We start from the raw sequence: 56,062 nt of genomic DNA on the forward strand, positions 1-56,062 counted from the left end.
TTGGCTCTTTTTGGCACGTTCCGATTGCTCTAATCGGTTCACCTCATATAGGCTTCGGGCATACTCCTCAATTAGATTCGGTATCGCATCGCTCGGTGCATAGCAGACGTAGCACATACGAACAGTGCATTCGATCAGTGGCCGCATCACGATTTCCGCATCCCAATACGCATGCTGGCGCAACAGCAAATATATCGCGTTAGAGCGGTCGATACAGTAGTCGAAATGACTAGAAGCAAACCGACTCAGCTCTGGGGAGGTGAGGTGAGACTCATAAATTAGATCGGTCATGAGTGAGCCGAATTCATTACCCAGGGCTACATACCGCGAAATAATTTCCAGGGTTAGACTCCTTACCCTCACCCTGCTCGGCAGTGAGGGCATATGAACGCTAAGTTAGTGATTCAGACGGTGATGTGAAATGCGTCTGCGGCCAACACGCTATACGCACTGGAGGACCGGAGATCCGGATACTGTCGACTGCAGAGTGATTCACGCCGTTCGATGCTCGTGGGGGAAATTCCTACCGGCAAAAATTGGTAGTTCATCGTGGGGTGATCCCGGCGAAAAAATAATCGAGGATATACCGATCAAACCGATCCGGTTGGCTGGAGAATCGAGCCCGAATATGTCCTTCTTGGTCCAAGAGTCTAGCGAGAGTGGCATGGATGTCCAACTGCTCATCTTCAAAATCGTGCAGGCCCCAGCGGTGCATTTTCTTGGCTATCGAACGGGGCAAGCCATACTCCTCCAGTTGGTACACGACTTTTGGTAAGAACGCTGAGGAGACCTTAGCAATGAAGAGGCTGACGTCATTGGGCGGCGCGCCAAGTAACTTTTCTTGCAGGGTGCAGATGTCACCCAACAACCCAGGCAAGCGGAAGGTAACAGTTCGTTCCAACTTGAAGAAGTCGTCCACACCAATGTCCAGTGGTTCCATCTGGGTGAGCAGTTCCGGAATGGAGTACCGCCAATTACCGGAAAGGATTTTGATGAATTCGACCACAGTTGTGTACGTAGCGCCCCATGCGCCGGGTTGCAGACGCAGGATCTTATAGAGCAAGCGGTCCCAGTCTTCAGGCCAATCTGAATTCAGATAGCGTAGCCCATTCCATGAGTTGGGGTTGGTACGTAGGTCGGTCACAATGTCTTTGATCACACCGGAGTGTGTCGTCTGAATCGAGTTGCTTTCGCGGATAAATTTGTACCCCTCGTCACCCACCAGATCGACCAGTTCCTCCTTATAGGCCACGATTTTGGCAATCTGATCAGCCGTCAGATCAGACTGAAAGTCCTCTTCATTGGTACTGCCCAGCAGCTCGTCAGGCACCGCCAAGTTAAGATCTGTCGCCGTTTCCACAGGAGGTTTATCGAAAATGTAGATGTTTCCTACGAAATGGCGAAGCATCCTCCCGCCGCGACCGATAATGTTCTTGTAGGAAAAGTCAGTGATCTTGGCGGCGCCTTTGCCACTGCGATTACTCCAGAGCACGACGTTCTGGGCGGAAGTGTTCACCCCTTCGATGATCGATGAGGTGGAAACAATCTGCTGCAAACCTTCGGCTTCTTCAAACAGACGGATCTGCAGCTGACTCAGAGAGCGGTGGAGTTGCCCGTTATGAATGCCGGTGCCTCGTTTCACCAACTGAGTCAATGGCCAGTTGGGGTCGTAGTTTTCGGCCAGCCAGCGGCTGAAATCATCCAGAAGTGGGCTGGAGGCTCGAGGGCTGTCTGCGATCAATAGTGTGGTGATGCGGTTAATATTTGAATATGTACCGGCATAGATCAAAGTCTTTCCTGAGGTCTCCATCAAAATTTTCAGCAGCGCTTCACTTTTCTTTATCTCATCTCCATTGATCTCTTCATGCATATCATACTTCTTCAGGAATACCGTGTTAAAGTTAAGATTGCAGAACTCCATGCCTTTGGTGAACACGCTGTCTTTGATACTGCTGATATTGGGAGCAAGAAAGTAACGCTGCTTGGAGAGCTTGCTGAGCCTAAGGATGGTCTTCAGCAAGGCGGGCGACCGCTCTTTGTCCAGCACATGGCTGGCTTTGTAGAATTCGTCAATGACCAGAATGTCCAGCGCTTCCAGCTTTTCCGCGTACTGAATAGCGCGCTCCGGAGGAAAGATCAATATATTCCTCTCGGCCAGCGACTGATCCGCTGTGGTGATGATCTTGTAGGCTGTACCAAATTTCACTTGCAATCTGCGCCTAGTCTCATCCGTCAGAGCGATGGTTGGGACAATAATCGCGATGTTTTTCGGCTGTTTTATGGAAATGAAAGAGTCAATGACGAAGCTCTTACCGAAACTGGTCGGAGCACTTACGGCGATGCTCTGGCCGTCCAAGAGTTTGCGCAGTAAAAAGGATTGTTCGCGGTGCATGGTGATCTTTTCAGGATCACCGACATCCACCTTGAACGCCTCATGGACCAGCCGGTCCTGCCAAGACGACGACCCCAATTCTAGGTAGGGGTACAGTCCGGCCCTGCGGATGAGGTGATTCACAAGTGGTGAAAACGGGGTATTGGACGTCTTCAGTTCATGAAGCAATTTGATCAATTCGTCGCGAGCGGAATCCTCATGCCCACTTTCCATGAGGTTGTTGATGTGGTGGCACTGGTCAAACGCATCCATGCTATTCATCTCGTAAAAACTCAACCCGGGAAACAAACTTGTCGACGATGGGGGCTTTCTGAGGCACCGGGAACAGAATGATGTGGAATTTTATTTCGGCGTATAGATGGATTTTTTCACTCAGCTGCTCAATTTGTTTCCGGATATAAGACATCGCTCGCTGCTGGTGAAATTCCAGAATTTGCGCGCGATATTCGTCGCTGAACACAGTGGCGGCGTTCGTGATCGCACATTCGTGCAGCATTAGGATCGGAATATTGAGTTTGGGCTTCAGCCCGTCAATCGATTGCTGATTGGAGAGGGCATTCTTAATTCGCTGAGTCAGTCCGGGATCCAGACATAGGTCATCCAGATCGCAAACATTGGTAATAATGCTATTCTCTTTCTTCAGCTTCGCCGTTTGCAGTGAATTTTCCACCGAGCTGATAATTGACGCCAGTCGAGCATCTTCGATGCTGGTATAGAACTTGGCTTCGCCAAACCATATGCTGAAGTCATCGTCATTCACAACGATATGCACGCTGTCAGCGCCTTTGGCGTTGTCTTGACTATTCTGCTTGTAGAAAATCTTAGGAACCACTGGAAGTGCGGCAAACTGGTGCTTCATGATGCCGTAAAGCACAATCTCTGCAAGCTCGCTGCCACGGCCTATGTCGCCTTCCTTATCCGTCAATCGCAAATTTCGGGCGGCGGCCCGAAGCAGTGATGAAGGCTTTTCGCCAAGACTCTCCCGCTCTCGTTGAGATAACGAAGTTTCAGCAATATTGTCCCAGATGAAGTCTTGAAATTTGGAGTAGCGCCATTTGCCATCTTCGTAGTCGTTGACGAGGCTCAGCACCTTTTTCTGGGCGGTTTTGGCAGATGTCTCGCCGAGCTTCAAATCGTTGAAGTGGCAGTCCAACAGTATGCAGAAGTCCATTTCCAATCCAAATCAAGATGGCATATTGCCTGCATTGTGTGAGCGTAGGTAACTCACGTCAACCCGGCCTGAAGGCAACAGAGCCCGAAAATGGGTTCAAGTCGCTGCGGTACGTTCCCCTTGCCCATCGGCCTTGAATGCTATCGTCCGCTTGAGGCTGTTTTAGACGTGCATGCGCGTCTTGAAGCCTACAATCAAAGGTTTCCCATGGAGCGGTTCATTCAAGCTTAGTATCGAGATCACCAGAGACGTTGATACACCTTTGTCCGCGCGTCAGCGACTGACGGCAAGGATGTCGAGTGACTACTTCTGGCCGATAGCGTCCTCGGAACGATAGCTTTTCGTCGTTGGCTGTCGCGTACCATAGCTGGAGAACCGAGCCACTGATATCAGGCCAGCATGAAATGCGGTTACGCACTGAGGGCAATCTGTCCCAGTCCTGCTTTCACCCATCTATCAAATGCCTGGCGATCCCGGATGCCAGGATAGTTTTAGAGATAGACGGCTACTCATTTATAAAAAAATATAGTTGAATCATATAGTTAAGATTATTTTCGACTCCTGGTGCCGCACCATACGCAATATTCAAAAGGCTCACCGAAAGGTGGGCCTTTTTTGTTTTCAGTCCCCGAAAGCCCACGTGAGTCAGTGCAGTCCCTGTGAGCGGCCTCATGTCGCGAAGGGCAGCAACGCGGCCCCGGCAATCTTGACTAAAACCTACACCTTGAACTGACCCAGCACACCCAATCAGGCCGCTCGCTGTTCCAACGTTTCCCAATCCAAACAAGCGAGCGCCAAAGTAAGTGGCACCGCTTCCCGACCACTACTGTAGCGGCTGATGCTACGTGCACTCACGCCCAGCGCTTCGGCAGCCTGGTCGAGCGTCATCCGATGCCGTAGGCGCCAGCGAATGAATAACCGGGTGTTCTCATCAGGAGCAGTTTGCGCGAGCGCATCCAGCAACAGGGTGTCGGCACCGATCTGAATATCCAACTTCGGCCACTCCACCGACCATCCACCGTCACCCAAAACCACCCCATCGAACGCTTTTCGCTTGGCCAGTGGTGCCAGCCCCGGATACGCCTTGAGCGCCTCGCTCATATCCAGGATGAAGTGTTGACCATTGGTAAAAGTAAGCTCTAGACGGGAGCCTGATCGAGGCTCAACCGCCCGCAAGCGGGGACGTTTCATCGAATCGCCAAATTGGCGGTACAACAAGAAGCGAATCCATGACCTCGTAGATGCAGCAAAAGGTTGATCTCGATCAAACCGGGTAGGGGTGGCGGGCATAGGCTGGGGTCGAACGGCTAGCGCTGGAGGCGTGCCATGGCCAGGAAATTTCCACAGAACCCAAGCCACCCCGAGCGAATCTGCTGGGGGTGTGACCTGTATTGCCCGGCCAAGGCCCTCGCCTGCGGCAATGGAGCGGAGCGGACGATGCATCCTGCGGAGCTGTTTGGCGAGGATTGGAAAAGCTTCGACAGAACACTGGGGCTTGCCGACGATGGGCGGCACCGCGCGACGAGTGGCGAAGATTGAAAATCAGCAGGTTGGCATAATGGCATCGCCAGCAATTAATCCCATCCGCCGTTGTGAGCCCCTGTGCAATGAATGCCGAAATCCGTTACTCGATCATCCTGGAACACAACGCCGAAGTGCTGCTTGCCAATGCCTCCATGGCGCAGGTCGAGGCGTTCTGGGATGCCAACGACTCCCGCTATTTTGGCTTGCACATGGAAGACCCGTGCGGCTCGCATGTACGCGTCATGGTCACTGATGAAATGCCAGAGGACGAGTAGCCTTGCGCATGGCTTGTGGGAGCGGCTTCAGCCGCGAAGCAGGCACTGCGGTGGATGGCACGGGCTTCGCCCGTGTTCGCGGGCAAGCCCGCTCCCACAGGGATCGCGTCGACTTCAAGGTCTGTACATTACAGTTGCCCCCGACAAAGTGGGGCCGCTTGGTGGCCCCAACTGATCAGAACGCGGTGCTGACCGTCAGCGACATGTTGCGCGGGTCACCGTAGATCGCCCCGGCATAGAAGCCGTACTGGGTGTAGTAGTGCTTGTCGAAGACGTTGTCGACATTGAGGCTCACCGTGGTGTCATCCGTCAGCTGGTACTTGGCCATGGCATTCCAGATCGCATAACCAGACCAGTTCACGTCGGTCGCCCCGGCACTCACGCCGTTCACCGGCTGCCCTGCCGGGCTGGAAATTGCGCGGATGTTGGTCTGCGCCTTCACCCCTGCCCCCAGGGTCAGGCGATCCAGCGAGCCAGACAGACGATAGGTGGTCGAGGCCTTGAACAGGTGCGACGGGTCGCTGCGCCCGTCGCTGTCGACGCGGCGGAAATGCAGGTAGGTATAACCGGCATACACGTTCCAGTTCGGCGTCAGCGCACCGGCAATTTCCAGGTCGATACCGTCCGTTTCCTGGCCGGTGCCAGCCTTGTAGGCATCACCACCGGTTGGCGTGGTCAGGCCGTCGTCGAGCACCGCCTTGTTCTGCTGCTTGGTGCGGAAGTATGCCGCCGAGGCGTTCAGGCGCCCGTCCAGCCACTCGCCCTTGATACCGGTCTCGTAGCTCTGGCCGCGAATCGGCTCGACCTTGGTGCCGCTTTCGGTCTCGGCCGTCTGCGGGTTGAAGATGTCGGTGTAACTGGCATACAGCGAGTAGGTGTCGTTGAGGTCGTACACCGCACCCAGGTAGGGGGTGACGATGCCGTTGTTCTGCTGGTTGCTGCGCACGCCGGCGACACTGTTGGTGGTCGCCGAATAATCGGTGGTGCGCACGCCGACGATCACTGACAGCGGGTCGGTAATGCTCAACCGGGTGGCGGCGTACATGCCCTGCAAACGGGTGGTGGTCTTGCTGTGGCGGCCGGTGCGCGAGGCAATCATGTCGTAGTCGCTGTCCACGCCGTTGTGCCAATCGGTCAGCGGGAAACCGTTGTTGGCGCGGAACTGGCAGCCCACCGAGGGTGCGCTGACGCGGTCGTCGCTGACCATGTTGCAGCTGTATTCCGGCGACCAGGCCACGGTACGGCTGTCGTTGTAGCCAACCATCGCCTGATGGGTGCGGCCAAACAGCTGGAACGGGCCGGACAGGTCGATCTGCGCGGACTGCTGGCTGGTGTCACTGGAGCTGTGCAGGCCGTTGAGCACCGCGCCGCTGCCATCCTGGTCCCAGTAGCCGCCGTAACTGCCACGCCCGGCCGAATTGACCTTGGCCAGGCCGCGGTGGTTGAGCACTTCGGCCGTGCTCTGGGCCGCCTTGAGGTCGAGGGTCCAGTCGTTGTCGAAGCGGTGCTCCAGCGAGCCAAAGGCGGTGCGAGTGGTGTATTCGCCGAAGCTCCAGCTCGGCACCACGTTGGTGCTGCGTGGCAAGTCGGTCTTGCTGCCGTCCTTGTACCAGATCGGGATGTTGGCGCCCCAGCCGCCACCGACCACCTTGTTGTATTCGTACTGGTAACCGGCGCCAATCGTGGTGGCATCGTCGATGTCGAATTCGAAGTTTGCCAGCGCCGCACGCGAACGCTCGGACTGGTTGTCGCGGAACGAGTTGGCGTCGCCCTGGGTCATCACGAAACGTGAACGCAGGCGGCCATCTTCGGACAGCGGCAGGTTGAGGTCCGCACCCAGGCGGCGTTTGTCCCAACTGCCGTAGGTGGCGTAGGCGCTGCCGCCGAAGGTTTTAGTCGGGGCCTTGCGGATCAGGTTGACGGTGGCCGACGGGTCGCCAGTGCCACCGAGCAGGCCGTTGGCGCCGCGTACGATGTCGATGCGTTCGTACAGGTCCATGTTCAGCGCGTTGCCGCCGCCGCTGAAGTCGGAACCGCCCTGGAACTGCAGGCCATCGACCTTCCAGTTGCTGATCGAGTAGCCACGGGCACGGAAGTCAGTGCGCCCACCCACTTCGGACTTGGTGGCGCTCACGCCTGGCGTGGTGTCCAGCGCCTGCTCGATGGAGTGCACATCGCGGTCGTCCATCTGCTGGCGGGTGATGGTGGTGACCGATTGCGGCGTCTGCCGTGGGGTCAGCTGCAGGCCGGTGGAACTGCGGGTGCTCTCCACCGTGTAGCCGAGCTGGCCGGTTTCGTCTGCCGATACCAGCGCACTGTCCTCGATCTGCGTGGCCTCCAGTTCCAGCGGCTGGCTTTCGGCAGCCAGGGCGCTGCCACTGATGGCGACGGCAATGAAGAAGGCAAGCGGGTGCAGGCGGCTACCGCCCCGGACAACAGGAGTGAAGTCGTTCATGGCGCTCTTGAGGCTCATTTGGGAAGGTTTCGTATTCGCAGATGATTTTTTGTTACGATTCTAGGGATCCGCCCTTTGGGCTCCATACCCGGCTTGTACCGGGATGTAATTGAACGTAACGAGCGCTGCCGGCCCTCCCGAACAGGTGTTTTTCCGATGAGCACGACCTTGCTGGTTGTCGACGATGACGACGAGATCCGCGAACTTCTTTGCGATTACCTTACCGATGCCGGCTACACCGTACTGGCGGCAGCAGACGGTGAAGGCATGCGCGAGCAGCTGGCCGCGAGCAAGGTCGACCTGGTGGTGCTCGACCTGATGCTGCCTGGCGAGGATGGCTTGAGCCTGTGCCGCCAGTTGCAGGCGACGGCGGGCCTGGCGGTGATCATGCTGTCGGCCAAGGGCAGCACGCTGGACCGCATCATCGGCCTGGAAGTGGGTGCCGACGACTACCTGGCCAAGCCTTTCGAACCGCGCGAGCTGGTCGCCCGCAACGCCTGGATACTCCAGCCGAAGAGCCAGCGGCCGAAGCCCAGCATTTCGCAGGCTTCAGCATCGACCACGCCAAACGCCTGCTGACCCGCCCCGACGGCGAAACCCTCACCCTGCCCCGCTCCGATTACCGCGTGCTGCGTGAACTGCTGGAGGCCAACAACCGGGTGGTCTCGCGTGATCAGCTGACACGCAGTGCGTTTGGCCGCGACCACCACCCCGATGATCGCTCGGTGGACATGTGTATCAGCCGCCTGCGCCAGCAACTGCGCCGTGCACCGGCCGGCGATATCCAGATCCTGACCATCCGCAACGAAGGCTACCTGCTAAGCCTCGGCCGTGCCGAGGCCGGGGGCTGAAATGCCTTGGCTCCGTCGCCTGTGGCCGCGCACGCTGTTTGGCCAGCTACTGCTGATCATGGTCAGCGGCACGCTGGTGGTCCAGTTGATGTCGAGCAGCATCTGGTTCGATGTGCGTTTCGCCCAGGTGCTCGAGGCACCGATCCGGCTCATGGCCGCACGCAGTGCTCCACTGATTGCCCAGGCCAATTGCCACACGCAAGACCTGCAGGTGCCCGCGCACTACCAGTTGCGTTGCGCCGAGAACCAACCTGTGCAGCAGGAGGATCAGCCGCGCGGGCGCCGGCGCGTCGAACTGTTGCTGCAACAGGCGCTCAAGTACGAACTGGGCCATGCCCAGGCAGTGCGCCTGCTGAAGGTGCAACTGACCGACGAACAGGGTCAGCCGATCGTCTGGCGCAGCCTGTTCGGCCTGCGCACCGCCCAGGCGCATATCCAGTTCGCCGTGCCGTTGCCCGATGGCCATTGGTTGAGCATCGACGGGCAGGAGCTGCAGGGCTGGAGCGGCGAGTCGGCGTGGGTACTGATCAGTGACTACCTGCTACGGGTCTATGCGCTGCGCATCGTCGCCGTGCTGCTGGTCTGCCTGATCGCAGTGCGCCTGTGCCTGCGCCCGTTGCGGCGCCTGGCCGACGCGGCGCGTGGGCTGGGCAGCAACCTGGAACAGCCAGCGCTGGCCCTGGACGGCCCCGAGGAAGTGCGCCAGGCCGCGCTGGCCTTCAACGCCATGCAGCAACGGCTGATCGCCATGGTCAAAGACAAGGCCCATTTCCTGGCCGCCGTGTCCCACGACCTGCGCACCCCGCTGACGCGCATGCGCCTGCGCCTGGAGCGCTTGCCGGACGATGAGCAGCGCGAACGCCTGCGGCAGAATATCACCCAGATGGACAACATGATCGGCCAGGTGCTGGATTACCTGCGCGCTGGCGAGCAGCAAAACCTTCAGCAGGTCGACCTCGACCGCCTGGTGGCGCGGCTGTGCGCGGACCTTGCCAGCAGCGCGGAACCACTACCTGTAGATGGCAAGGCTGGTAGCCTGCGGGGCGATGCCCTGTTGTTACAACGCTGCCTGCAGAATCTGGTGGTCAATGCCCTGCGTTACGCCAGGCAGGTTTCGGTGACGCTGGAAACCACCATCACTGGCGTTTACATCCACATCGACGACCGCGGCCCCGGCATCGCGCCCGGCCTGCTAACCACCATCACCGATCCGTTCGTGCGTGGCGAAGGGTCACGCAATCAGGCTTCCGGGGGCTATGGGCTGGGGCTGAGCATCGCCCAGCGCATCGCCAGCAGCCATGGCGGCGAATTGCTGCTGCACAATCGCGAAGGCGGCGGTTTGCGCGTCAGTGTCTTGCTGCCCCGATGATCCAGCCCCTCACGCCCAGGTAATAGTCTTTTACCAAAACCCCAGGTTTTCCCGACCTGGGGTTTGCCTATCCTAGGCCGCGTCATCCAGCCTGCGATGGACCCATGAAAGATTCGCTCCCCAGCCGTTATGCCTGCCTGGCCCTGTGCCTGCTGTTCACCTTCGCCAGCATTCCGTTTCTTGCCCAGCACAGTTGGCTCTGGCCGCTGACGGTGGTGACCGCCCTGCTCAGCCTGGTCGGCCTCAACGACCTGCGCCAGAGCCACCACGCGGTGCGGCGCAACTACCCGATCCTGGGCAACATCCGCTACCTCATCGAGACCATCCGCCCCGAGATCCGCCAGTACCTGATCGAAGGTGACGACGACAAGCTGCCGTTCTCCCGTTCGCAGCGCTCGCTGGTGTATGCCCGGGCCAAGAACGAGAGCGCCGAGAAAGCCTTCGGCACGCTCAACGATGCCTACAAGCCCGGCTTCGAATTCATCAGCCACTCGATGCTGCCGGTCGCCACACCCGACCCGGCATCGTTCCGCATTGCCATTGGCGGGCCGCAATGCCGCCAGCCCTACTGCGCGTCGATCTTCAACATTTCGGCCATGAGCTTTGGCGCGCTCAGTGCCAACGCGATTGCCGCACTCAACCAGGGCGCACGCCTTGGCCGCTTTGCCCATGATACGGGCGAGGGCAGCATCAGCCCTTACCACCGCGAGCATGGCGGCGACCTGATCTGGGAGATCGGCAGCGGCTACTTCGGTTGCCGCACCGAAGACGGCCACTTCGACGCGCAACGCTTCGCCGAACAGGCGCGCAGCCCGCAGGTGAAGATGATCGAACTGAAGCTCAGCCAGGGCGCCAAGCCCGGCCATGGCGGGATTCTGCCGGCACACAAGGTCAGCCCGGAAATCGCAGCCACCCGCGGTGTGCGCGTAGGCGAAGACTGCATCTCGCCCGCCGCGCACAGTGCGTTCCGCACCCCGACAGAGCTGCTGCACTTCATCGCCAGCCTGCGCGAGCTGTCGGGCGGCAAGCCGGTGGGCTTCAAGTTCTGCCTGGGCCACCCGTGGGAGTTCATGGGCATCGCCAAGGCCATGCTGGTTACCGGCATCACCCCGGACTTCATCGTCGTCGACGGCAAGGAAGGCGGCACTGGCGCGGCGCCTCGGGAGTTCAGCGACAACATGGGCGTGCCGATGCGCGAAGGCCTGATGTTCGTGCACAACACCCTGGTCGGCCTGAACTTGCGCTCGAGTATCCGCATCGGCGCGGCGGGCAAGATCGTCAGCGCCTTCGATATCGCCAGCGTGCTGGCCATCGGCGCCGACTGGGTCAACTCGGCCCGTGGCTTCATGTTCGCCATCGGTTGCATCCAGTCGCAGAGCTGCCACACCAACAAGTGCCCGACCGGTGTCGCCACCCAGGATGCTTTGCGCCAGCGTGCGCTGGTGGTGCCCGACAAGGCCGAGCGCGTGGCCAGCTTCCATCGCAACACGTTGCATGCCCTGGCCGAAATGCTCGCTGCCGCAGGCCTTGAACACCCTTCGGAACTCAAGCCCAAGCACCTGGCGCGGCGTATCAGCACCAGCGAGATCAGCCTGTTTTCCGACCTGCACCAGTTCCTCAGGCCTGGCGAATTGCTCAGTGGCTCGATCGAAAGCGAGTTCTATGCACGGATGTGGCGGATGGCGCGCAGTGACAGCTTTGCGCCGGAGACAGGCGATGTACCGGCCGCGCCGGCTGCCGCCAGCGTACGCCGCAAAGAAACAGCCCCGGCATAGGCCGGGGCTGCTCGTAACGAGTGGTCAGGATCAGAAGATGCTGATCGGGTACTCGACGAATACGCGGACTTCGTTGCCGTCGTCGAAGTAGCCGTTCTGTTGTACCGCGTTGTTGGTGCGCACCCAGGAACCGCGCAGCTTGACCGACAGGTCCTTGGCCGGGCCGTCCTGAACCACGTAGCGTAGCTGGTTGAAGATTTCGCGCTCTTTACCTTCGCCAAAGCCGTGGGTGTTGATGTTGTCACCCGCCACGTAGGCGATCTTGTAGGTCAGGCCCGGCATGCCGAAGGCGCCGAAGTCCAGGCCGTAGGCGAGCTGCCAGGAGCGCTCGTCTTCGGCGTTGAAGTCGGACCAGTAGGAGTTGGCCAGGTAGATGGTCGAACCACCGTCACCCACGCCACCGCGGTCCTGGTACCAGCCGTAGTTGTAGCCAGTGCTGCCGGTGCTGCGCTGGTGCGCCAGGGTCACCGAGTGCGGGCCAAAGGCGTAGGTGGCCGCCAGGCTCCAGATGGTGTTTTCGTCACCGGTCAGCTCGGCTTTCTGCACGTACTTGCTGTTGATGTCCGACTTGTAGCCGTTGAAGTCCAGGGTCAGGGACTGGTCAACCGCGATCGGGAAGACGTAGTTCATGCCCAGGTAGTGCTTCTTCATCACGTCTTCGATGTTCGACGTGTAGGCGGAAGCGGTGAAGTTGTTGGTGAACTTGTAGCTGCCACCGAACACATCGATCGACTTCAGGTGGCCGCTGTCACGCCCTTCGGCGCTCTTGCGAGCTTCCTCGGTGAAGTGACCGGCATTCAGCTCCAGGCCTTCGATTTCCTTGGAGGTGATGAATGTACCGGTGTAGCTCTCGGGCAGCAGGCGGCTGTCGTCGTACTGCAGCACTGGCAGCTCAGGCATCATGTCACCGTACTTGAGCACGGTGTTGGAGACGCGGAACTTGATGGCAGCGCCACCACGGGCCAGGTTGTGCGGCGAATTGGTCGGTGCGGTGTCGCTGGGCTTGAAGAAGTCGACGCCGGCCGCGCCATTACGGCCCTTGCCGCCATCCAGGCGCAGTGCGTACAGGCCGAAGGCGTCAACGCCCACGCCCACGGTGCCCTGGGTGAAACCGGAGGAGAACTTGCCGATGAAGGCCTGGCCCCATTCGCTCTGGTCGTTCTTGCCGTGCTTCTTGTCGCGGTTGATATAGGCGTTGCGCAGCAGAATGTTGGCGTGGCTGTCCTCGAGGAAGCCCTTGCTGTCGGCCTGATCGTTGGCCTGGGCCTGGGTCGCGGCGATCATCGCCAGGGCGACCAGGCTGATCCTGGTTTTCAACATGTTGTTTTCCTTATTTCTAAATCAAAAACGCTTTGCACTATTACGCCAGGAACCAACGCCCCTTCGTAGGTTCGACGCTATGCGGATCCGAACTGAAAGGCCCGCCGACAATGGTGTGGCGGGCCTTTCGCAGCAGCATGGCCATGGGTGGCCAGCAAGCGTTGGCCGAATCCTAGCCGTGGGCGATTACAAATGTCAAAAAGTCGTGAATTGCAGGTTGTTATAACCAAAATCGAGCGCTTGCCTGGTGCATTTCCATGCCTGTTTAGCAAGACGAAAGGCAATTTCGCCTTTGTATGATTTGCCGGATTGACCGATCAGGTAAGTCCGAACCATTGGGTCCCGCCTTTGCGAGCCCGCAAACGAAAACGCCACCGCAATTGCGGTGGCGTTATTCATGGGTCGGGCTCCTGCCCTGGTCAGTGCCAGACCCCCAGCAGCGCTTCCAGCTCAGCGTCGCTTATCAGCCCTTGAGGGTAGCGGCCGTCAAGCAGACGTCGTGGGTCGGTCGTCCTGACCCGTTTGCCTCCATGGTGTTTCAACCACTGCGCCACAACCCTGAGCGATTGGTGATTGACTGCCGATGGGCGCAAAGCCGTCTCACTTGCTGCGTTCATGTCCACACGTACTCCCTGGCCCGTGAGCGGCTAATTTACGTCTTGATTGTTACAGAACGGTGTGCCCGGTCTGCGTGGGTAACCCCCTGAAAAACAATACAAAACGTATGCCACCGGACCCTCCGCATATCGGCAGGGCAAAAAAAACCCGTCATCTGACGGGCTTTTTCGTGTGGCAGTCGATCAGCGCTTGAGCGGTGCCGGCTGTTGCTGGGTCAGGCAATGAATGTTGCCACCGCCGAGCAACAGTTCGCGGCCTGGGATCATCACCACCTCATGATCCGGGAAGACCTTGGCAAGAATCGCTCTGGCCTGAGCATCTGCCGGATCGTTGAAGCTCGGCGCAATGATGCCGCCGTTGACGATCAGGAAGTTCACGTACGAACCCGCCAGGCGCACCGACGGGTCACGCTCCTGGCTACCGGCCACCTGGTCGACACCGGCGCATTCTTCCTCCGTGGCGAACAGCGGGCCAGGGATTGGCATTTTGTGCACCACAAACTCGCGGCCCTTGGCGTCACGGGTGTTTTTCAGCACCTCGTAGGCGGCGTGGCAACGGGCGTAGTTGGGGTCGTTGGAATCATCGGTCCAGGCCAGTAACACTTCGCCTGGGCTTACGTAACAGCAGAAATTGTCGACGTGGCCGTCGGTTTCGTCGTTGTAAAGGCCATCAGGCAGCCACACGATGGTTTCCACTGCCAAGTGCTCGCGCAGGATCTCTTCGATCTGCTCGCGGTTCAGGTGCGGGTTGCGGTTGCGGTTGAGCAGGCACTCTTCGGTGGTGATCAGGGTGCCTTCGCCATCGACATGGATCGAGCCGCCTTCCAGCACGAAGCCTTCGGTGTGGTAGCGCTGGCACCGCTCCATTTCCAGCACCTTGGCCGCCAGTTCCTCATCGCGGTTCCATGGCGCATAGAGGCCACCGTCGAAGCCGCCCCAGGCGTTGAAGCCCCAATCCACACCACGCACTTCACCGTGGTCATTGATCACGAAGGTCGGGCCGGTGTCGCGCACCCAGGCGTCGTCGTTGCTGATTTCCACCACGCGAATGTTCGGCAGGTCGAGCTGACGACGGGCGTTTTCGTACTGCCCGGCGGAAACGGCCACGGTTACCGGCTCGAAGCGGGCAATGGCCTTGGCCAGGGTGACATGGGCCGCCTGGGCTGGCTTACCGCCCAGGCGCCAGTTGTCCGAGCGCTCCGGCCAGACCATCCAGACCTGGCTTTGCGGCGCCCATTCGGCGGGCATGTGGAAGCCGTCGGCGCGGGGGGTGGAGTTGAGGGTTTTCATGGTTGACCTCTGCAAGGCACTGGGCGATGGATGGCAAATGAATGTGGCATTTCCGACGGTGCAGGATGCTCGCCGCGACTGGCTAACTTATAACCGATACATATCGACTTTAGAAGCCTAAAAATTCATTTTGCCCTGATAGAACCGCAATTTTTACCGATATAGATCGACAAACGGCTCGCCAGAGCCGTTGAGGCTCTTACCTTCGATATAATCGCTTGGCGCAGGCTGCACCAGGATGCCAAAAGGCCTCAAGATGAAATCTGTTTCATCTTTCTGCTCGGGAAGCCGGGCTTGTGGCCGATAACCCAATGTAAAGATGAAATCCGCAGGTAGTCTCATGCTGGCTCGCCGCCAGCCGATCTAGGCTCAGGTTGCAGGGCGGCGGACCTAGAGCGGACCTTTCAAGGTCGGACCATCAGCACACTGACCGAAGAAACCTCCATGAACATCATAGCGACCGAGATACCTGACGTAGTCATCATCGAACCGAAGATCTTCGGCGACAGCCGTGGCTTCTTCTTCGAAAGCTTCAACGCGCGCGAATTCAAGTTACAGACCGGGTTCGACGGCCATTTTGTGCAGGACAACCATTCGCGCTCACAGCGCGGTGTGCTGCGGGGCCTGCATTACCAGATCGACAACCCTCAGGGGAAACTGGTGCGCGTGGTCCAGGGCGAGGTGCTGGACGTGGCCGTGGACATCCGCCGCAGTTCACCGACCTTTGGCCGTTGGGTGGCGCGGCGCCTCACGGCCACTGACCACCTGCAGTTCTGGATTCCACCGGGGTTCGCCCATGGCTTCCTGGTGCTGAGCGAAACCGCCGACTTCCTGTACAAGACCACCGACTACTACAATCCCGCCGCCGAGCGCTCGATCCGCTGGGACGACCCTGATCTGGCCATCGACTGGGGCGTGCAGCAGCCGACCCTGTCGGCCAAGGACCAGGCGGCAGTGTTTTTGAAAGACGCGGACCTGTTTCCATGAGAATGCTCGTCTGTGGCCACCATGGCCAGGTCGCCCTGGCCCTGCAGGCGCAGTTGCGCGGGCTCGGAGAGGTGCACCTGCTTGGCCGCGACCAATTGGACATGGCCAGGCCCGAGTCCCTGCGCGAACCACTGCGGCGCTTGGCCCCGCAACTGATCATCAACGCCGCCGCCCACACCGCAGTGGACCAGGCCGAAAGCGAACCGGACCTGGCCTTCGCAATCAACGCAGAAGGCCCGCGGGTATTGGCCGAAGAAGCGGTACGCCTGGGTGCGCCGCTGATTCACTACTCCACCGACTACGTCTTCGATGGTGAAAAGGCCCTGCCCTACACCGAGCTCGACCGCCCCAACCCGCTAGGCGTCTACGGCCGCAGCAAACTGGCCGGGGAGCAAGCCATCACCGCTGTGGATGGCGAACACCTGATTTTGCGCACCAGCTGGGTCTATTCGCTGTACGGGCGCAATTTCCTGCTGACCATGCAACGCCTGCTGCAGGAAAAACCGCAACTGCGCGTAGTCGACGACCAGATCGGCGCCCCCACCTGGGCCACGACCATCGCCGTCGCCACCCGGCAACTGATCGCCCGTTGGCAAGCCGGGCAACGCGGCGCCTGGGGCACCTATCACCTGACCGCACAAGGCGAGACGTCATGGTTCGGCTTCGCCCAGGCTATCGGCGAACAGCTCAGGGCACGCGGCCTGCCCTGCGCCGAGCTGGTGCCGATCGCTTCCAGCGAATACCCGACCCCAGCGCGTCGCCCGACCAACTCACGCCTGGACTGCTCGCGCCTGGCCGGTGAGTGGGATGTACACCTGCCGCACTGGCAGCAGGCACTGATCGACTGCCTCAAGTAGCGCATAATTGCGCCAGACCCTTCTGGCGCATTGACCCGATGATTGCAAAACCCACGCCCCCACGCCGACCCCGCTGGCGCAGCCTGGCCCTGCTGGCCCTGTGCCTGGCGCCCCTGTTGTGGCCACTGCACCATCTGGCCGAGCGCTACTACCAGGATGAGCTGGCTTCACAGAACCGCCAGACCCTCGACCTGTACGTCGCCAACCTGCTCGGCACCCTGCACCGCTACGAAACCCTGCCGCAGATCCTCGGCGACCTCCCGGCGCTGCGCGGCGTGCTGGCCGACCCGTTCCGCCTCGAAGCCGTCACCAATGCCAACCGCCTGCTCAAGGACATCGTCCACCAGACCGGCGCCGAAGTGATGTACCTGATGGACGTCAGTGGCAATACCCTGGCCGCCTCCAATTGGGACAAACCGGACAGCTTCGTCGGCCGTAACTTCTCTTTCCGTCCGTACTTCATCGAAGCCATGGCCGGCCATTTGGGGCGCTTTTTCGGCCAAGGCACCACCTCGGCCAAACGCGGCTACTTCTTCGCTGCCGCCGTGCGCGACCGCGAGCGTATCGTGGGTGTGCTGGTGGTCAAGGTCGACCTGGACCACACCGAAACCCTCTGGGGCCGCACCCCCGAGCAGCTGTTGCTGACCGACCACAACGGCGTGGTGATCCTCACCTCACGCCCCGAATGGCGTTTTCGCGCCACCCGTGAGCTGACCGACGCCGAGCGCCAGGCGATCATCGCTATCCAGCCCTACCCGACCCAGGCCCCGCAGCCGCTGGTGCTCAACCATGACGCCTGGCTCACCCAGACCCGCGACATCAAGGAAACCGGCTGGCAGGTGAGCATCCTCGCCCCGCGCCAGTTGGTTGATCGCTCGGTGCAGACAGTGATGGCGATTGGCGCTGGCGCTCTGCTGGTACTGATGCTGTTTACCGGCCTGGTGATGCAGCGGCGGCGCCACTACATCGACCGTATCGACTTTGAAGCCCGTGGCCGCCAAGAGCTGGAGTCACGCGTGGCCGAGCGTACTGCGGCCCTCGAAGGCCTCAATGCCCGGCTCAAAAGCGCGGTGCTGGAGCGCGAAAACGCCCAGCAGGAGCTGGTGCGCGCCCAGGATGAACTGGTCCAGGCCGGCAAGCTGTCGGTACTCGGTACCATGTCGGCGAGCATCAGCCACGAGCTTAACCAACCCCTGGCGGCAATCCGCAGCTACGCCGAAAACGCCGAGATCCTGCTCGACCATCAGCGCACCGAGGACGCCCGCGGCAATCTCAAGCTGATTGGCGAGCTGACCGGGCGCATGGCCTCGATCATCGCCCACCTGCGCGCCTTTGCCCGTCGCGACCGCCACGCCCCGGAAAGCGTGGCCCTGCAACCGGCACTGGATGATGCCTTGGCGCTGCTGGCCAAGCGCCGCCGGGCGATGGCCGTGGAGCTGATCCGCGACCTGCCCGAGGCCACCCTGTGGGTGCAGGCCGGCGAAACCCGCCTGCGCCAGGTGCTCGGCAATCTGCTGGCCAACGCCCTCGATGCCCTGACCGAAAAGGCCAACCCGCGCCGCCTGTGGCTGAGTGCCGAGAAGCACGAGGACTGCGTCTACCTGTACATTCGCGACAACGGCCCAGGCTTCAGCCGCCAGGCCCTGGAGCACGCCAAGGAGCCGTTCTTCACCACCAAGACCCGCACCCAGGGCCTGGGCCTGGGCCTGGCCATCTGCGAAAGCCTGATGCGCACGTTGGGCGGTGAACTGCTGCTGGCCAATCACCCTGAAGGTGGTGCCCTGCTCACCTTGCAACTGCGCGTGGCCGCACCCGGCGCTACCTTGCCCACTTCGGAGGACTCCTCGGCATGACGACCGAGCCTAACATCGACAGCCAGGCCCAGGTGATCCTGGTGGATGACGACCCGCACCTGCGCCAGGCCCTGAGCCAGACCCTCGACCTGGCCGGGCTCAAGGTTGTCACGCTGGCTGACGCCCAAGGCCTGGCCGAGCGCATCGAGCCTGATTGGCCAGGCGTGGTGGTCAGCGATATTCGCATGCCAGGCATCGACGGCCTGCAGTTGCTGGAGCAGCTGCACGGCGGCGACAGCGAACTACCGGTGTTGCTGATTACCGGCCATGGCGATGTGCCGCTGGCGGTGCAGGCCATGCGCGCGGGCGCCTACGACTTTCTGGAAAAACCCTTCGCCAGCGACGCCCTGCTCGACAGCGTGCGCCGCGCCCTGGCCGTGCGCCGCCTGGTGCTGGACAACCGCAGCCTGCGCCTGGCCCTGAGCGACCGCCAGCAACTGGCCACGCGCCTGGTCGGCCATTCACCGTCGATGCAACGCCTGCGTGAACAGATCGGCGCCCTGGCGGGCACCCGTGCCGATGTCCTGATTCTTGGTGAGACCGGTGCCGGCAAAGAGGTGGTCGCCCGCGCCCTGCACGACCTGTCAAGCCGCCGCGAAGGTCCGTTCGTGGCCATCAACGCCGGCGCACTGGCCGAGTCGGTGGTCGAAAGCGAGCTGTTCGGCCACGAGCCGGGCGCCTTCACCGGTGCTCAGAAGCGCCGCATCGGCAAGTTCGAGTTCGCCAACGGCGGCACGCTGTTCCTCGATGAAATCGAGAGCATGAGCCTGGACGTGCAGGTAAAGCTGCTGCGCCTGCTACAGGAGCGAGTGGTCGAGAGGCTCGGTGGCAACCAACTCATCCCGCTGGATATCCGCATCATCGCGGCCACCAAGGAGGACCTGCGCACCTCCGCCGACCAGGGCCGCTTCCGCGCCGACCTCTACTATCGCCTCAACGTGGCGCCACTGCGCATCCCCCCGTTGCGCGAGCGTGGGGACGACATCCTGGTGCTGTTCCAGCACTTCGCCGATGCCGCCAGCCAGCGGCATGGCCTGCCGCCCCACAGCCTGCAACCGGCCCAGCGGGCCATGCTGCTGCGCCATGACTGGCCAGGCAACGTGCGCGAACTGCAGAACGCCGCCGAACGCTTTGCCCTGGGCCTGGAGCTGGCCCTGGATGGCCAGGCACCTGCTGCTGCCCCGACGGCGGCGCCAATCCTGCTGGGCAACCTCAGCGAACAGGTCGAGCAGTTCGAACGCTCGCTGATCGCCGCCGAACTGGCCCAACCCCACAGCTCCATGCGCAGCCTCGCCGAAGCCCTCGGCATTCCGCGCAAGACCCTGCATGACAAGCTACGCAAGCACGGCCTGCATTTCGAAGGCGGTAGCAGCGGCAGCGACGACCACGAGGAAAACCGTTCATGAGTGCCGATAGCCAATACCTGCAGTCCGTGCTGCACGGCGACATTCCCCTGACCCGGGAGATGGGCCTGGAAGTCATCGATTGGCAAGCCCAGACCCTGCGCCTGCAACTGCCGCTGGCCGCCAACGTGAACCACAAGAGCACCATGTTCGGCGGCAGCCTGTACTGCGCCGCGGTGCTGGTGGGTTGGGGCTGGCTGCACATGCGTCTGCGCGAACTGGGCATCGATGACGGGCATATCGTCATCCAGGAGGGCCAGATCAGCTATCCGTTGCCAGTGACCGGTACGGCGCAGGCGCGTTGCGCGGCACCAGACGAAAAGACCTGGGAGCGGTTCCTGACGATGTACCAGCGCCGTGGCCGGGCGCGGCTGACGCTGGCGACCACGGTCAGCAACGCTGGCAGCGACGAGCCGGCCGTCACCTTCAGCGGCCAGTACGTCCTGCACCGCTGACAAGGCTGGCGCGATCCCAGTGGGAGATCACCCAGCCCTTCAGGCTGCGCTATCGCGCAGAGAACTGAGTTCGCAAGCGGTCCACATACCCTGTGGGAGCGGCTTTAGCCGCGAAGAATCCAACGCGGTGCATGGCACCGGCTTCGCCGGTGTTCGCGGGTGAACCCGCTCCCACAATGGAGCGTCAGATCAGGCTCAGGAACGCCTGGCGCCAGCTAGCGTTGGCAGGCAGCGCCAGGAAGAACGGATTGAGCAGGGACTCACGCGCCGGGTAGCGGAATGGCTGGCCATCGACCTCGATCACCTCGCCCCCGGCGCCTTCCAGCACACCCTGCGCCGCCGCCGTGTCCCATTGCGAGGTCGGCGCCAGGCGTGGGTAGCAATCGGCGCTGCCCTCAGCCAGCAGGCAGAATTTCAGCGAACTGCCGATATTCGCCAGTTCCAGTTCACCCACAGCAGCACTCAGGCCAGCCAGCAGCGCTTCCTGCTGCGGGCTGGAATGACGACGGCTGGCCACCACGGTGAAGCGGCCACCGGCAGGCGGCGCATTGCGCACTTGAACCGGCTGCACCTGGGCAGCCCCTTCGCAGCGCCAGGCACCGAAGCTGCGGCCACCGAAATAGCAGCGACCGTTGGTCGGCATGGCCACCACGCCAAACACCACCTCGCCGGTCTCGACCAGCGCGATGTTGACGGTGAATTCCTCACTGCCGGCGATGAACTCCTTGGTGCCGTCGAGCGGATCGACCAGCCACCAGCGGCTCCAGCCCTGGCGCTCGGCCAGCGGGATATTACAGTCCTCTTCGGACAGCACCGGAATCTGCGGCGCCAGCGCCAGCAAGCCATCGGCGATGACCCGATGCGCCGCGAGGTCGGCAGCCGTCACCGGCGAGTCGTCGGCCTTGTTGGTCACTGCCACGTCGGCGCGCCAGAACGGCAGGATGGCCTCGCCGGCCTGCTGGGCGAGCTTGACCACTTCGTGCATCAGTTGCAGGTCGTTCATGCTTCGAGCAGCCCCCGCTGGATCAGCAGGTCACGGGCCAGGTACAGCGCCGCCAACGCTCGTCCTTCGGTGAACTGCGGGTGCATGGCCAGGGCCGAGAGTTCGCGCAGGTTGACCTTGTCGACCCGCATCGGCTCCGGCTCGTCGCCCTCCAGGCGCTCCTCGTAGAGGTCGCTGGCCAGCACCACCTGGATCTTCTGGCTCATGTAGCCTGGGGACAGCGACAGCTCGGTCAGATGCTCCAGCTGGCGAGCGCCAAAGCCGGCTTCTTCCTTGAGCTCACGGTCAGCCGCGGCCAGCACGTCCTCACCCGGCTCGATCAGGCCTTTGGGCAGCGACAGCTCATATTCGTCGGTGCCGCCGCAGTATTCCTCCACCAGCACCGCGTGCTCGGCATCGAGCATGGCGACGATCATCACCGCGCCATAGCCGTTGCCTCGGCCAACCAGGCGCTCATAGGTACGCTCGTTGCCATTGCTGAAGCGCAGCTGCACGGCCTCGACCCTGAACAGGCGACTGCTGGCGACGATCTCGCGACTGAGGACGGTGGGTTTCTGGCGCATGGGGCAGCTCCTTGGCGTGAACGCGTTACTATACCGTGGCTTGCCGACTGATCGAGAGTTTCCCATGCCTGTTCTTCCCTGGTCTGCCATCGATACCGTCCTGCTGGACATGGACGGCACCCTGCTCGACCTGCACTACGACAACCGCTTCTGGCTCGACCACCTGCCCCAGCGCTACGCCGAGCTGCACGGGGTCAGCCGGGCCATGGCGGAAATGGAGCTGCAACCGCTGTTCGAACGCAATGCCGGCACGCTCAACTGGTACTGCCTGGACTTCTGGAGCCGCGAGCTGAATTTGCCGATTCGCGAGCTCAAGCGCGAAATCGCCGACCTGATCGCCCTGCGGCCCGATGCCGATACCTTCCTGGCTGCTATCCGCAAGGCCGGCAAGCGCGTGGTGATGATCACCAATGCCCACCGCGATTCACTGTCGCTGAAGCTCGAGCGGGTGGAGTTGGCGCCGTACTTCGAGCGGCTGATCAGTTCGCACGATTACGGCTATCCGAAGGAAAACCCGCAGTTCTGGGACGCCTTGAAGGCGGATATCGGCTTTGATCCGCAGCGCAGCCTGTTCATCGATGACACCTTGGCCATCCTGCGCAGTGCGCGGCGGTTTGGCGTGGGGCACCTGTTGGCGGTGCGCCAGCCGGACAGCAAGGCGCAGCCGCGCGATACCGAGGAATTCGCGGCGGTCGAAGATTACCGGGATTTGCTGGTTGGCCTGTAAGGGCCTCTTCGCGGGCACGCCCGCTCCCACAGGACCAGTGAAAATCCTGTGGGAGCAACTGTCTTGCCCACATGTTAAAAGCTGGCGCCATTCCTGTGGGAGCGGGCGTGCCCGCGAAACTGCCACACAGATCAGTCAGGAATGCGCAGCACCTGCCCTGGGTAGATCTTGTCCGGGTGCTTGAGCATCGGCTTGTTGGCCTCGAAAATCTTGTTGTAATCGGCCTTGCCATACGCCACCACTGCAATCGCTGACAGCGTGTCACCCTTTTTCACGGTAACGAACCTTGCCGCCGCCACGACCGGCCCGGTCACGGTGATCTGATCATCGACGCTGGCCACCCCGGCGATATTGCCGGCAGCAAGAATGATCTTCTCTTTCTCCTCCTGGCTGGCCACCTCGCCCTTGAGAATGACCTTGTCACCCTCTACAGTGGCCGAGATGTTCGGGTTGCCCAGGCCGACACTTTCCACGTGTTTCTTCAGCTGTTCCTCGGCATTGGCATTGCCGGGAGTCAGCAGGTCGATCAACTTCTCGCCGGCTTCCTTCACGAAACTGAACAGGCTCATGACGCGCTCCTTGTTGACGTAAACCTCGGAGCCAGGAGTCTAGGCCAGGATTGCCCTGCCCGCCCCACTGCGACCAATCGACGCGGTCTATCAAGGCATAGACCCTAGCGATTAGACGCGCTCGACACAGCGGCCTAGGCTGGTGCTATCAAACAGCCGCCAACAGTCAGTTTCCCGATGCAAAGCAAACCTCCGGTCTGCGCAGCCTCCATGCCTCTGGCCCTGCCCGCCGCCAGCAATACCTACGACTACGTCCAGCTCAGCGACGGCGAACGCGCCTGCACGCCACTGGCCGAAGAAGTCGCTCTGGCCATTGCCTACAACGGCCTGAACCAGGCGGTCATGCTGGTCAGCCCCACCGACCTGGAAGACTTTGCGGTCGGTTTCAGCGTTGGCAGCGGCATCGTCGAAGGCACTGCAGAAATCTATGACCTGAAGCTTTCGGGCAGCGGCTCGGCGATGTATGCCGACCTGGAGATTTCCAGCCGTGCGTTCTGGAACCTGAAGAACCAGCGCCGCCAGCTGGCCGGTACCAGCGGCTGCGGCCTGTGCGGGGTGGAAGCCCTGGAACAGGCGCTGCCAGAGCTGACCGCTCTGCCTGGCGCGCCGTTGCCGCCGGCGCAATGGCTGGCAGGCCTGCGCGAGCGGATCGATGGGTTCACGCCGCTGGGCCAGCACTGCGGTGCCGTGCACGCTGCGCTGTTCATGAACGCCCAGGGCGAACTGCTGATGGGCCGCGAAGACATTGGCCGGCACAACGCCCTCGACAAGCTGATCGGCGCCCTGCTGCGCCAAGGCATCAGCACTGCCGGCGGCCTGGCCATCGTCACCAGCCGCTGCAGCCTGGAGCTGATCCAGAAAGTGCTGCGCGCCGGCATCCAGACCCTGGTCAGCCTCTCGGCGCCCACTGGCCTGGCCCTGCAATGGGCGCGCAAGCACAACCTCAACCTTATTCATCTGCCCAAACACAGTGCACCGCGGGTCTACAGCCCTGCGGCGGAGTCGTAACAGTCGTGACCTCGTACCAGCAACTCCCTGATAACGCCCCTGCCTCCACCCCTCGTTACCAGCCCTACCACGGCCCCGCCGGTGGTTGGGGCGCGCTGCGCAGCGTAGCCAAGGCCTGGGTCGGCAGCGACAACGCGCTGAAGAACATTCGCGCCCTGCTCAAGACCAACCAGAACGGCGGCTTCGACTGCCCCGGCTGCGCGTGGGGCGACTCGCCCGAGAGCGGCATGGTCAAGTTCTGCGAGAACGGTGCCAAGGCGGTCAACTGGGAAGCGACCAAACGCCGTGTCGACGCGGCGTTTTTCGCTCGCTACAGCGTCAGCGCATTGCTTCAGCAAAGTGACTACTGGCTTGAGTACCAGGGCCGCCTGACCGAGCCAATGGTCTACGACGCACAAACCGATCGCTACCAGCCGATCAGCTGGGATGCCGCCTACGCCCTGATCGCCCGGGAACTGAACAAGCTGGCCACGCCCGACCAGGCCGAGTTCTACACCTCCGGCCGGGCCAGCAACGAAGCGGCTTATCTGTATCAGCTGTTCGTGCGGGCCTATGGCACCAACAACTTCCCCGATTGCTCGAACATGTGCCACGAGGCCAGCGGCGTGGCCCTGAGCCAGAGCGTCGGGGTCGGCAAGGGCACAGTCACCTACGACGATTTCGAGCACGCCGATGCGATCTTCGTCTGGGGCCAGAACCCGGGCACCAACCACCCACGCATGCTCGACCCACTGCGCGATGCGGTGAAACGTGGTGCCCAGGTGGTCTGCGTCAACCCGCTCAAGGAGCGTGGGCTGGAGCGCTTCCAGCACCCGCAGAACCCGCTGGAGATGCTGACCAACAGCGACCGGCCGACCAACACCGCTTTCTTCCGCCCGGCACTGGGCGGTGACATGGCCTTGCTGCGCGGCATGGCCAAGTTTGTCTTGCAGTGGGAGCGCGAAGCCCAGGCCAACGGTGAACCCGCCATCTTCGACCATGTGTTCATCGCCGAACACGGCCATGGCGTGGACGAATACCTGGCAGCGGTGGACGCCACCTCCTGGGAGCACATCCAGGCACAATCCGGCCTGACGCTGACCGACATCGAGCTGGCTGCACGCATGTATTGCCGTGGCAAGCGCGTGATCATGTGCTGGGCGATGGGTATCACCCAGCACCGCCACTCGGTGCCGACCATCCAGGAAATCGTCAACCTGCAGATGCTGCGCGGCAACATCGGCGTGCCGGGTGCCGGCCTGTGCCCGGTACGTGGGCACAGCAACGTGCAAGGCGATCGCACCATGGGTATCAACGAGCGGCCGCCAGTGGCGCTGCTCGATGCCATCGAAAAACGCTTCAACTTCCCGGTGCCGCGACACCACGGCCACAACACCGTGGAGGCGATCCACGCCATGCTCGATGGCCGTTCGAAAGTGTTCATCGGCCTTGGCGGCAACTTCGCCCAGGCCACCCCAGACACCGAGCGTACCGCCAAGGCACTGCGCAACTGCGAACTCACCGTGCAGATCAGCACCAAGCTCAACCGCAGCCACCTGATCCACGGCAAGCAAGCACTGATCCTGCCGTGCCTGGGCCGCACTGACATCGACCTGCAGGCCGACGGGCCTCAGGCTGTCACCGTGGAAGACTCGTTCAGCATGGTTCACGCCTCGAATGGCCAGCTCAAGCCGCTTTCACACCAGATGCGCTCGGAGCCTGCCGTGGTCGCCGGTATCGCGGCCGCCACCCTTGGCAAACACCCGGTGGACTGGCACTGGCTGGTGGCCGACTACGCGCGCATTCGCGACCTGATTGGCGACACCATTGCCGGATTTGCCGGTTTCAATCAGCGCCTTGCCCACCCGGGCGGCTTTTACCTCGGCAACAGCGCCGGCAGCCGTCAGTGGAAGACCAGCACTGGCCGCGCCAACTTCAAGGCCAACCTGCTGCCCGACACCCTGATCGACGAGCGCGTTCGTGCCAGCGGTCAGGTGCCGGACCTGATCATGCAATCGATGCGTTCCCACGATCAGTACAACACCACCATCTACGGCCTGGACGACCGCTACCGAGGCGTGCGCGGCCAGCGCGAGGTACTTTTTGCCAACGAGGCCGACATCATCCGCCTGGGCTTCCAGCCTGGGCAGAAGGTCGACATTGTCTCGTTGTGGGGTGATGAACATGTGCGCCGTGTGCACGGCTTCACATTGCTGGCCTTCGACATCCCGGCCGGGCAGGCGGCGGCGTACTATCCGGAGGTGAACCCGCTGATTCCGCTGGAGAGCATCGGCGACGGCAGCCATACGCCGACCTCCAAATTCGTTGCCATCAAACTGGAACGCGCGCGGGACGACGGCCGTATCCTGTAACGCAAGCGCCTCGGCAAAAACCAAAAAAGCCCTGAACCGCGAGGTCCAGGGCTTTGTCACAAATACCTCTGACAAGCGAAAAACGATAAAGTTTCACAGCAAATACAGTAACTTAGAGAATTGTGTACAACTCGTGTTACTCGTCGGATTTTCGTTGCCAGCCGCTCGCCTTAGCCTCAAATTCGCCATCGTCATCCCTATGAGGCTTTCTCGATGAAGAAGTACTCCTCGATTCTGTTGTTGTCTTTCAGCTTGCTCAGCGGCGTTGCCATGGCAGGCGGCAATACCGAGGCTGGCATTGGCGGCGCATTGGGTGGGGTACTCGGCTCCGTAGTGGGCAACTCCATCGGTGGTAGCACGGGCGGTGCAATTGGTGCCGGCCTGGGCGGTGCGGCCGGCGGTGCCCTTGGTGCCGACAAGCGCCAGCGTGGCGAGGCCGCCATCGGCGGCGCCCTGGGCGCTGCAGGCGGTAACGTGGTAGGTCGCTCGATGGGCGGCACCACCGGTAGTTACATCGGTGCGGCCGCGGGCGGCGGTGCTGGTGGTGCGCTGGGTAACTACATGGGCAACAAGGCCGATGAAGACGAGCGCCATGACGAGCGTCGCTACCGTCGTGACTACGACGACCGTCGTCATTACGACCGTGGCCACCACTACGGCCACCGCAAGCACAAGCGCCACTGGCGCGACTGATACCTGAGGCTCAGCCTGCGGGTAAAAAGAGCCCTGCCCTCACCGGCAGGGCTTTTTCATGCCTGCGAGCCGAGTTGCAGGCCGGCCAGTATCACCTGCAGCGGCTCGGGCAGCGGCACCGGACGGCCGCTGGCACGCTCGATAAATACCTGCACCACCGTCCCCGCCGCGCACGCATCGGTCTCCCCAGGGCGATAGAGCGCCAGGCGGTACTCCACGGTACTGCCCACCAGCCGCGTCACCCCCAGCCCCACCTCCAGCACATCCGGGAAGCCCGGCAAGGCGAAGAAGTCTGCCGCTGAACTCACCACGAAGGCCGCCAACTCGCCATCGCGCAGGTCCAGGTTGGCCTGTTCGACAAGGAAGGCCTGGATGGAGGTTTCGAAGAAGCCATGCACAGTGGCGCCGGCGATGTGGCCGTTGACATCGTTGTCCTGGGGGCGGGTGAGGACTGGGTGGAAGTGGGAGAAGGCCGTGCGGTTGGGGGATTCGGTCATCAGGCTGGCTCGTATCTTGGCTGTGGATGCTGACAGTGAAACAGAAATTCCAGACCTTGGGTGCCCGCGATCCCAGCTAGGAGCGGCCTTGTGTCGCGAAAGGGCTGCGAAGCAGCCCCAGCAGTTTCAGCAGTTTCAGCAGTTTCAGCAGTTTCAGCAGTTTCAGCAGCGCCGCTGCTAGCCAAGGGGGCCGCTTTGCGGCCCTTTCGCGACACAAGGCCGCTCCTACAAAAAACAAAAAAGCCGCCCCGGAGGGCGGCTTTCTCGTTACGACTGGGGTTCAGCTTACAGCTTTGGACCAGCTGCCTTGATTGCATCGGAAACTTCGAATTTCTTGAAGTTCTCGATGAACAGTTTGGCCAGGCCTTTGGCGGCCTCGTCGTAGGCAGCTTTGTCAGCCCAGGTGTTGCGTGGGTTGAGCAGCTCGGTTTCCACACCCGGCACGGCCTTTGGCACGTCCAGGTTGATGATGTCCAGGTGCTCGGTTTCGGCGCCGACCAGAGCACCGCTCTGGATAGCGGCGATCACGCCACGGGTGGTCGGGATGCTGAAGCGCTTGCCAACGCCGTAGCCACCACCGGTCCAGCCGGTGTTGACCAGGTAGACCTTGGAGCCGAAAGCGTTGATACGCTTGATCAGCAGCTCGGCGTATTCACCCGCCGGGCGCGGGAAGAACGGCGCGCCGAAGCAGGTGGAGAAGGTCGACTTGATGCCGCCGCCCGAACCCATTTCGGTCGAACCGACCAGCGCGGTGTAGCCGGACAGGAAGTGGTAGGCCGCCTGCTCGTTGTTCAGGATCGAAACCGGAGGCAGAACACCGGTCAGGTCGCAGGTCAGGAAGATGACTGCGTTCGGCTCGCCACCCAGGTTGGCTTCGGCGCGCTTGGCGACGTGCTCCAGCGGGTAGGCAGCGCGGCTGTTCTGGGTCAGGCTGACGTCAGCGTAGTCGGCGTGCTTGTTGGCGTCGAGAACGACGTTTTCCAGCACGGCGCCATGCTTGATGGCTTTCCAGATGACTGGCTCGTTCTTCTCGGACAGGTCGATGCACTTGGCGTAGCAGCCACCTTCCATGTTGAAGACAACGCCTTCGCCCCAACCGTGCTCGTCGTCACCGATCAGGTAACGGCTTTCGTCGGCCGACAGGGTGGTCTTGCCAGTGCCGGACAGGCCGAAGAACAGGGTGACATCACCTTCCTCGCCAATGTTGGCAGCGCAGTGCATCGGCAGCACGTCAGCGGCCGGCAGCAGGAAGTTCTGCACCGAGAACATGGCTTTCTTCATTTCGCCGGCGTAGCGCATGCCAGCGATCAGCACTTTCTTCTGGGCGAAGTTGATGATCACGCAACCGTCGGAGTTGGTACCGTCACGCTCAGGTTCGCAAACGAAGTTGGCGACGTTGAGGATCTGCCACTGGTCGCGACCAGCCGGGTTGAACTGCTCCGGGTTGATGAACAGGCAACGACCGAACAGGTTCTGCCAGGCAGTCTGGGTGGTCATTTTCACCGGCAGGTAGTGCTCGGCAGCAGCGCCTACGTGGACGTAGGAAACGAAGTGATCCTGGGCGTTGTTGAACGCCTCGACGCGGTCCCACAGGGCATCGAACTTGTCGGCCGGGAACTTGCGGTTGATCGGGCCCCAGGCGATGGCGGCCTGGGTGGAAGGTTCTTCGACGATGAAACGGTCAGCCGGCGAGCGACCAGTACGGTGGCCAGTTTCGACTACCAGTGCGCCAGTATCGGCCAGCACGCCTTCACCGCGGGACAGCGCTTCTTTAACCAGCTCATCGACGCTCAGGTCGGTGTACACGGTGTTGTTGGCTTGCGTCATGAGATACCCCATCCGGCCCGAGGCCGAGTGCTCCAAACGTTTTGTAGTTGTCTCGAAAAAACTACTACAGCGAAAAAAGTGGCCGGATTATGCCAGAAACGCCCAAAAAAAGTAGGCCCCTCCTGTCAGAACCGCTCTTTTGCGCAATTCGACAGGAGATTTCCCTGAAATTAAACGTTTCAGTGGCGAGTTTCTGACGCCGCTTCCGTGCCGCCACCGGCAAACAGCTGCGCAACATCGCTGGCATCGAAGAAATAGCGCTCGTTACAGAACTGGCAATCGATCTCTACCGTTCCGCCGCACTCCTCGACCAGCGCCTTGGCATCCTGTTCGCCCAAACTGACCAGCGCATTGCCGGAACGTTCGCGCGAGCAACTGCACTTGAAGCGCAGCGGCTGGATGTCGAACAGGCGTACCGCGTCCTCGTGGTAAAGACGGTGCAGCAGGGTTTCGTTGTCTTCCGACCATTCCTCGGGCTTGAGCGTCTTGGCCAGGGCAATTACATGCTGCCAGCTGTCTTCACGTTCCTCATCGTCCGGCTGGCGATCGCGTGGCAGCTGCTGCAGCAGCAGGCCACGGGCCTTGCCGCCTTCGGCATTGAGCCAGAAGCGGGTGTTGAGCTGCTGCGACTGCACGAAGTAGTTGGTGAAGCATTCCGACAGGTTGGCACCGTCCAGGTCGACGGTGCCCTGGTAGCGCTGGCCTTTGATCGGGTCGATGGTCAGGGTCAGGTGGCCACCGGGCATCAACTGCTCCAGGGTAGCGTCGGCCGGGATCTGCTCCGCTTCGTAGCGGGCCATGCCACGGATGTCGCGCTCGCCCGAGCATTCGACCATCAGCAGCGGGATCGGCCCTTCGGAGCGCGCCTGCAGAATCAGCAGGCCGTCGAACTTCAGCGCGCCCACCAGCAAGGCGGTGGCGGCCATCAGTTCGCCAAGCAGTGCCTGCACCGGCTGTGGGTAATCATGACGCGCCAGCACCGCGGCGTAGCTGTCATCGAGAGACACCCACTCGCCGCGCACATCGCGCTCGTCGAAGATGAAACGTTGGGTGAAATCGGTATCAGGCAAATCGCTCATAGGTTTTGGCTATCTGAAAAATGATGACAAAATGGTTACACGGGATTTCGAACTACTGCGCAATCCCGTGGTAGAACGCTCACAAGGCGCTCTGATTCCCGTTGGCAATAGAGGTATTTTATGGACAATCGACCACTGTTCCAAGCAAGGTGGTCCTGGGGGCCATTGGCAGCCTGTACGCTGCTTCCCATCGCTCTACTGTGTTTCTGGTTATGGCCTATTGGCCAGATCCTGTGCCTGACTTTCGACGAGTGGCTGTTCCACAGCCTGAACGCACCACTGGCCGACCACACGGCCTGGCGCTACATCTGGACCGTCGGCAGCCTGCGCCCCTTCGACATCGTCGTCGGCCTGATCCTTCTGGCCGTGCTGATCCGCGGCAACTGGGTGTTCAAGGCCAGCCAGGTTCGCGAAGCCTTCTTTGGCTTTATGGTCACGCTGCTCCTATTAGTGGTGATTCGCGCGCTGTTTTCCAAGTGGGTGGATGCAATGGGTTGGCAACACGACAGCCCATCGATGGTGTTCGACAACGTGGTACAACTCAGCAGCTACTACCCGAACCTGGAAAAAGCCTGGGAGCTGAAAGACCGTTCAAGCAACAGCTTCCCAGGCGATCATGCCTCGGTGCTGCTGATCTGGGCCTTGTTCATGAGCCTGTTCAGCCGCCGGCTCGTGCAGCATCTGGTGGTCTGGGGCCTGGCGTTCCTGTTCATGATGCCGCGGCTGGTGGCCGGAGCACATTGGGGACAGGACGACTACATCGGTGGCCTGCTGATGGCAGTGCTGGCGCTGGGCTGGAGCTGCCATACGCCGTTGGCAGCCAAGGGCAGTGCCTTGCTGCTGCGCTGGACCGCTCCGCTGTTTGCCCTTGCCAGAAAGTTACCGTTGGTCGGGCGATTGGCAGTAATCCGCTAGACCACTGGGGCTGCCTTGCAGCCCCAGCTATTCAAAGCTCCCGTGTAACTGGTGAATCTGCCGCCGCTGCTTCTTGTTCGGGCGGCCATCCGAAGTAACGCCCATCGCCCCCGCCTTGCGCATTTCGGCCGCCTGCTCGCGGCGGCGCACGCTGTCCTCGGTCTCTTCATACAACGTCTGCGCTTCTGGCGCCCCACGCCGCACCACCGACAACGCCTTGACCACGACCGTGCGCTCGTCGAACCCGGTACGTAGTACGAACTCATCGCCTACCCGCGGCTCCTTGCCCGGTTTGCAGCGCTCACCCCGGCAGTGCACCTTGCCGCTTTCGATGGCCGCCTTGGCCAGCGCACGGGTCTTGTAGAAGCGGGCCGCCCACAGCCACTTGTCCAGGCGGACCTTGTCGTCATCCTCGGCTTTTTGTGCCATCTCGTTTCCTCGAATTCTGTCTTTCATCGAACTGTACTACCGTAACTGACGGATGCAAAAAGTCCCCGCCGTGCTTACAGTTCACCACCTTATCCGCAGGGTGTGCTTCGTGAAGAAATTTGACCATCTGACAGTCATCGGCCTGCGCGAGTGGGTGGCCCTGCCAGACCTTGGCGTGGCGGGCCTGCGCGCCAAGATCGACACCGGTGCCAGCACCTCCAGCCTGCATGCCACCGAGGTCGAACCGTTCGAGCGTGACGGCCAACGCTGGGTGCGCTTCACCGCCCACCTTGGTTCGGTGGTGCAACTGCGCCACCGCCGCTGTGAGGCTCCGCTGGTAACCATGAAGACCATCAAGAGCTCCAACGGCCAGGCACAGACCCGTTACGTGATCCGCACCACGCTGGCACTGGGCGATGCGGTCTGGGAAGTCGAATTCACCCTGGCCTGCCGCAAGAACATGCGCTATCGCCTGCTGCTGGGCTCCAAGGCGCTGATACATGGCCAGCTGGTGGTCAACCCCGGCTTGAAATATGTACAAGACAAACCGGCCTATCCGGCCACCCTCTCCCCTGTCACAGGTGCTGCATGAAGATCGCTGTGCTGTCGCGCAATCCGCGTCTGTATTCCACCCGCCGTCTGGTCGAAGCCGGTACCCAGCGGGGCCATGAAATGGTGGTGATCGACACCCTGCGGGCCTACATGAACATCGCCAGCCACAAGCCGCAGATCCACTACCGCGGCAAACCGCTGGAAGGCTTCGATGCAGTGATCCCGCGCATCGGCGCCTCAGTGACCTTCTACGGCTGCGCGGTGCTGCGCCAGTTCGAGATGATGGGCGTATACCCGCTCAACGAATCGGTGGCCATCGCCCGCTCGCGCGACAAGCTGCGCTCGCTGCAGCTGCTGTCGCGCCGGGGTATCGGCCTGCCGATCACCGGTTTCGCCCACTCGCCGGATGACATCCCCGACCTGATCCAGATGGTCAATGGCGCACCGCTGGTGATCAAGGTGCTGGAAGGCACCCAAGGCATCGGCGTAGTGCTGTGCGAGACCACCAAGGCAGCCGAGTCGGTGATTGAGGCATTCATGGGGCTGAAGCAGAACATCATGGTTCAGGAGTACATCAAGGAGGCCGGTGGTGCGGATATCCGCTGCTTCGTGGTGGGCGACAAGGTGATCGCCTCGATGAAGCGCCAGGCCAAGCCGGGGGAGTTCCGCTCCAACCTGCACCGCGGCGGGGTGGCCAGCCTGATCAAGATCACCCCTGAAGAGCGTATGACCGCCATTCGAGCCGCCAAGGTGATGGGGCTGAGCGTGGCGGGTGTGGATATCCTGCGCTCGAACCATGGGCCACTGGTGATGGAAGTGAACTCGTCGCCTGGGCTGGAAGGGATCGAAGTGACCACCGGCAAGAATGTGGCCGCGATGATCATCGAGCACCTGGAGAAGAATGGCGGGCCGAACCAGACCCGGACCAAAGGTAAAGGCTGACTCAGGCCTGCACCGGCCCCTTCGCGGCTAAAGCCGCTCCCACAGAATCACCGCAGCCTTCGGGCCTGTGCCGGACCTGTGGTAGCGGCTTTAGCCGCGAAGAGGCCAGTCAAGCTCACACCGCATTACGCGGCAGCAGCAAGCCTAGAGGCAGTCGCACCCGTGCCTCGATACCGCCACCGGAGCGGTTGCGCAACTCGACATTCCCGCCATGCTGCGCAGCGATCCGCTTGACGATGGCCAAGCCCAGCCCGGTCCCCTTGCCGCCGCGGGCACGGTCCCCACGAATGAACGGGTTGAAGATGGTTTCCAGCTCGGATTCGTCGATCCCGGTACCCCGGTCCAGCACGCTGAGCACCACATACGGTGCGCTCTCGTCCCCCGACACATAGGCCGCCACCTCGACGCCCTTGCCAGCGTGATGCAGGGCATTGCCGATCAGGTTGCCAAGCATGCGCTTGAGCGAAACCCGACGCAGCGGGAATGGGGGAATAGGCTCCAGACACAGGCGCACGCGCTCCTCAGGCTGGTTATAGGGCGCCACCACCTCGCGCACCAGGTCGGCCAGGTCGACCTCCTCCACCGGCTCGTCCCGACCATCGCGGATGAACGCGAGGAACTGATCCAGAATCGCGTCCATGTCCTCGATATCGCGGACCATGTCGTCACTCAGCTCGTTGTCACTGTTCAACAACGACAACGACAGGCGCAGGCGCGTGAGCGGGGTCCGCAAGTCATGTGAAACCCCCGCCAGCATGAGTTCCCGCTCACGACCCGCCTGCTCGACATCTTCAGCCATTTGGTTGAAGGCCCGGTAGACCTCGGTCATCTCGCTGGGCGTGTCGCTGATCGGCAGGCGCACGCTGCGCCCCTGACCTAGCTGCCGGGCGGCGAACACCAGGCGTTTCAACGGCTGGTTGAGCTGGCGCACGAAGATCCACGCCGAGGCAGTGGACAACAGGCCAATGGCCAGGAACCAGCCCAGCACGTTCCAGATCTTCTGCCCACGCAGTGGATGCGGGTACAACGGCACCTTCAGCCAGCCCGGGCCCAGGCTCGGTGCGTTCACCCACAAGGCGGGCGGCGCATGGATGCGCAGGCGCACTTCGGTATCTTCGCCCAGCTCGGCCTGCATCTGCCGCTGGTAGATCTCGCTGTAAGGCCAGTGCTGTTCACCCTCCGGCACACCGGAACCGGTAACCCGGATCAGCCCGGCGGCATCGGCGATCTTGTCGCGGTTTTCTTCATCAGCCGCCCAATAGGCGCGAAGGGTCAGCGCAACGCCATGGCTGTACTGCCGATCGACCAGTACGTCCTCGTTCATCAGCAGGTAGACCAGCGTCAGTGCCTTGGAGAACAGGACAACGATCAACACCAGCCACAGGGTGCGGGCAAAGAAGCTTTGCGGGAACCAGAGCGGCGTTTTCATCGACGGCGAAGCATCATTTGCCAGCGTTTCCGTCTGGCACGAACACATAGCCGACGCCCCAGACCGTCTGGATGTAGCGCGGTTTGGACGGATCCGGCTCGATCATGCGGCGCAGGCGCGAGATCTGCACGTCGATGGAGCGCTCGAGGGCATCCCACTCGCGGCCACGGGCCAGGTTCATCAGCTTGTCGCGGGTCAGCGGCTCGCGCGCATGCATCACCAGCGCCTTGAGCACGGCGAATTCGCCGGTGGTGAGCATGTGCACTTCGTCGCCACGCTTGAGCTCGCGGGTAGCCAGCGACAGCTCGTAGTCGCCGAAGGTGACCGACTCGTCCTCGGTGCCCGGGGCGCCCGGCACGCTCGGCGCCTGGCGGCGCAACACGGCCTTGACCCGTGCCATCAGCTCGTCCGGGTTGAACGGCTTCCCCAGGTAGTCGTCTGCACCGAGTTCAAGGCCCTTGATGCGGCTGAGCTCGTCACCTTTGGCGGTGAGCATGATGATCGGGATCTGGTTGTTCGACTGGCGCAGGCGCTTGCAGGCGGACAGGCCGTCTTCGCCTGGCAGCATCAGGTCGAGCACCACCAGGTTGAACACCTCGCGCGCCAACAGGCGGTCCATCTGTTCGGTGTTGGGCACCGCACGGGCGCGGTAGCCCTTGCTGGTGAAGAAACGTTCCAGCAGGCTGCTGAGCCCCGGGTCGTCGTCGACGATGAGAATCTTGTCACCTTCAGCGGTGTTTGCGGTGCCGGTCATGAATAACTCCTCTGATATCGCCGCGCATTATGGCGTAGCCACTGCTGCACGTTGCGTGAGCATTGTTAGCAGATTTTTCCCCGGGCGCCAGTTCCGGCTGGCCGGGCGCCATCACCGCAAGCCGTTTGCGATGGGTATAATGCGCGGCTTTCATCCAGCGCCACCGGGCCCAAGGCCCATCGGCGACCCCCGTATTCACAAATGTCAGGTGGTTTACATGGACAGCATCAACAGCCGTATCGCCGAGGAACTGGGCGTACGCCCCCAGCAGGTCGAGGCGGCCGTGGGCCTGTTGGACGAAGGCTCGACCGTGCCTTTCATCGCCCGTTACCGCAAGGAAGTGACCGGTAGCCTCGACGACACCCAGCTGCGCCATCTGGAAGAGCGCCTGCGCTATCTGCGCGAGCTCGACGAGCGCCGTGCCAGCATCCTGTCCAGCATCGAGGAACAGGGCAAGCTGACTCCGGAACTGGCCCGCGAGATCAAGCTGGCCGACACCAAGACGCGTCTTGAAGACCTCTACCTGCCGTACAAGCAGAAGCGCCGCACCAAGGGCCAGATCGCCCTGGAAGCCGGCCTCGGCGAGCTGGCCGACGGCCTGTTCAACGACCCCGGCCTGGCGCCGGAAAGCGAAGCCGCGCGCTTCGTCGACGCCGAAAAAGGCGTGGCCGATGCCAAGGCCGCACTGGAAGGCGCCAAGTACATCCTCATGGAGCGTTTCGCCGAAGACGCTGCCCTGCTCGACAAGCTGCGCAATTTCCTCAAGCAGGAAGCGGTGCTCAGCGCCCGCGTGGTGGCGGGCAAGGAAGAAGAGGGCGCGAAGTTCCGCGACTACTTCGCCCATGACGAGCTGCTGCGCACGGCCCCTTCGCACCGCGCCCTGGCGATTTTCCGCGGGCGCAACGAAGGCGTGCTGAGCGCCTCGCTCAAGGTCGGCGAAGAATTGCCCGGGACCTTGCACCCGTGCGAACTGATGATCGGCAACCACGTCGGCATCGAAAACCGCGGCCGCCCGGCCGACAAATGGTTGGCTGAAGTGGTCCGCTGGACCTGGAAGGTCAAGCTCTACACTCACCTGGAAACCGACCTGTTCGGCGAGCTGCGCGACAATGCCGAGAGCGAGGCGATCAACGTCTTCGCCCACAACCTGCACGACCTGCTGCTGGCCGCCCCGGCCGGCCCGCGCGCCACCCTGGGCTTCGACCCGGGCCTGCGCACCGGCTGCAAGATCGCGGTGGTCGATGCCACAGGCAAATTGCTCGACCACACCACGGTCTACCCGCATGCACCGAAGAACGACTGGGACCGCACCATTGCCATCATGGCCGCCTTGTGCGCCAAGCACTCGGTGGAGCTGATCGCCATCGGCAACGGCACCGCCAGCCGCGAGAGCGACAAGCTGGTGGCCGAACTGGTCAAGAAGTACCCAGCCCTGAAAATCACCAAGGTCATGGTCTCCGAAGCGGGTGCTTCGGTGTATTCGGCGTCTGAACTGGCCGCCCGCGAATTCCCGGACCTGGACGTGTCGATCCGTGGCGCCGTGTCGATCGCCCGCCGCCTGCAGGACCCGCTGGCCGAATTGGTAAAGATCGACCCGAAATCCATCGGTGTCGGCCAGTACCAGCACGACGTCTCGCAAATCAAGCTGGCCCGCGGCCTGGACGCTGTGGTCGAGGACTGCGTGAACGCCGTGGGCGTCGACGTCAACACCGCTTCGGTCGCGCTGCTTACCCGGATTTCGGGCCTGAACGCGACCCTGGCCCAGAATATCGTCGCCCACCGCGACGCCAACGGCCCGTTCGCCACCCGAGCGGCACTGAAAAAGGTCAGCCGCCTGGGCGAGAAGACCTTCGAACAGGCCGCAGGCTTCCTGCGCGTGATGAACGGCGACAACCCGCTCGACGCCTCCGCCGTGCACCCTGAGGCCTACCCGCTGGTGCAGCGCATCGCCGCCGGCACCGACCGTGACATCCGCTCGCTGATTGGCGACAGCGCCTTCCTCAAGCGCCTGGACCCAAAGCAATTCACCGACGAGACCTTCGGCCTGCCGACCGTCACCGACATCCTCCAGGAACTGGACAAACCCGGCCGCGACCCACGCCCGGAGTTCAAGACCGCCACCTTCCAGGACGGTGTCGAGGAGCTCAAGGACCTGGAGCCGGGCATGATCCTCGAAGGCGTGGTGACCAACGTCACCAACTTCGGTGCCTTCGTCGACATCGGCGTGCACCAGGACGGCCTGGTGCATATCTCGGCGCTGTCGGAGAAGTTCGTCAAGGACCCGCGTGAAGCGGTCAAGGCCGGTGACGTGGTCAAGGTCAAGGTCATGGAGGTCGACATCCCGCGCAAGCGCGTCGGCCTGTCCATGCGCATGAGCGACACCCCGGGCGAGAAAGTCGACGGCAACCGTGGCGGCAACCGGGGCAATGGCGGCAACCGCCAGCAGCAGGCGCCACGCCAGCGTGAAACCGCCACCGCAGCCCCGGCCAACAACGCCATGGCCGCCCTGTTCGCCAACGCCAAGCAACTGAAGAAGAAGTGATGGACATCCCCAAGGAAGTGGTCCAAAGCGCTTACAGCCAGCTCCTTGGCTGCCGCGTGCAACGTCTGGAGACAGGCGTTGCCGAGGTGGCCCTGGCGCTCGAGCCGCACCTGCGCAACCGTGGCCAGAAGCTGCACGGCGGGGCGATCTTCAGCCTGGTTGACATCGCCATGGGCCTGGCCTGCTCGGCCAGCCACGGTTTCGACCAGCAGAGTGTGACCATCGAATGCAAGATCAACTACCTGCGCGCGGTCAGCGACGGTGAAGTGCTGTGCACCGCCCGTGTGCTGCACGCCGGGCGCCGTACCCTGGTGGTCGACGCCGACGTAGTTCAAGGCGACAAACTGGTGGCGAAAGCGCAAGGAACCTTCGCGGTTCTCTAGCTCACCAAGGGGTATCTGCGGTATTTTTCGGCAGTGCGCTGGCACTGCCGGAACCGCGTAAACCAGGCGACAACGCCAGTTCCTTTCTTCCTACCCTTGTAGACCGTCAGCTCTACCCCCATATTGGGGCGACTGACGCGTGAAGGAATACATCTTGAGCGACCTCCTCAACCGCCGCCTGAGCTTGCTCGGCGCCAATCTCCCCCTGCTCAAGCAGTGCCTGCACGGTATTGAGCGCGAATGCCTGCGCGTGACCGACGAAGGTCGCCTGGCCCAGACCCCGCACCCCGAGGCACTGGGCTCGGCGCTGACCAACGAGCAGATCACCACAGACTATTCCGAGTCGCTGCTGGAGTTCATCACGCCGGCGCTGGCCGACCCGGCCGAGGTGCTCGAAAGCCTCGAACAGACCCACCGCTTCGTCTACAGCAAGCTTCGCGACGAGTATTTGTGGAGTCCGTCGATGCCTTGCACGTTGCCGGCCGAGGAAGATATCCCGATCGCCGAGTACGGCACTTCGAACATCGGCAAGCTCAAGCACGTCTACCGCAAGGGCCTGGCCTTGCGCTACGGCCGCACCATGCAGTGCATCGCCGGCATTCATTACAATTTCTCTCTGCCGGAAGCGCTGTGGCCGCTGCTGCGCGATGCCGAAGGTGGCGAGGAAAGCGATCGCGACTACCAGTCCTCGGCGTACATTGCGCTGATCCGCAACTTCCGCCGCTACAGTTGGCTGCTGATGTACCTGTTCGGCGCCTCGCCAGCACTGGACAAGGGCTTCCTGCGCGGCCGCCCGCACCAGCTCGAAGAACTCGACGCCGAAACCCTGTACCTGCCTTATGCCACCAGCCTGCGCATGAGTGACCTGGGCTACCAGAGCAACGCCCAGGCCGGCCTCACGCCCTGCTACAACAACCTCGCCAGCTATACCGACAGCCTGCGCAAGGCGGTGGGCACGCCCTACCCGCCTTATGTCGAGGTCGGTACGCATGTGAATGGCGAATGGGTGCAGTTGAACACCAACATCCTGCAGATCGAGAACGAGTACTACTCGAACATCCGCCCGAAACGCGTCACCTACACCGGCGAGCGGCCGATCCAGGCGCTGACCTCGCGCGGCGTGCAGTACGTCGAAGTGCGCTGCCTGGACATCAACCCGTTCCTGCCGGTGGGCATCGACCTGACCGAAGCGCGCTTCCTCGACGCCTTCCTGTTGTTCTGCGCCCTTGAAGAAAGCCCGCAGCTGGACAACGGCGAGTGCGGCCAGTGCACCAGCAACTTCCTTACCGTGGTCAAGGAAGGCCGTCGCCCGGAGCTGAAACTGCAGCGCAACGGCCAGCCAGTCGCGCTGCGCGAATGGGCTACCGAGCTGATCAGCCGCATCGGCCAGCTGGCGGCGTTGCTCGACAGCGCCCAGGGTGGCGACGAACACGCCAGGGCCCTGGCTGCCCAGCAGGCCAAGGTCGATGACGCCTCGCTGACCCCGTCGGCCCAGGTGCTGGCGCGCATGACCGAGCACGACGAATCCTTCGTCCAGTTCTCCCTGCGCCAGAGCCGCCTGCATGCCGAGACCTTCCGCGAGCAACCGCTGTCGGTCGAGCAGCAACAGGCCTTCGAGACCTTGGCCCGCGAGTCGCTCGCCAAGCAGTCCGAGCTGGAGCAGGAGGAAGTCGGTGACTTCGACCTGTTCGTCGGCGCCTACCAGGCCAGCATCCTGGCAATCAGCAACTGATGAACCGCACCGCCACCCCACGCAAGCCACGCGCCAGCAGCCAGGCCAGGATCGAAGCGATCCTGGCCTGTGCACGTGAGCTGTTGGCCGAACAAGGGGTGGCGGCGCTTTCGATCTACAGCGTGGCCGAGCGGGCGCAGATTCCGCCGTCGTCGGTGTACCACTTCTTCGCCAGCGTCCCGGCCTTGCTGGAGGCGCTGACCGCTGATGTGCATCGGGCGTTTCGCGAGGCCTTGCGCGCACCGATCGACAGCGGCGCGTTCACCACCTGGCATGAGCTTTCGCGGCTGATCGAGCAGCGCATGCTCGACATCTACAACGAGGATGCGGCGGCACGGCAGTTGATTCTGGCCCAGCATGGGCTCAGTGAAGTGGTGCAGGCCGACCGGCAGCACGACATGGAGCTGGGCGACCTGATGCAAAAGCTGTTCGACCAGCACTTTCACCTGCCGGTGATGCCGACAGATGTGGATGTGTTCGCCTTGGCGATGGAGCTGAGCGACCGGGTGTATGCGCGGTCAGTGCAGTTGCATGAGGCGATCACGCCGCGCATGGCCGAAGAAGGCAAGCGGGTGTTCGAGGCGTATCTGGGCCTTTACCTGCCGCCTTTCCTGGCCAAGCGTCAGGGCTGACATTATTGGGGCCGCTGTGCGGCCCTTTCGCGACACAAGGCCGCTCCTACAGGGATCGAGTGATTTCTGTAGGAGCGGCCTTGTGTCGCGAAAGGACTGCAAAGCAGTCCCAAATGCCAACATCACAGTTTGGCAATGGACACTTCAGTCGATTTCACGAAGGCGATCACTTCGCTGCCCACTTGCAGTTCCAGCTCTTTCACCGAGCGGGTTGTAATCACCGAAGTGACGATACCCGAGGCAGTCTGCACGTCGATTTCCGACAATACCGGGCCTTCGAGGATTTCTTTCACGGTGCCTTTGAACTGGTTACGGACGTTGATCGCTTTGATGGTCATGGCTTGATTCCTTCTCTTTGGCTTCAGTGCGCCCAACGCAGTTGCGTGGGCAAAGGGGCTACAGGGTCCGGCTCGGGCGGAGTACCCGGAGCCGACAGAACACGGTTGAGCACTTCGCTTTCCAGCGCGGCCAGGCGGAGCGAACCACGCGCCCTTGGCCTGGCCAGGTCAACGGTAAGGTCGAGGCCGACTTCGCCGTCTTCGATCAGGATTACCCGATCCGCGACAGCCACCGCCTCATTGACGTCGTGGGTCACCAGCAGCACGGTAAAGCCGTGCTGACGCCACAGGCGTTCGATCAGTTGCTGCATCTCGATGCGGGTCAGGGCATCCAGCGCGCCCAGCGGCTCATCCAGCAGCAGCAGGCGCGGTTGGTGGATCAAGGCCCGGGCCAGGGCCACACGCTGCTTCTGGCCACCGGACAACGCCGCCGGCCATTCGTTGGCACGATCAGCCAGGCCGACCGCCTCCAGCGCATCCAGAGCGCGCTGGCGCCAGTTGCCGCTGAGCCCCAGGCCGACGTTGTCGATCACCTTTTTCCAAGGCAGCAGGCGCGCCTCCTGGAACATCAGCCGGGTTTCCTCGCGGGCTTCGCTCAGCTGGGCGGCTCCGGCCAGCAACTGTCCGGAAGTCGGCTGGTCGAGACCGGCCAACAAGCGCAGCAAGGTGCTCTTGCCGCAACCGCTGCGACCGACGATGGCCACGAACTGCCCGGCCGGGATATGCAGGTCGATACCTTTCAATACTTCCCGCTGGCCGAAGGCCTTGCGCAGGCCGTTGGCGGCCAGCGGGATACCACGCAGCAGGCGTGGCGGCTGTTCCTTGAGCACGGTCATGCGCCCTCCTTCTTCGCCACCTGGTAAGCCGGGTGCCAGCGCAGCCACACCCGCTCCAGGCCGCGGGCAGCAAGGTCGGCGAGCTTGCCGAGCACGGCGTACAGGACGATGGCCAGCACCACCACGTCGGTCTGCAGGAATTCACGGGCATTCATGGCCAGGTAACCGATGCCGGAGCTGGCCGAAATGGTCTCGGCGACGATCAGCGTCAGCCACATGAAGCCCAGGGCGAAGCGCACACCGACCAGGATCGAGGGCAGCGCACCGGGCAGGATCACCTGGCGGAACAGGCCGAAGCCGGACAAGCCATAGCTGCGGGCCATTTCCACCAGTGCCGGGTCGACATTGCGGATGCCGTGGTAGGTGTTCAGGTAGATCGGGAACAGCGTGCCCAGCGCGACTAGGAAGATCTTCGCCGACTCATCGATACCGAACCACAGGATCACCAAGGGGATCAGCGCCAGGTGCGGCACGTTGCGGATCATCTGCACCGAGCTGTCGAGCAGGCGTTCGCCCCAGTTCGACAGGCCGGTGATGAAGCCCAGCACCAGCCCGATGCTGCCGCCAATCAAGAAGCCCAGCCCGGCCCGCCAGCCGCTGATCGCCAGGTGGGTCCAGATTTCACCGCTGCGCACCAGCTCGACACCCGCACTGACCACCGCGCTCGGCGCAGGCAGGATACGGGTCGACAGCCAGCCGGCGCTGACCGCCAGCTGCCAGGCTGCCAGCAGCAGCACCGGCAGTGCCCACGGGGCCAGGCGCTGGCTCAGGGTGGTGGAAGTTTTGCGACTCATGGCCCGGCCCTCAGCTCTGCGCGACGGACTTGGGCAGGATGTCGTTGGCGACCATTTCACCGAACGGGCTCACGTAACCGCCCGCCTTGGCCTGTTCCGGGCGTTGCACATCGAGGTGCGGGAACAGCAGTTCGGCAACCCGATACGACTCTTCCAGGTGGGGGTAGCCGGAGAAGATGAAGGTATCGATACCCAGCTCGGCGTACTCCTTGACCCGTGCCGCCACGGTCGGGCCATCACCGACCAGCGCTGTACCGGCACCGCCACGCACCAGGCCGACACCGGCCCAGAGGTTGGGGCTGACCTCGAGATTGTCGCGGTTGCCCTTGTGCAAGGCCGCCATGCGCTGCTGGCCGACCGAGTCGAAACGGGCCAGCGAGGCCTGGGCACGGGCGATGGTATCGTCGTCCAGGTGCGAGATCAGCTTGTCTGCGGCAGCCCAGGCTTCTTCGTTGGTTTCACGCACGATCACATGCAGGCGAATGCCGAAGCGGACTTCGCGGCCCTGCGCAGCGGCCTTCTCACGCACCTGGGCGATTTTCTCGGCAACGGCGCTTGGCGGCTCGCCCCAGGTCAGGTACAGCTCGACCTGCTCGGCGGCGAGGTCCTGGGCAGCCTCCGAAGAGCCGCCGAAGTACAGTGGCGGGCGCGGCTGCTGAATCGGCGGATAGAGCAGTTTGGCGCCCTTCACCTGGATGTGCTTGCCGTCGTAGTCGACGGTTTCGCCTTCCAGCACCTTGCGCCAGATGCGGGTGAACTCGACCGAGGCTTCGTAGCGCTCCTGGTGGTTCAGGTGCAGGCCATCGCCGGCCAGTTCATCAGGGTCACCGCCGGTCACCAGGTTGAACAGCGCACGGCCGTTGGAAAGCCGATCGAGGGTAGCGGCCTGGCGTGCGGCCACGGTCGGCGAAATGATGCCTGGGCGCAGGGCCACGAGAAACTTCAGGCGCTGGGTCACCGGAATCAGCGACGCTGCCACCAGCCAGGAGTCCTCGCAGGACCGCCCGGTAGGGATCAGCACCCCACCAAAACCGAGGCGGTCGGCGGCTTGGGCGATCTGTTGCAGGTAGCCGTGATCGACTGCGCGGGCGCCGTCGGAGGTGCCCAGGTACTTGCCGTCACCGTGGGTAGGGAGGAACCAGAAAATGTTAAGGCTCATTGGAGTTGTCTCCTCAAGGGTGGCGCAGGCCAGGGCGGCGCCCCGGCGCAGGCGGATCAATCAAGGCGCGGTGGCGACCTTGGCCGGGGGTGTCCAGATCACGTCCTTGATGCTCAGCGGCTTGGGAATCAGCTTGAGCGCCTGGAAGGTGTCGGCAATCTTCTGTTGTGCGGCCACCACTTGCGGGGTGAGCGGCTGAGCACCGTAGCCCTGGCGTTTAACCGAGGTCAGGGTGATATCGGCGGGCAGGCCAAGCAGCGGCGCGACTTGATCGGTGACTTCCTGCGGGTTGGCCTGGGACCATTGGCCCACTGCGCGTACCTCGTCGATCAGGGTGCTGATCACCGCCGGGTGCTGGGTGGCGTAGGTGCGGGTAGCCAGGTAGAACTGGTGGTTGTCGACCAGGCCCTTGCCGTCACGCAGGGTACGGGCCTGCAACTGTTGCTCGGCGGCCGCCTGGTAGGGGTCCCAGATCACCCAGGCATCGACGCTGCCGCGTTCGAAAGCGGCGCGGGCATCGGCAGGCGGCAGGTAGACGGGCTGGATGTCGCTGTAAGTGAGCCCTGCATCCTGCAGGGCACGGACCAACAGGTAGTGAACGTTGGAGCCTTTGTTGAGGGCGACTTTCTTGCCTTTGAGTTCCTTCACCGACTGGATCGGCGAGCCCTTCGGCACGAGGATGGCTTCGCTGTGCGGCGCTGGTGGCTCGTAGGCCACGTAGAGCAGATCGGCGCCAGCGGCCTGAGCGAATACCGGCGGCGTCTCGCCAGTGACGCCGAAGTCGATGGAACCGACGTTCAGCCCTTCGAGCAGCTGCGGGCCACCGGGGAATTCGGTCCATTGCACTTGTACGCCCTGCTCGGCCAGGCGCTTCTCCAGCGTGCCCTTGGCCTTGAGCAACACCAGGGTGCCGTATTTCTGATAACCGATACGCAGGCTCTCGGCCTGGGCTTGGGTGATGGCGCCGAAGGACACAGCCGCCGCAAACAGGGCGACCAGACCACGACGCAAGAAGACTGTGCGCATGGCGCTCTCCTGTGCGAGTTGGGTTCGGGTTGCACCTGCTTGCCTCGTTGGCGGGCGAGTAAGGTGGTGGAGCGAATGGCTAGGCCGGTCAGTGGTGTCGGCATTGCCTGATGTTCTGTTGGAGTGACATTACCAGCCTGTTCATATATCTAGAAATCATATTTTTTCATTTGTTTATTTCTTTTTTAACTTTTGGTTTTAGGGCCCTTTCGCGGGCACGCCCGCTCCTACAGCTACCGCACTGCCTGTGGCAGCGGGCGTGCCCGCGAAGCAGCCAGCACTTTTCTCACAGGCATAAAAAAGGGCCGTCGAAACGGCCCGAAAATCCCTGCTATGGCTAAGAGCAATGCAACGAGGAATTCATTAGCGATTGGGTTGCGGGGTCAGCCGCAGATAGGGTTTCACCGCCCGATAACCTTTCGGGAAGCGCTGCTTGATTTCGTCTTCGTCCTTCAGCGAGGGCACGATCACCACCTCGTCGCCGTCCTGCCAGTTACCTGGTGTGGCGACCTTGTGGTTGTCGGTGAGCTGCAGCGAGTCAATCACCCGCAGGATTTCGTTGAAGTTGCGCCCGGTACTGGCCGGGTAGGTAATGGTCAGGCGCACCTTCTTGTTCGGGTCGATGACGAACAGCGAGCGCACGGTGAGGGTGTCGCTGGCGTTGGGGTGGATCAGGTCGTACAGGTCGGAGACCTTGCGGTCGGCATCGGCGATGATCGGGAAATTGACCACGGTGTTCTGGGTCTCGTTGATATCCTCGATCCACTTGTGGTGCGACTCGACCGGGTCGACCGACAGAGCGATGGCCTTCACGCCGCGCTTGGCGAAGTCGTCCTTGAGCTTGGCGGTCAGGCCCAGCTCGGTGGTGCACACCGGGGTGAAGTCCGCCGGGTGGGAGAACAGCACACCCCAGCTGTTGCCCAGCCATTCATGGAAGCGGATCTTGCCTTCACTGGATTCCTGCTCGAAGTCCGGGGCGATGTCGCCGAGTTTGAGGCTCATGGGGTGCGGCTCCTGTGCTGTGTTCTGGCGTGTGGGTTCAATGTGCCTGCATTCGATGAGAAATAAAAAGAATAAATAATGATTTATTTATAACCGTTGAGCATACGAACGCGCGGACATAAAAAAGCCTCGCACTAGGCGAGGCTTTCTGTGTGGCTACGGCTTACAGGAAGCTGTAAGTGTAGTTCACGATGAAGCGAGTCTGATCCTGGTCGGCGCTGGCTTCGTTGCTACCGCCACGGTAGACGCCCTGACGCAGGCTGAAGCCCAGGCCTTTGAGGGTACCTTGCTGAATGGTGTAGTCGACGCGTGCGTCACGTTCCCACTCGTTGTAGGTGCCATGGCCGCTCTTGTAACGAATGTCGTCACCGCGCAGATAGGCAATCGAAGCCTTCAGGCCCGGAACGCCCAGCGAGGCGAAGTCGTAGGAGTACTGGCCGAAGTTGGTGTTCTCACCAGCACGGGCGAACTGGTTGATCATGCTGTCGGTGAACAGGTAGAAGCTGGAACCACCGGCACCTTCAGGACGGTTGTTGCCATCGACCACGTTACCCTGGTTCAGCCAGACGAAACCGCCGTCGTCGCTGACTTGCTGACGACCCAGCATGAGTGCGTGGCCACCGAGGGTGTAGGTGAACATGGCAGACCAGGTCTTGTTGTCGATCTTGCCAGTGTTCTTGGCGTAGCCGCCGTTGTTGTTGAAGTTGTAGCCGCCGCCGTGACCGTTGTTGCCGTCGCTGCTGCTGTCGAAGTAGCGCAGGTCGGTCTTGAACGACTGGTCGTCAGCAATCTTGAAGACGTGAGTCGCGCCCAGGAAGTGCTGCTTGTAGAAGTCTTCCAGGTTCGAGTAGTAGTACTGCAGGGTCAGGTCTGGAGTGAGTTTGTAGTCCAGGCCACCGAAGCGGAACTTGTTGCTGTCGGCAGTAGCGCCCGCAACCGACAGGCCGGTGCGGTTGCTCGAAGCACGGCCCATGGCGTGGGTCAGCTGGCCGGCGTTGACGGTCAGGTTGTCGATTTCCTTCGACTGGATGGTGCCACCCTCGAAGGTCTGCGGCAGCAGGCGACCGTCGTTGGAGACCAGGATCGGCAGGTTTGGCGCCAGGGCGCTACCGAAGTGAACCTCGGTCTTCGAGAAGCGGGCCTTGGCATTGGCGCCGAAGCGTGCCCACTGGTCTACGGCCGAACCGTCGCTATCGCTTGGGAAGAAAGTGCCGACGTCAGGGTGGTGGCCTTTGCCGCCATCCAGGTGAATACCCCACAGGGCCTGGGCGTCTACACCGAAACCAACGGTGCCTGGCGTGAAGCCGGAGATGTAGTCGAGCTTGAAGCCCTGACCCGACTCACGGTTGTCAGCGCCGCCATCACGGTTGTCGTTGTTGAAGTACATGGTGCGCGAGCTGAGCGACAGTTTGCTGTCTTCGACGAAACCGGCGGCACCTGCTGCTTGGGCGAAAACCCCCACTGCCACGGCCAGAGCCAGGCTGGACTTGTACATGTTTTGCTCCTCTACGTTCTAATTCTTGTGTATCTCTGGCGGCAGGATCTGTTGCCCTGCTCTACCGTGGATGGGCGATTAGCCCCAAAGCGTGACCATTTAGTCAATCGTTTCTAAACATTTCTCGACTTTGGTCTAAGACGCCCCCTGCGCTACAGGATAATGACAATCCTATAAATCCAAAATGACCGTTTTATGAATTTGTAAGATTTTTAAGGAATATCGTAGGAACCTTTACTACGAAAAGTTGTATCGGCGATGTCAATCATACCTTTAGGTTATTTGCAAACGTTTGCCGACCAGTAGCCAATTCCTCACCCTCACGAAGGGAACAGAGGTTAGCAGCGGATCACTGTTTCGCCAGCCTCCCTTTCTCAGCTGTGGCCAGTGTTAAAGCGTTTGGCTCCTAAGCTAATTCTAAAAAGTTATTTATTTTTGATTTCTTAGATCATCTAGTCTTCTCGCCATCCAATACATCCATTGCCTGACGAGAGGTTCACCATGATCCCGCACGCTCCGCTGCGCCTGTTCGCCGCCCTGACCCTCGCCAGCACCAGCTGGTTGGCCCAGGCCGCCGACCTGACCGTTGCCTACCAGACCACCGTCGACCCGGCCAAAGTGGCCCAGGTCGATGGCAATTATGAAAAAGCCAGCAAGGCCAGCATCGACTGGCGCAAGTTTGATAACGGCGCGGACGTGATTACCGCCGTGGCCAGTGGCGACGTCCAGATCGGCTACCTCGGCTCAAGCCCTCTGGCTGCCGCCGCCACTCGCAAGCTACCGGTCGAGACCTTCCTCATTGCCACCCAGATCGGTGCCGGCGAGGCCCTGGTCGCCCGTGACAGCATCAAGACCCCACAAGACCTGATCGGCAAGAAAGTCGCCGTGCCGTTCGTTTCTACCGGCCACTACAGCCTGCTGGCCGCGCTGAAAAGCTGGAACATCGACCCGTCCAAGGTGCAGATCCTCAACCTTGCGCCACCGGCGATCATCGCCGCCTGGAAGCGCGGCGACATCGACGCTACCTACGTCTGGGACCCGGCACTCGGTGTAGCCAAGGAAAACGGCAAGGTGCTGATCACCTCGGGCGAACTGGCCGAAAAAGGCGCACCGACCTTCGATGCCTGGATCGTGCGCAAGGACTTTGCCGACAAGCACCCTGACGTGGTCAAGGCGTTCGCCAAGGTCACCCTCGACGCCTACGCCGCCTACCGCAAGGACCCGAAAGCCTGGCTGGCCGACAAGGGCAACATCGACAAGCTGGCCAAGCTGTCCGGTGCCAAGCCCAGCGACATTCCGGTGCTGCTGCAAGGCAACGTCTACCCATTGGCCGCTGACCAGGCCAGCGCCCTGGGTGCGCCGACCACCAAGGCACTGACCGATACCGCCACCTTCCTCAAGCAACAAGGCAAAGTCGAAGCCGTGTTGCCGGACTATTCGCCGTACGTCAGCGACAAATTCCTTCCAAACTGATCCGGAGCCTGCCATGGCCTTGCTCGAACTGGAGCGCATCAGCGCACAGTACCCCGGCACCACCGCCCCGGTGCTGGCCGACATCAACCTGAGCCTTGGGCCACGCCAGCTGCTGGTGGCCCTGGGGCCATCCGGCAGTGGCAAGACCTCGCTGCTCAACCTGATCGCCGGCTTCGTTGCCCCGAGCGGCGGGCGCATCAGCCTCGACGGCGTGCCCGTGCAAGGCCCGGGGGCCGAGCGTGGCGTGGTGTTCCAGGATGATGCCCTGCTGCCATGGCAGAACGTGCTGGGCAACGTCGCTTTCGGCCTGGAACTGGCCGGTGTGCCGCGCGCCCAGCGTGAGGCCAAGGCCCGCGAGATGCTGGCGTTGGTCGACCTCGACGGCTTCGGCGAACGGCGCATCTGGCGGCTGTCCGGTGGCCAGAAGCAGCGCGTGGGCCTGGCCCGGGCGCTGGCCGCCGACCCGCGGGTACTGCTGATGGACGAACCGTTCGGCGCCCTCGACGCCTTCACCCGCGAACAGATGCAGGAACTGCTGCTGCAAGTCTGGCAGCGCACCGCCAAACCGGTGTTCCTGATCACCCATGACATCGAGGAAGCGGTGTTCCTGGCCAGCGAACTGGTGCTGCTGGCGCCCAACCCCGGCCGCGTGGTCGAGCGCCTGCAACTGGACTTTGGCCAGCGCTACGCAGCTGGCGAGTCGGCCCGGGCGATCAAGTCCGACCCACGCTTCATCGAAACCCGCGAGCATGTCCTGGCCCGCGTGTTCTCCCAACGCCAAAGCCTGCAGGAGCGCGCATGAGCAGCCTGGATCTGCCGGTCGCCGGCAAACGCGACACTCAAACCCGGCCCGCCCGCCAGGCGCGCCGCCCATTGTCCACTCGCTGGATCAGCACCCTGACCCTGATCAGCTTGCTGTTCGCCTGGTGGCTGGTGACGGCCGCCGGCTGGATCGAGCCGCTGTTCCTGCCCTCGCCCGGCGACATCCTGGCCAAGGCCTGGGTCCTGCTCACCCAAGGTTACATGGACGCCAGCCTGTGGCAGCACCTGGGCGCCAGCCTGGGCCGTATCGGCCTGGCCCTGATCGCCGCGACCCTGACCGCGATCCCGGTCGGCATCGCCATCGGCTACAACCGTGTGGCCCGTGGCGTCCTCGACCCGCTTATCGAGTTCTACCGGCCAATCCCGCCGCTGGCCTACCTGCCGCTGATCGTCATCTGGTGCGGCATCGGTGAGCTGTCCAAGGTGCTGCTGATCTACCTGGCGATCTTCGCCCCGATCGCCATCGCCACCGCCACTGGGGTGCGTACCGTCGACCCGGCCAAGCTGCGGGCGGCGCAGTCGCTGGGCGCGAGCCGGGCGCAGCTGATCCGCCACGTGATCCTGCCCAGCGCCCTGCCCGACATCCTGACCGGGATCCGCATCGGTTTAGGGGTTGGCTGGTCGACCCTGGTCGCCGCTGAACTGATCGCCGCCACCAGCGGCCTGGGTTTCATGGTGCAGTCGGCGGCGCAGTTCCTGGTCACCGACGTGGTAGTGCTGGGCATCCTGCTCATCGCCCTGATCGCCTTCGCCCTGGAGATGGGCCTGCGCGCCCTGCAACGCAAGCTGGTGCCCTGGCACGGGCAGAGCCACTGAATTCCTGTTGACCACGCCAGCACCCTGGCGCCCGATTGAAGAGACCGACATGAGCCTGACCATTACCCCCCTCAGCCCGGCGCTCGGCGCACAGATCAGCGGCGTGGACATCAGCCGCGACATCAGCGCCGAACAACGCGATGCCATCGAGCAGGCGCTGCTCCAGCATCAGGTGCTGTTCTTCCGCAACCAGCCGCTCAACCCGGAGCAACAGGCGCGTTTCGCCGCCCGCTTCGGCGACCTGCATATCCACCCGATCTACCCCAATGTGCCAGAGACGCCGCAGGTGCTGATCCTCGACACGGCCGTCACCGACGTGCGTGACAACGCCGTGTGGCACACCGACGTGACCTTCCTGCCGACCCCGGCGCTGGGCGCGGTGCTCAGCGCCAAGCAGTTGCCGGCCTATGGCGGCGACACCTTGTGGGCCAGCGGTATCGCGGCCTTCGATGCCTTGTCGGCGCCGCTGCGCGAAATGCTCGATGGCCTGACCGCCACCCATGACTTCACCAAGTCGTTCCCCCTGGAGCGCTTTGGCACCACGGCCGACGACCTGGCGCGCTGGGAGGCGACCCGGCGCAACAACCCGCCGCTGTCGCACCCGGTGGTGCGCACGCATCCGGTAAGCGGTCGCAAGGCATTGTTCGTCAATGAAGGCTTCACCACACGCATCAATGAGCTGAACGAGCTGGAAAGCGAGGCGCTGCTCAAGCTGCTGTTCGCCCATGCCACGCGGCCGGAGTTCAGCATTCGCTGGCGTTGGCAGGAAAATGACGTGGCGTTCTGGGACAACCGCGTGACCCAGCATTTTGCAGTGGATGATTACCGGCCGAACCGGCGGGTGATGCACCGGGCGACCATCCTTGGAGATGCGCCCTTCTAGTTGTTGCCTGTACCGGCCTCTTCGCGGGCGAGCCCGCGAAGAGGCCGGTACAGGTATCAACGGACCAGATGCAGGAACTGCATGTGCCGTTCGTACTGGTCGAGGATGTCGTTGATGATCTGCTCCTTGCTGTAGCCAACCAGGTCGTAGTTCTGGCTACCTTCGCTCAGGTGCACTTCGGCCCGGTAGTAACGGCGGTTCTTCAACTCCTGCGTGCCCAGCCCACCCAGCGCGAACGACGGTGTGAAGTAGCCACGCATCTGCACCTGGTAGATGAACGGCTGCTCCTCGCCATGGCCTACCTTCAGGCTGACGTTGTCATGGCTCGGGTCGTCCTGGGTCACCAGCACCAGGCCCTTCTGCTCGAACACCTCACGCACATCGGCAATCGCCGGACGCACCACGTCGTCCATGAAGCGATACACCTCGTCGCGCGACGGGAAGTGCACGGCCTGGCTCAGGCGTTGGCGCCAGCCACCGCGCCCACGGCGTGACTGGGCGAAGGGTGCCAGCGAATACATCTGTGCGATCTGCCGCTGGCCCTCCAGGTAGAAGGCCTTGTGCAGCCCCCACATCATGCACAGCAGGATCAGCGAGAACGGCAGCGAGGTCAGCACCACTGCCGACTTCAGCGAATCGATGCTGCCGGCGAACAGCAGGCCGCTGGTGATCAGCGCCGTCATCGCGCCCCAGAAGATACGCAGCCAGTTCGGCCCGTCTTCGTCAGCACCGCCGCCCTTGGCCGACAGGGTCGACAGCACCACCGTGCCGGAATCAGCCGAGGTGACGAAGAACACGAAACTGATGAACACCGTCACGGCGATGACTACCTTGCTCCACGGGTAGGTTTCCAGGAGCAGGTACAGGCTCATCGACGGGTTGTCCAATGCCGACTGGCCGAGCGCGGTCATGCCATGGTTGATCACTTGGTCCAGCGCGCTGTTGCCGAAGATCGACATCCACGCCAGGGTGAAGCCCAGCGGAATCAGCAACACGCCGAAGACGAATTCACGGATGGTGCGGCCACGCGAGATGCGCGCAATGAACAAGCCCACGAACGGTGCCCAGGCAATCCACCAGGCCCAGTAGAACACCGTCCAGCCACCCAGCCAGTCACGTTGCTCACCGTAGGCATAAACATCGAAGCTCTTGCGCGGCAAGGCGCCGAGGTAATCGCCCAGGTTCTGGATCAGGGTATTGAACAGGTGCTGGGTAGGCCCGGCGAACAGCACGAACAGCAGCAGCGCGCAGGCCAGGAACAGGTTGATGTCGCTCATCACCCGCACGCCCTTTTCCACCCCCGCCACGGCGACCGCGACTGCCGCGCCCATCATCAGCGCGATGAGGATCACCTGCACCCATTGGCTATGGCTGATGCCGAACAGATAGTCGAGGCCGGCGTTCAGGTGCAGCACACCAAACCCCATGTCGGCGCCCAGGCCGAATACCGTGGCGATGATGCCAAACCCATCCACGGCATAGCCGATCGGGCCGTTGATGCGCTTGCCGATCAACGGATACAAGGCCGAACGCAACGCCAGTGGCAGGTTGTGCCGGTAGGCGAAGTAGGCCAGCGCCATGCCGACGAAGGCGAACACGCCCCAGCCATGCAGGCCCCAGTGCAGGAACAGGATTTCCATCGCCTGACGCCCGGCCTCGGCCGTGCCGCCTTCGCCCTGGGGCGGGGTGAGCATGTGGGTCAGCGGTTCGGATACGCAGAAGAAGAACAGCGTGATGCTGATGCCGGCGGCGAACAGCATGCCGGCCCAGGACAGGTAACTGAACTCGGGTTCGTCATGGTCGGCACCGAGCTTGATCTTGCCGTAGCCAGACAAGGCGGTGACCACCACGAACACCAGGTACAGGGTCATGGCCAGCATGTAGTACCAGCCGACCGTGTTGGCCGCCCAGTTCTGCGCCGCCAGCAACCACTCGCCGGCCGCCTGCGGGAAGGCGATGACCACCAGCCCGAAGAGGAGAATGAATGTTGCCGCGAAGTAGAACACCGGCGGGTTCATGCGGATCTTGCCAGAGGCAAGGGATGGGGACGGTGCACTCATGAGACAGGCACCTCGTCGATCGACGTGAGGTTCGGAATGAACGGGTTCAGCAAAGGAATCCTCCTGTTGAACACCGGCAGCGGACCAGCGTTTTTTCATTGAACAAGCGTTCAAGTTAAACATGGATCGGATTTCAATGCGAACCGGGGCGCCGATTGGTGCCCTCCTGTCATGGCCCTTTCGCGGCTGAAGCCGCTCCCACAGGGACCGCACCACACTAAGCGTTACGCGATCTCTGTGGGAGCGGCTTCAGCCGCGAAAGGGCCGGCACAGCCATGAATTTCCCGGATCAGTTCTTGTCCTGGCAATCCAGCTGCAAGTTAGCCTGGGTAATGTTGCTTTCGGCCGGCACGCTGCGCGTCAGCCAGACGTTGCCGCCAATGGTCGAGCCCTTACCGATGGTGATGCGCCCCAGGATCGTCGCCCCGGCATAGATCACCACATCGTCCTCGACGATCGGATGGCGAGCCAGCCCCTTGTGCAGCGTCCCCGATTCATCGCTGGGGAAACGCTTGGCACCCAGGGTTACCGCCTGATAGATGCGCACCCGCTCACCAATGATCGCGGTCTCGCCAATCACCACACCGGTACCGTGGTCGATGAAGAAGCTCTGGCCGATCTGCGCACCGGGGTGAATGTCGATGCCGGTGGCCGAATGCGCCAGTTCCGAACTGATCCGCGCCAGCAGCGGCAAACCGGCCTGGTAAAGGTGGTGGGCCAGACGGTGATGGATGATCGCCAGGATCCCCGGATAGCACAGCAGTACCTCGTCCACACTACGCGCGGCCGGGTCGCCGTGATAAGCCGCCAGCACATCGGTATCGAGCAGCACGCGCAGCCCCGGCAAGGCCGCCGCGAAATCCTGGATCAGGCGCAGGGCCCGGGCATCGACGCCCTCCAGTTCCGTCTTGCTCTGGCGGGCGGCGTAACGCAGTTCCAGCCGCGCCTGGGCCAGCAACGCGGTCAGCGCCGCGTCGAGGGTATGGCCAACATAGAAATCCTCGCTCTCTTCGCGCAGGTCGACCGGGCCCAGGCGCATCGGGAACAGCGCCCCGCACAGCTGTTCCAGAATCTGCCGCATGGCCTCGCGCGACGGCAGCTCGCGCCCGCCCTGCTCGCCGCTGCTGCGGCCGTTGCGGCTGCGCCATTGTTCGCGGGCGCCGCGCAAGCCACTGACGATGCTGTGCAGTTGCCATTGCCCAGATGATGGTTGTTCGCTCACGGTGTTCTCCTGCCCAGGGTGGCCAATCTGTCGTTATGCAATCCACTCTACGGCAATCCGCCTCTTGGAAAAAACAACGCTTTATTCCATCCTGCGCTAAGTCAGGCATAAGCCGCGATGACGTTGCCAGCATCCTGGCCTACCCTCAAAGCAGCCAAAACCCGGAACGGCTCAAAATCGATATAACAAAATAATTTTTTATTATTTCCTGACCTATAAAGCCAACTCTATAGTCGCCACCCACTACTTCCACAACAAGCGCGGGGCCATGCCATGTCTAAATTTGCCAAACCGCTTCTCAATGCCAGCCTGGCCATCCTGCTGGGTGCCGGCCTGCTCAGCCATGCCTTCGCCGGCGAGCAATTGAAGACCATCAAGGACAAGGGCGTGATGAACGTCGGTCTCGAAGGTACCTATCCACCGTTCAGCTTCCAGGATGAAAACGGCAAGCTGACCGGCTTCGAGGTCGAGCTGTCCGAGCTACTGGCCAAGGAGCTGGGGGTCAAGGCCAAGATCCAGCCGACCAAGTGGGACGGCATCCTCGCCGCGCTGGAATCCAAGCGCCTGGACGTGGTGGTCAACCAGGTGACCATTTCCGAGGAGCGCAAGAAGAAATACGACTTCTCCGAGCCCTATACCATCTCCGGCATCCAGGCGCTGATCCTGAAGAAGAAGGCCGAGCAGCTGAACATCAAGAGCGCGCAGGACCTGGCCGGCAAGAAAGTCGGTGTCGGCCTGGGTACCAACTACGAGCAATGGGTGAAGCAGGACGTGCCAAAGGCAGACGTGCGCACCTATGAAGACGACCCGAGCAAGTTCGCCGACCTGCGCAACGGCCGCATCGACGCCATCCTCATCGACCGCCTGGCAGCGCTGGAGTACGCCCAGAAGGCCAAGGACACCGAACTGGCTGGC

51 protein-coding genes and 1 pseudogene (1 of these 52 cut by a window edge) are annotated in these 56,062 nt (G+C 62.2%); 26 read left to right on the forward strand and 26 right to left on the reverse strand.

Features of this window, described 5'->3' with window-relative positions:
* The 4 genes from APH33_RS27530 to APH33_RS14945 form a co-directional block, all read right to left on the reverse strand.
* The coding region (locus tag APH33_RS27530; protein ID WP_218187130.1) for a DUF5677 domain-containing protein at positions 1 to 291 on the reverse strand (291 nt) is incomplete at its 3' end.
* Positions 292 to 544: 253 nt separating this feature from the next.
* On the reverse strand, positions 545 to 2,644 hold the full coding sequence (locus APH33_RS14935) for a DEAD/DEAH box helicase (protein ID WP_082433610.1): 2,100 nt from the start codon (positions 2,642 to 2,644) through the stop codon (positions 545 to 547).
* Position 2,645: 1 nt separating this feature from the next.
* The gene (locus APH33_RS14940; protein WP_054885886.1) at positions 2,646 to 3,563 is read right to left on the reverse strand and encodes a DUF1837 domain-containing protein; all 918 of its coding nucleotides are present in this window, start codon (positions 3,561 to 3,563) and stop codon (positions 2,646 to 2,648) included.
* 747 nt (positions 3,564 to 4,310) lie between these two features.
* Positions 4,311 to 4,754: a DUF2442 domain-containing protein gene (locus tag APH33_RS14945; RefSeq protein WP_054885942.1), complete on the reverse strand. Its 444-nt coding sequence runs from the start codon at positions 4,752 to 4,754 to the stop codon at positions 4,311 to 4,313.
* Positions 4,755 to 4,889: 135 nt separating this feature from the next.
* On the opposite strand from APH33_RS14945, the gene APH33_RS14950 reads away from it, so the two are divergent.
* Positions 4,890 to 5,102: a DUF3079 domain-containing protein gene (locus APH33_RS14950; protein ID WP_054885887.1), complete on the forward strand. Its 213-nt coding sequence runs from the start codon at positions 4,890 to 4,892 to the stop codon at positions 5,100 to 5,102.
* A gap of 68 nt (positions 5,103 to 5,170) precedes the next feature.
* Positions 5,171 to 5,362, forward strand: a complete 192-nt coding sequence (locus APH33_RS14955) for a hypothetical protein (protein WP_054885888.1) — start codon at positions 5,171 to 5,173, stop codon at positions 5,360 to 5,362.
* A gap of 175 nt (positions 5,363 to 5,537) precedes the next feature.
* Here the strand turns inward: APH33_RS14955 and APH33_RS14960 are convergent, their stop codons facing one another.
* A complete protein-coding gene (locus APH33_RS14960; RefSeq protein WP_371263253.1) occupies positions 5,538 to 7,817 on the reverse strand; it encodes a TonB-dependent siderophore receptor in 2,280 nt (759 codons plus the stop codon).
* 156 nt (positions 7,818 to 7,973) lie between these two features.
* Here APH33_RS14960 and APH33_RS14965 point away from each other — a divergent pair.
* The 3 genes and pseudogenes from APH33_RS14965 (at position 7,974) to APH33_RS14975 (ending at position 11,812) form a co-directional block, all read left to right on the forward strand.
* A pseudogene (locus tag APH33_RS14965) lies at positions 7,974 to 8,668 on the forward strand (response regulator).
* 1 nt (position 8,669) lies between these two features.
* Complete coding sequence (locus APH33_RS14970; RefSeq protein WP_054885890.1) at positions 8,670 to 10,037, forward strand: HAMP domain-containing sensor histidine kinase; 1,368 nt, start codon at positions 8,670 to 8,672, stop codon at positions 10,035 to 10,037.
* Positions 10,038 to 10,141: 104 nt separating this feature from the next.
* Entirely contained in the window at positions 10,142 to 11,812 is a 1,671-nt protein-coding gene (locus APH33_RS14975; protein ID WP_054885891.1) for an FMN-binding glutamate synthase family protein, read from the forward strand.
* Positions 11,813 to 11,842: 30 nt separating this feature from the next.
* Here APH33_RS14975 and APH33_RS14980 read toward each other — a convergent pair whose 3' ends face one another.
* The 3 genes from APH33_RS14980 to aguA form a co-directional block, all read right to left on the reverse strand.
* On the reverse strand, positions 11,843 to 13,132 hold the full coding sequence (locus APH33_RS14980; RefSeq protein WP_054885892.1) for an OprD family porin: 1,290 nt from the start codon (positions 13,130 to 13,132) through the stop codon (positions 11,843 to 11,845).
* Between the two features lie 195 nt (positions 13,133 to 13,327).
* Complete coding sequence (locus tag APH33_RS14985; RefSeq protein ID WP_054885893.1) at positions 13,328 to 13,531, reverse strand: hypothetical protein; 204 nt, start codon at positions 13,529 to 13,531, stop codon at positions 13,328 to 13,330.
* Between the two features lie 401 nt (positions 13,532 to 13,932).
* Positions 13,933 to 15,039, reverse strand: a complete 1,107-nt coding sequence (aguA, locus tag APH33_RS14990) for an agmatine deiminase (protein ID WP_054885894.1) — start codon at positions 15,037 to 15,039, stop codon at positions 13,933 to 13,935.
* Between the two features lie 444 nt (positions 15,040 to 15,483).
* On the opposite strand from aguA, the gene rfbC reads away from it, so the two are divergent.
* Genes rfbC through APH33_RS15015 form a run of 5 tightly spaced genes read left to right on the forward strand, consistent with a single transcriptional unit; the run spans position 15,484 to position 20,594 of the window.
* Complete coding sequence (gene rfbC / locus APH33_RS14995; protein WP_054885895.1) at positions 15,484 to 16,026, forward strand: dTDP-4-dehydrorhamnose 3,5-epimerase; 543 nt, start codon at positions 15,484 to 15,486, stop codon at positions 16,024 to 16,026.
* Positions 16,023 to 16,883 (forward strand): dTDP-4-dehydrorhamnose reductase, encoded by an 861-nt coding sequence (rfbD, locus tag APH33_RS15000; protein WP_054885896.1) that lies wholly within the window; start codon positions 16,023 to 16,025, stop codon positions 16,881 to 16,883. Before rfbC ends, rfbD begins: the two co-directional genes overlap by 4 nt.
* Positions 16,884 to 16,921: 38 nt before the next feature.
* The gene (locus APH33_RS15005) at positions 16,922 to 18,736 is read left to right on the forward strand and encodes an ATP-binding protein (protein WP_054885897.1); all 1,815 of its coding nucleotides are present in this window, start codon (positions 16,922 to 16,924) and stop codon (positions 18,734 to 18,736) included.
* Positions 18,733 to 20,142, forward strand: coding sequence for a sigma-54 dependent transcriptional regulator (locus APH33_RS15010; protein ID WP_054885898.1), 1,410 nt, complete (start codon positions 18,733 to 18,735; stop codon positions 20,140 to 20,142). Before APH33_RS15005 ends, APH33_RS15010 begins: the two co-directional genes overlap by 4 nt.
* Positions 20,139 to 20,594: a YiiD C-terminal domain-containing protein gene (locus APH33_RS15015; protein ID WP_054885899.1), complete on the forward strand. Its 456-nt coding sequence runs from the start codon at positions 20,139 to 20,141 to the stop codon at positions 20,592 to 20,594. The genes APH33_RS15010 and APH33_RS15015 overlap by 4 nt, the downstream gene beginning before the upstream one ends.
* Positions 20,595 to 20,778: 184 nt before the next feature.
* Here the strand turns inward: APH33_RS15015 and cysQ are convergent, their stop codons facing one another.
* Positions 20,779 to 21,597 (reverse strand): 3'(2'),5'-bisphosphate nucleotidase CysQ, encoded by an 819-nt coding sequence (cysQ, locus tag APH33_RS15020; protein WP_054885900.1) that lies wholly within the window; start codon positions 21,595 to 21,597, stop codon positions 20,779 to 20,781.
* Positions 21,594 to 22,160 carry an ADP compounds hydrolase NudE gene (gene nudE / locus APH33_RS15025; RefSeq protein ID WP_015268611.1) on the reverse strand — a complete coding sequence of 189 codons (567 nt, stop codon included), beginning with the start codon at positions 22,158 to 22,160 and terminating at the stop codon, positions 21,594 to 21,596. Before nudE ends, cysQ begins: the two co-directional genes overlap by 4 nt.
* A 64-nt stretch (positions 22,161 to 22,224) precedes the next feature.
* On the opposite strand from nudE, the gene yrfG reads away from it, so the two are divergent.
* Positions 22,225 to 22,887 carry a GMP/IMP nucleotidase gene (gene yrfG, locus APH33_RS15030; protein WP_054885901.1) on the forward strand — a complete coding sequence of 221 codons (663 nt, stop codon included), beginning with the start codon at positions 22,225 to 22,227 and terminating at the stop codon, positions 22,885 to 22,887.
* Positions 22,888 to 23,018: 131 nt separating this feature from the next.
* Here yrfG and lysM read toward each other — a convergent pair whose 3' ends face one another.
* Positions 23,019 to 23,456, reverse strand: a complete 438-nt coding sequence (gene lysM / locus APH33_RS15035; RefSeq protein WP_054885902.1) for a peptidoglycan-binding protein LysM — start codon at positions 23,454 to 23,456, stop codon at positions 23,019 to 23,021.
* Between the two features lie 177 nt (positions 23,457 to 23,633).
* On the opposite strand from lysM, the gene fdhD reads away from it, so the two are divergent.
* The 3 genes from fdhD to APH33_RS15050 all read left to right on the forward strand — a co-directional run bounded on the left by fdhD (position 23,634) and on the right by APH33_RS15050 (position 27,508).
* Positions 23,634 to 24,464, forward strand: coding sequence for a formate dehydrogenase accessory sulfurtransferase FdhD (gene fdhD, locus APH33_RS15040; RefSeq protein ID WP_054885903.1), 831 nt, complete (start codon positions 23,634 to 23,636; stop codon positions 24,462 to 24,464).
* Between the two features lie 5 nt (positions 24,465 to 24,469).
* Positions 24,470 to 26,815, forward strand: coding sequence for an FdhF/YdeP family oxidoreductase (locus tag APH33_RS15045; RefSeq protein WP_054885904.1), 2,346 nt, complete (start codon positions 24,470 to 24,472; stop codon positions 26,813 to 26,815).
* A 213-nt stretch (positions 26,816 to 27,028) separates the two neighbouring features.
* Positions 27,029 to 27,508 carry a glycine zipper domain-containing protein gene (locus APH33_RS15050; RefSeq protein WP_054885905.1) on the forward strand — a complete coding sequence of 160 codons (480 nt, stop codon included), beginning with the start codon at positions 27,029 to 27,031 and terminating at the stop codon, positions 27,506 to 27,508.
* A 56-nt stretch (positions 27,509 to 27,564) separates the two neighbouring features.
* Here the strand turns inward: APH33_RS15050 and APH33_RS15055 are convergent, their stop codons facing one another.
* From APH33_RS15055 to hslO, 3 genes are all read right to left on the reverse strand, one after another.
* The gene (locus APH33_RS15055) at positions 27,565 to 28,005 is read right to left on the reverse strand and encodes a thioesterase family protein (RefSeq protein WP_054885906.1); all 441 of its coding nucleotides are present in this window, start codon (positions 28,003 to 28,005) and stop codon (positions 27,565 to 27,567) included.
* A 285-nt stretch (positions 28,006 to 28,290) separates the two neighbouring features.
* The gene (locus APH33_RS15060; RefSeq protein ID WP_054885907.1) at positions 28,291 to 29,832 is read right to left on the reverse strand and encodes a phosphoenolpyruvate carboxykinase; all 1,542 of its coding nucleotides are present in this window, start codon (positions 29,830 to 29,832) and stop codon (positions 28,291 to 28,293) included.
* Between the two features lie 179 nt (positions 29,833 to 30,011).
* Positions 30,012 to 30,911, reverse strand: a complete 900-nt coding sequence (gene hslO / locus APH33_RS15065) for an Hsp33 family molecular chaperone HslO (RefSeq protein WP_054885908.1) — start codon at positions 30,909 to 30,911, stop codon at positions 30,012 to 30,014.
* 120 nt (positions 30,912 to 31,031) lie between these two features.
* Here hslO and APH33_RS15070 point away from each other — a divergent pair, with 120 nt between their 5' ends.
* Positions 31,032 to 31,826 carry a phosphatase PAP2 family protein gene (locus tag APH33_RS15070; RefSeq protein WP_054885909.1) on the forward strand — a complete coding sequence of 265 codons (795 nt, stop codon included), beginning with the start codon at positions 31,032 to 31,034 and terminating at the stop codon, positions 31,824 to 31,826.
* A gap of 27 nt (positions 31,827 to 31,853) precedes the next feature.
* Here APH33_RS15070 and APH33_RS15075 read toward each other — a convergent pair whose 3' ends face one another.
* Positions 31,854 to 32,255, reverse strand: coding sequence for an RNA-binding S4 domain-containing protein (locus APH33_RS15075; RefSeq protein ID WP_054885910.1), 402 nt, complete (start codon positions 32,253 to 32,255; stop codon positions 31,854 to 31,856).
* A gap of 109 nt (positions 32,256 to 32,364) precedes the next feature.
* On the opposite strand from APH33_RS15075, the gene APH33_RS15080 reads away from it, so the two are divergent.
* Positions 32,365 to 32,847: an ATP-dependent zinc protease gene (locus tag APH33_RS15080; RefSeq protein WP_054885911.1), complete on the forward strand. Its 483-nt coding sequence runs from the start codon at positions 32,365 to 32,367 to the stop codon at positions 32,845 to 32,847.
* A complete protein-coding gene (gene rimK, locus APH33_RS15085; protein WP_013970455.1) occupies positions 32,844 to 33,749 on the forward strand; it encodes a 30S ribosomal protein S6--L-glutamate ligase in 906 nt (301 codons plus the stop codon). Before APH33_RS15080 ends, rimK begins: the two co-directional genes overlap by 4 nt.
* Positions 33,750 to 33,864: 115 nt before the next feature.
* Here rimK and APH33_RS15090 read toward each other — a convergent pair whose 3' ends face one another.
* Both APH33_RS15090 and ompR read right to left on the reverse strand, forming a co-directional pair.
* The gene (locus tag APH33_RS15090; RefSeq protein WP_054885912.1) at positions 33,865 to 35,178 is read right to left on the reverse strand and encodes an ATP-binding protein; all 1,314 of its coding nucleotides are present in this window, start codon (positions 35,176 to 35,178) and stop codon (positions 33,865 to 33,867) included.
* A 13-nt stretch (positions 35,179 to 35,191) separates the two neighbouring features.
* Entirely contained in the window at positions 35,192 to 35,932 is a 741-nt protein-coding gene (gene ompR, locus APH33_RS15095) for a two-component system response regulator OmpR (protein WP_054885913.1), read from the reverse strand.
* A 217-nt stretch (positions 35,933 to 36,149) separates the two neighbouring features.
* Here ompR and APH33_RS15100 point away from each other — a divergent pair, with 217 nt between their 5' ends.
* From APH33_RS15100 to APH33_RS15115, 4 genes are all read left to right on the forward strand, one after another.
* Positions 36,150 to 38,474 carry a Tex family protein gene (locus APH33_RS15100; RefSeq protein WP_054885914.1) on the forward strand — a complete coding sequence of 775 codons (2,325 nt, stop codon included), beginning with the start codon at positions 36,150 to 36,152 and terminating at the stop codon, positions 38,472 to 38,474.
* The gene (locus APH33_RS15105) at positions 38,474 to 38,857 is read left to right on the forward strand and encodes a PaaI family thioesterase (protein ID WP_054885915.1); all 384 of its coding nucleotides are present in this window, start codon (positions 38,474 to 38,476) and stop codon (positions 38,855 to 38,857) included. Before APH33_RS15100 ends, APH33_RS15105 begins: the two co-directional genes overlap by 1 nt.
* A 154-nt stretch (positions 38,858 to 39,011) precedes the next feature.
* The gene (gene gshA / locus APH33_RS15110) at positions 39,012 to 40,589 is read left to right on the forward strand and encodes a glutamate--cysteine ligase (RefSeq protein ID WP_177332397.1); all 1,578 of its coding nucleotides are present in this window, start codon (positions 39,012 to 39,014) and stop codon (positions 40,587 to 40,589) included.
* A complete protein-coding gene (locus APH33_RS15115) occupies positions 40,589 to 41,221 on the forward strand; it encodes a TetR/AcrR family transcriptional regulator (protein WP_054885917.1) in 633 nt (210 codons plus the stop codon). The genes gshA and APH33_RS15115 overlap by 1 nt, the downstream gene beginning before the upstream one ends.
* Positions 41,222 to 41,343: 122 nt before the next feature.
* Here the strand turns inward: APH33_RS15115 and APH33_RS15120 are convergent, their stop codons facing one another.
* The 7 genes from APH33_RS15120 to APH33_RS15150 form a co-directional block, all read right to left on the reverse strand.
* Complete coding sequence (locus APH33_RS15120) at positions 41,344 to 41,559, reverse strand: molybdopterin-binding protein (RefSeq protein WP_008095172.1); 216 nt, start codon at positions 41,557 to 41,559, stop codon at positions 41,344 to 41,346.
* A 23-nt stretch (positions 41,560 to 41,582) separates the two neighbouring features.
* Positions 41,583 to 42,395 carry an aliphatic sulfonates ABC transporter ATP-binding protein gene (gene ssuB / locus APH33_RS15125; RefSeq protein ID WP_054885918.1) on the reverse strand — a complete coding sequence of 271 codons (813 nt, stop codon included), beginning with the start codon at positions 42,393 to 42,395 and terminating at the stop codon, positions 41,583 to 41,585.
* Positions 42,392 to 43,189 carry an aliphatic sulfonate ABC transporter permease SsuC gene (ssuC, locus tag APH33_RS15130; RefSeq protein ID WP_054885919.1) on the reverse strand — a complete coding sequence of 266 codons (798 nt, stop codon included), beginning with the start codon at positions 43,187 to 43,189 and terminating at the stop codon, positions 42,392 to 42,394. Before ssuC ends, ssuB begins: the two co-directional genes overlap by 4 nt.
* A gap of 10 nt (positions 43,190 to 43,199) precedes the next feature.
* Positions 43,200 to 44,348 carry an FMNH2-dependent alkanesulfonate monooxygenase gene (ssuD, locus tag APH33_RS15135; RefSeq protein WP_054885920.1) on the reverse strand — a complete coding sequence of 383 codons (1,149 nt, stop codon included), beginning with the start codon at positions 44,346 to 44,348 and terminating at the stop codon, positions 43,200 to 43,202.
* Between the two features lie 60 nt (positions 44,349 to 44,408).
* Positions 44,409 to 45,374 (reverse strand): sulfonate ABC transporter substrate-binding protein, encoded by a 966-nt coding sequence (locus APH33_RS15140; protein WP_054885921.1) that lies wholly within the window; start codon positions 45,372 to 45,374, stop codon positions 44,409 to 44,411.
* 363 nt (positions 45,375 to 45,737) lie between these two features.
* Positions 45,738 to 46,376: a peroxiredoxin gene (locus APH33_RS15145; RefSeq protein ID WP_054885922.1), complete on the reverse strand. Its 639-nt coding sequence runs from the start codon at positions 46,374 to 46,376 to the stop codon at positions 45,738 to 45,740.
* A gap of 163 nt (positions 46,377 to 46,539) precedes the next feature.
* Positions 46,540 to 47,871, reverse strand: coding sequence for an OprD family porin (locus APH33_RS15150; RefSeq protein ID WP_054885923.1), 1,332 nt, complete (start codon positions 47,869 to 47,871; stop codon positions 46,540 to 46,542).
* A 501-nt stretch (positions 47,872 to 48,372) separates the two neighbouring features.
* Between APH33_RS15150 and tauA the strand changes: the two genes are divergently transcribed.
* From tauA to tauD, 4 genes are read left to right on the forward strand one after another with little or no spacing between them, the layout of a single operon-like run.
* Positions 48,373 to 49,344, forward strand: coding sequence for a taurine ABC transporter substrate-binding protein (tauA, locus tag APH33_RS15155; RefSeq protein ID WP_054885924.1), 972 nt, complete (start codon positions 48,373 to 48,375; stop codon positions 49,342 to 49,344).
* Positions 49,345 to 49,357: 13 nt separating this feature from the next.
* Positions 49,358 to 50,146: a taurine ABC transporter ATP-binding subunit gene (gene tauB / locus APH33_RS15160; protein WP_054885925.1), complete on the forward strand. Its 789-nt coding sequence runs from the start codon at positions 49,358 to 49,360 to the stop codon at positions 50,144 to 50,146.
* Positions 50,143 to 50,982: a taurine ABC transporter permease TauC gene (gene tauC / locus APH33_RS15165; protein WP_054885926.1), complete on the forward strand. Its 840-nt coding sequence runs from the start codon at positions 50,143 to 50,145 to the stop codon at positions 50,980 to 50,982. Before tauB ends, tauC begins: the two co-directional genes overlap by 4 nt.
* A gap of 49 nt (positions 50,983 to 51,031) precedes the next feature.
* The gene (tauD, locus tag APH33_RS15170) at positions 51,032 to 51,865 is read left to right on the forward strand and encodes a taurine dioxygenase (protein WP_054885927.1); all 834 of its coding nucleotides are present in this window, start codon (positions 51,032 to 51,034) and stop codon (positions 51,863 to 51,865) included.
* 56 nt (positions 51,866 to 51,921) lie between these two features.
* On the opposite strand, the gene betT is transcribed toward tauD, so the two are convergent.
* Together betT and epsC are read right to left on the reverse strand one after the other, a co-directional pair.
* Positions 51,922 to 53,883 (reverse strand): choline transporter BetT, encoded by a 1,962-nt coding sequence (betT, locus tag APH33_RS15175; protein WP_177332401.1) that lies wholly within the window; start codon positions 53,881 to 53,883, stop codon positions 51,922 to 51,924.
* 331 nt (positions 53,884 to 54,214) lie between these two features.
* Complete coding sequence (epsC, locus tag APH33_RS15180; protein ID WP_054885929.1) at positions 54,215 to 55,147, reverse strand: serine O-acetyltransferase EpsC; 933 nt, start codon at positions 55,145 to 55,147, stop codon at positions 54,215 to 54,217.
* Positions 55,148 to 55,420: 273 nt separating this feature from the next.
* Between epsC and tcyJ the strand changes: the two genes are divergently transcribed.
* Positions 55,421 to 56,062: the 5' portion of a cystine ABC transporter substrate-binding protein gene (gene tcyJ, locus APH33_RS15185; RefSeq protein WP_054885930.1), read on the forward strand. It continues 153 nt past the right edge of the window; 642 of the gene's 795 nt are visible here — the first part of the coding sequence; the start codon lies at positions 55,421 to 55,423; its stop codon lies off the right edge, out of view.

This window comes from Pseudomonas sp. NBRC 111130, assembly GCF_001320485.1.
In the GTDB taxonomy this organism is placed as follows: domain Bacteria; phylum Pseudomonadota; class Gammaproteobacteria; order Pseudomonadales; family Pseudomonadaceae; genus Aquipseudomonas; species Aquipseudomonas vlassakiae.

Excerpts from the sequence above, each read along its gene's own strand:
- ssuD (WP_054885920.1), bottom strand. The coding sequence starts at position 44,348 with ATGAGCCTTAACATTTTCTGGTTCCTCCCTACCCACGGTGACGGCAAG.
- APH33_RS14980 (WP_054885892.1), bottom strand. The coding sequence starts at position 13,132 with ATGTTGAAAACCAGGATCAGCCTGGTCGCCCTGGCGATGATCGCCGCG.
- betT (WP_177332401.1), bottom strand. The coding sequence starts at position 53,883 with ATGAACCCGCCGGTGTTCTACTTCGCGGCAACATTCATTCTCCTCTTC.
- aguA (WP_054885894.1), bottom strand. The coding sequence starts at position 15,039 with ATGAAAACCCTCAACTCCACCCCCCGCGCCGACGGCTTCCACATGCCC.
- nudE (WP_015268611.1), bottom strand. The coding sequence starts at position 22,160 with ATGCGCCAGAAACCCACCGTCCTCAGTCGCGAGATCGTCGCCAGCAGT.
- ompR (WP_054885913.1), bottom strand. The coding sequence starts at position 35,932 with ATGACCGGCACCGCAAACACCGCTGAAGGTGACAAGATTCTCATCGTC.
- tauB (WP_054885925.1), top strand. The coding sequence starts at position 49,358 with ATGGCCTTGCTCGAACTGGAGCGCATCAGCGCACAGTACCCCGGCACC.
- APH33_RS15060 (WP_054885907.1), bottom strand. The coding sequence starts at position 29,832 with ATGACGCAAGCCAACAACACCGTGTACACCGACCTGAGCGTCGATGAG.
- rfbD (WP_054885896.1), top strand. The coding sequence starts at position 16,023 with ATGAGAATGCTCGTCTGTGGCCACCATGGCCAGGTCGCCCTGGCCCTG.
- tauA (WP_054885924.1), top strand. The coding sequence starts at position 48,373 with ATGATCCCGCACGCTCCGCTGCGCCTGTTCGCCGCCCTGACCCTCGCC.
- APH33_RS15150 (WP_054885923.1), bottom strand. The coding sequence starts at position 47,871 with ATGTACAAGTCCAGCCTGGCTCTGGCCGTGGCAGTGGGGGTTTTCGCC.
- ssuC (WP_054885919.1), bottom strand. The coding sequence starts at position 43,189 with ATGAGTCGCAAAACTTCCACCACCCTGAGCCAGCGCCTGGCCCCGTGG.
- APH33_RS15145 (WP_054885922.1), bottom strand. The coding sequence starts at position 46,376 with ATGAGCCTCAAACTCGGCGACATCGCCCCGGACTTCGAGCAGGAATCC.
- APH33_RS14955 (WP_054885888.1), top strand. The coding sequence starts at position 5,171 with ATGAATGCCGAAATCCGTTACTCGATCATCCTGGAACACAACGCCGAA.
- cysQ (WP_054885900.1), bottom strand. The coding sequence starts at position 21,597 with ATGAACGACCTGCAACTGATGCACGAAGTGGTCAAGCTCGCCCAGCAG.
- APH33_RS15100 (WP_054885914.1), top strand. The coding sequence starts at position 36,150 with ATGGACAGCATCAACAGCCGTATCGCCGAGGAACTGGGCGTACGCCCC.
- APH33_RS15090 (WP_054885912.1), bottom strand. The coding sequence starts at position 35,178 with ATGAAAACGCCGCTCTGGTTCCCGCAAAGCTTCTTTGCCCGCACCCTG.
- APH33_RS14975 (WP_054885891.1), top strand. The coding sequence starts at position 10,142 with ATGAAAGATTCGCTCCCCAGCCGTTATGCCTGCCTGGCCCTGTGCCTG.
- tauD (WP_054885927.1), top strand. The coding sequence starts at position 51,032 with ATGAGCCTGACCATTACCCCCCTCAGCCCGGCGCTCGGCGCACAGATC.
- APH33_RS14935 (WP_082433610.1), bottom strand. The coding sequence starts at position 2,644 with ATGGATGCGTTTGACCAGTGCCACCACATCAACAACCTCATGGAAAGT.
- APH33_RS15105 (WP_054885915.1), top strand. The coding sequence starts at position 38,474 with ATGGACATCCCCAAGGAAGTGGTCCAAAGCGCTTACAGCCAGCTCCTT.
- APH33_RS15140 (WP_054885921.1), bottom strand. The coding sequence starts at position 45,374 with ATGCGCACAGTCTTCTTGCGTCGTGGTCTGGTCGCCCTGTTTGCGGCG.
- APH33_RS14985 (WP_054885893.1), bottom strand. The coding sequence starts at position 13,531 with ATGAATAACGCCACCGCAATTGCGGTGGCGTTTTCGTTTGCGGGCTCG.
- hslO (WP_054885908.1), bottom strand. The coding sequence starts at position 30,911 with ATGAGCGATTTGCCTGATACCGATTTCACCCAACGTTTCATCTTCGAC.
- APH33_RS14945 (WP_054885942.1), bottom strand. The coding sequence starts at position 4,754 with ATGAAACGTCCCCGCTTGCGGGCGGTTGAGCCTCGATCAGGCTCCCGT.
- APH33_RS14960 (WP_371263253.1), bottom strand. The coding sequence starts at position 7,817 with ATGAACGACTTCACTCCTGTTGTCCGGGGCGGTAGCCGCCTGCACCCG.
- lysM (WP_054885902.1), bottom strand. The coding sequence starts at position 23,456 with ATGAGCCTGTTCAGTTTCGTGAAGGAAGCCGGCGAGAAGTTGATCGAC.
- APH33_RS14950 (WP_054885887.1), top strand. The coding sequence starts at position 4,890 with ATGGCCAGGAAATTTCCACAGAACCCAAGCCACCCCGAGCGAATCTGC.
- rfbC (WP_054885895.1), top strand. The coding sequence starts at position 15,484 with ATGAACATCATAGCGACCGAGATACCTGACGTAGTCATCATCGAACCG.
- ssuB (WP_054885918.1), bottom strand. The coding sequence starts at position 42,395 with ATGACCGTGCTCAAGGAACAGCCGCCACGCCTGCTGCGTGGTATCCCG.
- APH33_RS15055 (WP_054885906.1), bottom strand. The coding sequence starts at position 28,005 with ATGACCGAATCCCCCAACCGCACGGCCTTCTCCCACTTCCACCCAGTC.
- APH33_RS15115 (WP_054885917.1), top strand. The coding sequence starts at position 40,589 with ATGAACCGCACCGCCACCCCACGCAAGCCACGCGCCAGCAGCCAGGCC.
- APH33_RS15010 (WP_054885898.1), top strand. The coding sequence starts at position 18,733 with ATGACGACCGAGCCTAACATCGACAGCCAGGCCCAGGTGATCCTGGTG.
- APH33_RS15005 (WP_054885897.1), top strand. The coding sequence starts at position 16,922 with ATGATTGCAAAACCCACGCCCCCACGCCGACCCCGCTGGCGCAGCCTG.
- fdhD (WP_054885903.1), top strand. The coding sequence starts at position 23,634 with ATGCAAAGCAAACCTCCGGTCTGCGCAGCCTCCATGCCTCTGGCCCTG.
- tauC (WP_054885926.1), top strand. The coding sequence starts at position 50,143 with ATGAGCAGCCTGGATCTGCCGGTCGCCGGCAAACGCGACACTCAAACC.
- APH33_RS15015 (WP_054885899.1), top strand. The coding sequence starts at position 20,139 with ATGAGTGCCGATAGCCAATACCTGCAGTCCGTGCTGCACGGCGACATT.
- APH33_RS15050 (WP_054885905.1), top strand. The coding sequence starts at position 27,029 with ATGAAGAAGTACTCCTCGATTCTGTTGTTGTCTTTCAGCTTGCTCAGC.
- APH33_RS14970 (WP_054885890.1), top strand. The coding sequence starts at position 8,670 with ATGCCTTGGCTCCGTCGCCTGTGGCCGCGCACGCTGTTTGGCCAGCTA.
- APH33_RS15120 (WP_008095172.1), bottom strand. The coding sequence starts at position 41,559 with ATGACCATCAAAGCGATCAACGTCCGTAACCAGTTCAAAGGCACCGTG.
- yrfG (WP_054885901.1), top strand. The coding sequence starts at position 22,225 with ATGCCTGTTCTTCCCTGGTCTGCCATCGATACCGTCCTGCTGGACATG.
- rimK (WP_013970455.1), top strand. The coding sequence starts at position 32,844 with ATGAAGATCGCTGTGCTGTCGCGCAATCCGCGTCTGTATTCCACCCGC.
- APH33_RS14940 (WP_054885886.1), bottom strand. The coding sequence starts at position 3,563 with ATGGACTTCTGCATACTGTTGGACTGCCACTTCAACGATTTGAAGCTC.
- APH33_RS15075 (WP_054885910.1), bottom strand. The coding sequence starts at position 32,255 with ATGGCACAAAAAGCCGAGGATGACGACAAGGTCCGCCTGGACAAGTGG.
- APH33_RS15070 (WP_054885909.1), top strand. The coding sequence starts at position 31,032 with ATGGACAATCGACCACTGTTCCAAGCAAGGTGGTCCTGGGGGCCATTG.